Consider the following 57,421-nt stretch of genomic DNA (forward strand, 5'->3'; position numbering starts at 1 on the left):
CAGAACTTAATTTCTCTGCATTGCCCGCGTGCCTGTGTCGGCCTATGTAGTATAGGCATGAAGAATTTGGGTGGCGGAAACTTGAAGCCGCCCACACCAAGAGGAGAAACACCATGGCTTTTGAATTGCCTGCTCTGCCTTACGACTATGATGCGCTTACCCCGTATATGTCCCGTGAAACCCTTGAGTTCCACCACGACAAGCATCATCAGGCTTATGTAACCAACGGCAACAAGCTGCTTGAAGGTTCGGGTCTGGAAGGCAAGAGCCTTGAAGACGTCGTTAAAGAAAGCTACGGCAAAAATCAGGCGCTGTTTAACAATGCCGGTCAGCACTACAACCATATCCACTTCTGGAAATGGATGAAAAAAGACGGCGGCGGCAACAAACTGCCTGCTAAGCTTGAAGCTGCAATCAAATCCGATCTTGGCGGCTACGATAAGTTCCGTGAAGATTTCATCGCTGCCGGTGCCGGTCAGTTCGGTTCGGGCTGGGCATGGCTGTCGGTTAAAGATGGCAAGCTGGAAATTTCCAAAACACCAAACGGCGAAAACCCGCTGGTACATGGCGCGAGCCCAATTCTCGGCGTCGACGTATGGGAGCATTCCTACTACATCGACTACCGCAATGCGCGTCCTAAATATCTTGAAGCATTTGTCGATAGCATGATCAACTGGGATTATGTTCTCGAGCTTTACGAAAAGGCCTGATTATTCGGGTTCAGAAAAGCCTCCTTCGGGAGGCTTTTTTATTGTTACAAAAAATTAATCTGAATGACCTGACGTTTTTATAGATATTCTAAATACCCAGACTATAATAATTCTAAAATGGCGTCATGAGATGATTATGCATGGGCGCTGTAACGGAACAGGTATTTCAGATTAAAGGACGCAGTATATGAAAAAATCATTGGCGATATTTTCTGCTTTATTCATGCTGACAAGTGCAGCTTCAGCTTCGCCGGTCGCAGACCGTCAGGCGCTGATGAAAGATATTGGTCGTTCAATGGGCGTTCTTGGGCCTGTTATGAAGGGTGATAAGCCTTTTGAAGCAGAATCCGTGCAGGCTGCACTGGAACAGCTTAAAGCAGACGCCATTAAGATGAATGCTGAAACAATGTTCCCTAAAGGCTCGGAAAGCGGTGATACTGCTGCCTCCCCGAAAATCTGGGAAGATGCTGCTGGCTTTCAGGCTGATATCGACCATTTCCGAACCGCTACAGCCGCTGCTGCTGATGCAAAGCCACAGGACGTTGATGCCCTGCGCGTTGCGATGAAAGAAGTTGGCGCAAGTTGCGGCACTTGCCATCAGGCTTTTCGCGTAAAGAAATAAGTAATTTTGCCTGCACATGCTCTGTCATGTGCAGGCTTTCTGAATTTCAGTCGGAATGCTGTCCGGCACCCATAAATTTGGACAAGTTTTTGATATGAAACGTAAATTGATATCCGCTGCTCTGCTTTGTGCTGTTACCGGTGCCGGTGTGTTCTGGTTTCTGACACAGCCTGTGCATGTTGATCGCACGGCGCTGGATAAGCTGGCGGCAGGGGATGTCAAAAACGGCGAGCATGTTTTCTATGCCGGTGGCTGTGCGTCTTGTCATGCGGCACCTGGCGCAACGGGTGATGCGAAACTTGTGCTTGCGGGCGGGCATGAGCTGAAGACTGATTTCGGCACATTTATCGCACCGAATATTTCCCCGTCTGCAAACGGACTGAAAGACTGGACATTGGGCGAATTTGCCGATGCGATGCTGGAAGGTGTCGGGCGCAATGGCGAGCATCTCTACCCGTCTTTTCCATATACATCCTATACACGGATGAAGTTGCAGGATGTGGCGGATCTTTACGCCTTTATGAAAACTCTGCCAGCCTCGGATGAGGCGTCAAAGCCGCATGAACTGGGCTTTCCGTTCAATATCCGTCGCGGACTTGGTCTGTGGAAAATGCTCTATCTGAACGATGCACCTGCGGTTGCATTGAATAATCCGGATGAACAGCTCAAGCGCGGACAATATCTGGTTGAGGCCATGGGGCATTGCGGCGAATGTCATACACCGCGCAATGCTTTGGGCGGAACGGATACGGAGCAATGGCTTGCCGGTGCGCTTTCTGCGGAAACAGATGCACAGGGTAAACGCGGTATTGTGCCGAATATTACCAGTGGCGAAGGCGGTATTTCCGACTGGAGCGCGGGTGATATTGCTTATGGGCTGGAGAGCGGTTTTACACCCGATTTTGATTCCATGGGCGGATCAATGACCGATGTGATTGCCAATACATCTAAGTTGCAGGCTGCTGATCGTGAGGCGATTGCCGCCTATCTGAAAGCCATTCCTGAACACAAGAATGGTTATTCTTCTCAGTAACTTAACTGGGATTTATCCTCACAGTTTTGTCATCGCTTAAATCGGATGCCATCCTTTAGTATCATGGCGGGTGTGATAGTATACTTCTGCGGAAGCACAATACTGTTATGATCCGCAATGTTATAAGGTCTGTCAGTTCGGACTGTGTTCCGGCTGACGCAACCGACCGGAGGATGCAAAGATGCAAAACAATAAAACCCAGCAGAAAAGTGGTGCATGTCGCACGGTTTATGTCACCGAGCTGACAGACGGAATTCTCGATCCGGCGCGCCCGATGCTCGGACCTGTTGCCGATGGTGGTACAATTATTGCCAATACGGCGCCCGGCTGCTGGGGCCCGATGATTACACCTGCTATTCGCGGCGGCCACGAGGTTACTCGTCCGGTGGCTGTTGAAGGTGCGGAAATCGGTGATGCTATTGCTATTCGTATTCGTTCGATCGTTGTGACCTCAAATGCCACAGCATCCGGCTCGGATAGTGTTGTCGCCGGCCGCAACAATGGCGACCCGTTCTGCGCGGCTGTTTGTGCGGAATGCGGCACGGAATGGCCTGCAACCCATATTGAAGGCATTGGCCAGAGCGCAATCCGCTGCGATAAATGCGGCGCGGATGCCACGCCGTTTAAGATTGAAAATGGCTATACGATTGTTTTTGACGATGCGCGCAGCATTGGTGTGACAATCGGCAAAGCCCGTGCAGAAGAAATGGCCCCGGATGCCGCCAAGATCATGGCGCTGCCGGATACATCCGTGCAAAATCCGGTCATGACTTTTGCACCGGCTGATCTGGTTGGCGTTGCCACGCGTTTGCGTCCGTTCCTCGGGCAGCTTGGGACAACACCATCCAAAGCAATGCCGGATTCACATAATGCCGGTGATTTTGGTTCCTTCCTGCTCAATGCACCGCATAAATATGCGCTGACACCGGAAGAGCTGCTGCGCAATAAAACCGACGGTCATCTGGATGTAAATACTGTGCGTCAGGGTGCAGTGCTGATCTGTCCGGTTAAAGTGCCGGGCGGTGGTGTCTATCTCGGTGACATGCATGCGTTGCAAGGCGATGGTGAAATCGCCGGTCATACCTCTGACGTTGCCGGTGTGGTGACATTGGAAGTCAGCGTTATCAAAGGTCTGGCCATTGACGGGCCTCTGTTATTCCCTGTGGCGGATGATGTGCCTTATCTGGCGCGCCCACTGAATGCAGTTGAAAAACAGCGTGCTGAGGCGCTCGCAAAAGCCAACGGTCTGGCTGAAATCGAACAGGATGCACCGATCACCGTGATCGGCAGTGGTGCAACACTGAATGAGGCCACGGATAATGGTTTGAAACGGGCAGCCGATTTGTTCGGAGTGACCGTGCCGGAAATCATGAACCGTGCGACAATGGCCGGTGCGATCGAAATTGGCCGTCATCCGGGGATTGCCCGTGTGACCTTCCGCATGCCTCTGAAAAAGCTTGAGGAAAAAGGCTTGGCAGGTTTTGCCCGTTCGCAATATGACCTGAAATAAGCAAACACCTTATCAGGATAAAAGAAAAGCACCGGAATTTCCGGTGCTTTTTTATTTGGCGTCTTTTACAGTCAGATTATTCCCATTCCATCTCGCCTTTGATGACTTTTGCGCCAAGCTCAAGGCTCGAAACACCGCCAAGATCAGGGTAGCGTTTTTTCATGGCGGCAATCAGCTCTTCGCTGTTTTTGGCTTTTGCCTGTTCCTCTTCAAAAGCGACGAGATAATCCTTGGTGAATGTCACCGCAGAGATGTCGGTTTTGGAGCCGGCTGCCATATGAGCTGGTACGACAATTTCAGGATTACGGGCAGCAAGTGCATCAAGCGTTTTAATCCATGCCTGACGCTGCTCTGCCTTTGGCGTATCGGCAAGCCAGACATGCTCACCGGCAGTAATTAAGACGCCGCCGAAGACAGCTTTCAGGGAAGGTACCCAGAGATAGCGGCGGTTCGGCATATTTTCCGCATCAATGATTTCAATCTTTTTACCTTCAAGATCAAGCTCTGTGGCATCTGAGACTTCAGGGATGACCACATCGGCCAATGTTTGCGGGCCGTTCTCTTTCAGCTGAGGTCCCCAGACTTTTAGCTTGCCTTCCACATTACCTTTAATGGCTTCAACCGTAGCAGGTGCTGCAATCACCTTCGCATCGGGAAAGGCGGTTTTGATGGGGCCGAGGCTGAAATAATAATCGGGATCACTCTGGCTCACATAGATTGTGGTGAGGTTTTTTCCGGTCGCTTTGATTTTCTCTGCAAGGGCTTGGCCGTCTGAAAGTGTAAAGCCACCATCAAGGAGAATGGCTTCTTTCTCACCGGTCAGCAGAACAGGCGTGCGGAGAAAACCGTTTTCATCAGCCTGAAAGAACTGCCAGTTCAATGCTTTTTCATCTTGAGCATGGGCGGCAGATACAGAGAGGGCAGAGGTTACAAGTGTTGCGGCAAGAGCCGCCTTGGTCAGAAACTGCGTTGCGGTTTTGAGAAATGTCATGGTCGTTTCCTTCACCTGAGAATGAACAGTGGTGAAGCGAAAATTAAGGAGCAAAGCGCCTTTGACAAGAAGGCATGTAAAAACCCGCAAGTTACATCAAGGTAACCAGTCGTCGGTAAAACGCAGGATTTATCGGGTTTTTAGAAAACCCTGCTTTGTTTCTTTATTTTGAACACAGTGTATAATGCACTGTTTTTAGCGTTTCAGACATTTGGTAGCGCGGGGCAGACCGGCGCTATAGAGGCTTTGCATCGTGTAGAGCCAGCCTTTGCATTCTTCCATAGAGCTGAAACAGCGGTAGCGGTTGATGGATTCAGGATAGTCACTGCTGACAAAAGCGCTTTCGCCAAATCCCTGAAAAATCCCGACAATGGCACCACTGCCGCGTGGCGGCGGATTGCAACGCTGGCCTGCATATTCACTGACATTTTTACGCACGGTTGCTTCTGCTTGCGGTGCCGGTATTGCAAGCAATGCGGCAATACTCAAAGTGCTGAGAGCAGCCCGCAGAGGCATGGTGAAGCGCGGTTTCGCAGATATAAAGGACATGACTTAATCCTTCCCTGTTGCAAAAGATCAAAGCAGCATCGCTGTCTGCTTTGATCTTTATTCTTTATGCGCCTGTTACAGCTTTCCTGCAACTTTAAGCGCGAAGGCGTAAATATAGGCGACTTCTTCCAGCTGGGAGAAGCGGCCGGACGCACCGCCATGACCGGCATCCATATTGATTTTCAGCAATACAGGATTGTCGCTGGTGGTTTTTTCACGCAGTCTTGCAACCCATTTTGCTGCTTCCCAATAGGTCACGCGCGGGTCGGTCAGACCTGCGGTTGCCAGTACCGGCGGATAGTTTTTCGCATCCACATTATCGTAAGGCGAATAGGCGGCAATGGTACGGTAGTCTGTCTCCGATGCAATCGGATTGCCCCATTCCGGCCATTCCGGCGGGGTCAGCGGCAGGCTGTCATCAAGCATGGTGTTGAGCACATCGACAAATGGGACATCGGCGATAACGCCGCCAAAGGCTTCCGGTGCCATATTGGTGATGGCACCCATCAGCATGCCACCGGCAGAGCCGCCATGGGCGATAATGCGGTCATGGCTGGTGAAGCCTTCAGCGACCAGATATTTGGCTGCGGCAATGAAGTCAGTGAAAGTATTGACTTTGTGTTCACGCTTGCCGTTTTCGTACCAGGCGAAACCTTTGTCTTTGCCGCCGCGAATATGCGCAATGGCATAGATAAATCCGCGATCAACCAGTGACAGGCGAGACGTGGAGAAGCTGGCCGGAATTGTGCTGCCATAAGCACCATAGGCATAGAGCAAAGTCGGAGCCGTGCCGCCCAGCGGCGTATCTTTATGCGCTAGAATGGAGACCGGTACGAGTTCACCATCCGCAGCAGGCGCCAGAATGCGGCGGGTGACATAATCATCAATCACATGACCGCTTGGCACTTCCTGTGTTTTGAGCAGAATGCGCTCACGGCTGGCCATATTATAATCAAAGAGCTGGCTTGGCGTGGTCATCGATGAATAGGAGAAGCGGATGACGTCCGTATCATATTCAGCACTGCCCTGCAGGCCGAGAGAATAGGCTTCTTCATCAAAAGCAATTGCATGTTCCGCACCACTCACACGTTCACGGATGACGATGCGCGGCAGGCCATTATTGCGCTCCAGCCAGACCAGATGATTTTTATAGGCAGCAATATCCAGAATGATGGTGCCGGATTTCTCGCCGACAACTTCTGTCCAGTTTTGCTTTTGCGGTGCGCTGACCGGTGCAGACATGATTTTGAAATCTTTGGCACCGTCAATATTGGTCAGAATATAGAAGACATCGCCGCCTTCAGTCAGAGTATATTCAATGCCGGTCTCACGCGCAGCCACAAGCTGCGGCTTTGTCTGCGGATCATTGGCTGGTATCAGCCAGACTTCTGATGTTTCGTGATCCTGAATATTGATGAAGGCATAGTCGTTCAGCGAACTGCCGGAGACATTCATGAAGAAACCGGAGTCTTTTTCTTCATAGATCAATCTATCCTGTGCTTGTTCCGTGCCGACGCGGTGATAGAACAATTTAGCAGGTCGATGATTGTCGTCCATCTCGATATAGAAAATGCCTTTGCTCTGGGCATCCCAGACAGTGCCGCCAGCAGTCGCTGTCAGGATGTCACTGCGGTCTTCGAGTGAAGTCAGATCGCGGATTTTAATGTCGTAAAACTCTGAGCCTTTAGTATCTGCAGACCATGCTAGCAGGCTGTGATCCGGCGAATAGTCCAGACCACCAAGGCTGAAATAGGCGAGGGATGCCGCTTGTTTATCGCCGTCGATCAGAACGGTTTTATCACCGCCATCGCGCGGGGTTCTGAAATATTGCGGATGTTGGCCACCGGTCACATAGGAAACGCCATAGGCATAAGCACCGTCTTTAACCGGAACGCTGGAGTCGTCTTCCTTAATGCGGCCTTTCATCTCTGCGAACAGTTTCTGTTGCAGGTCTTTGGTATCGGCCATCAAGGTTGACTGATATGTATTTTCCGCTTTCAGATGATTGAGGATTTGCGCATCAAGCAGAGACGGATCACGCAGAACATCCTGCCAGTTTTCTGCGCGTAGCCAGTGATACTCATCATTGCGTGTAATACCATGGCGTGTGTCGCTGTAAGGCTTTTTCTCTGGAGCAGGAGCGGTCTGTTGGACGAAAGAATGCTGGTTCATACTATTTCCGGTATTGGTGGTTAACATGAAGATGGCTGAGAAAATGACGCGGATCATGCTTCAGTAAAATAAAGAGCGGTGCCGTTCATGCAATAACGCAGGCCTGTCGGCGCAGGGCCGTCGGGAAAGACATGGCCAAGATGCGCATCACAATCCGCACAACGGATTTCGGTGCGGCTCATGCCATATGAGGTATCCTCAAAAGCATTCACAGCTTCCGGTTCTGCCGGACGAATAAAGCTTGGCCAGCCGGTGCCTGAGTTGAATTTATCATCTGATTTATAAAGCAGCCGGTCACAGCAGATACAGTGGTAAGTCCCGTGAAGTTTGAGGTCAAAGTCCGGACTGGAAAATGCGCGTTCTGTGCCATGCTGACGCGTGATCTTATATTGCTCCGGCGTGAGTTGCTCGCGCCATTCTGCATCGGTCTTTTGTACTTTTAACGGGCGTTTATGAAGATCTTTGTCGGACAAGGTCATTCTCCTGTCATTCAGAATGCATCCCTCAGACAGCTTGGCTTTCGGGATAAGAATTAAAACATGTGCGTTGATCTGATCCAATCAGATATGAGCGCGCTGTGCAGTGCAATTTTTACAATATATGGGGATATTAACTGCTTTTTAAAAGGTGAATATGGCGTTGTGTATTTCAATAAAAGGTTGATTGTTTTTATTAGTTTTGTCTAATTTTCGTGTTCTGGTCGTTGTTATCGTTACAGATCGGCCGTTATGTTTGGTAATATAGTCTTGTGTGCATGAGGTTTTTCCGGGGAATTGTTGTATAAAATATGGTTTTTCATAATTTGCCAGAAAAATGACTTAATATAGAAATAATCATTTTTTTGATAAAGCATCTTATCCCGATGATAGTGTTTTATATCGTTATATTCGTTGAGTTCTATTGGTTGTTGTTTCAACAGGTGAAGTTCACAATTTTTTGTGAATTTGTTTTCAGGGATTTAAACTGGAACATCATTTACTTTGTATGTGCGAATGGTGATTTCAAAGTTCAAATCTTTGGAGAAAAATAGAAAAATTTTCTGTTTTAGGCAAATTCACGGATGTTCATTCCTCAAGGGTGTGAAGGTTGAAATTTTATCAATCAGTCAAAAAGCGTACAAAACTTAACATTATTGTAAAATAAATTGACATTTTGCAATTTTTATAGATATGAGAAGATCATTGGGATGGTATGCACATTTTAAACTGGTTGATTGTTGAGCGGGCTGAATTATTATATATATAAAGTGCTTTTCCAATCAGCAATATATAGATGAAGGAAGTATAATGGAACATCCAGAGACTGTAGTTTCTGCCGACGAACTACTGCTCAGTCTTACAGCTGATGTTGTCGCTGCTTATGTCAGCAATAACTCCATCCGTGCGGGCGAGTTGCCAGCGCTGATCGCTGATGTTCATGCCGCTTTTGCGCGTTCCGGTGTTCGTGAAGAAGTTGTCGCAGTTGTTGAGAAGCCAAAACCGGCTATCAACCCAAAGAAATCAGTACACGACGAGTATATTATTTGCCTTGAAGACGGCAAAAAATTCAAGTCGCTCAAGCGTCACCTGATGACCCATTATAACCTGACACCGGAACAGTATCGTGAAAAGTGGGATCTGGATCCTAACTATCCGATGGTTGCTCCAAGCTATGCTGAAGCCCGTTCTCAGCTTGCTAAGAAGATGGGTCTGGGTCGTAAGCGTAAAGCTGCCTGATCAGGACAGTTTCCAGAGACTATACAAAAGCAGCGGTGGAATAATACCGCTGCTTTTTTATGCTTAAGTGATGATTTTTCTGTTGTTAGAGTGCAATTAACTGAAGTCTCTCAAAGATATTTTATAAACTCTGGTTGTGAACATCATTATGCGCGTCAGTCTCTTTCGCAATCATGTTTAAGATGCGTATTTGTACTTGTTTTAGAGCGATATGACGGTTGATGTCATAGCTCCAGTGTTTGTTCAGCCCCTTTAATCTTTCTCTTTTAATCAACCGGTTCAGCTTGGCCACAACGCTGGCCTTTTTCTCCGTGGATGACGTTGTGATTTGGCGGAGATCAATGCCGCAGCTCATTTGTAAAGCAAATGATTGTGCGGCTTGCAGCGCATCCTCTTTACGATTTTCAATGAAAACCTGTCTGTCATGTTGCAAATTTTCTGACATGATCTGCCTCTTTTTGAATGAGGAAGATGATATGTTGAGAAATAAGAGCGGGGATAAGCAGCTTTTTGTAATGTTTACTTTAATTATTGTATTAAATAATTTTTTTATAAGTAGTAATATGAGTTATGAAATTTATTTATCGCAATTAATAAGTTAAATTTATTTTGAATATGATAATTTAAAATTGTTTTTTTGATGTATTGTTTATATTTAAAATAAGTGGTCAAAATTTATCCCCGTATAAGATTTTTACCTTATCCATATGTCATCTACGGAGGGCATATGTTGAACAATTTTCCTGATTTTTTGTCTGGCCACACCGATACGCTCATCGTTTTACGTAGCTTCCCGACTGCCGCACTAAAACCGTTTCGTCCAAAAGAGCAGGACGGCAGTCCAATAAACGAAGCAAGCCGAAAAATACGCATGACAGATGATGCGCTTTATCTCGCTGAACTTTTGCACAAAAATCACAAGTTTCAGCGAAAGCGTAGCAATGATGAGCGTCAGCAACATGCATGGAACCTATGCGGTGCATTGCTGTCTTTATTATCGGTTTTCTTTCAGGTGACATTAAAGGAATTGCGTAGTGCAGAGCGGGGCAATAACCATGTTGCCCGCATCCGGCAATTCGGCATGTATATCGCCCATACAATGTTCGGGCTTTCTATGTCTGAAGTGGCTTATGCTTTTTGCCGCGAGAGAACGACGGTCAAACACGCCTGTCATTTGATTGAAGATATGCGGGAAAATGAAAAATTCGACAGTAATGTCAGCGACTTTGAATATCTGGTTCGGTCTCTTTATCCGGGCATCGGGAGTGTAGCAGAATGATCAAGCGTAATTGCCTTCTGACTATGGCCGATAAACAACCCGCTTTGAGAGTATTGCGCTTTTTACACAAAGCCTCAGCTATGCTGGAAGAAAGTACGGATTGTGATCGCTGGTTACTCGTGAGTGGGGAGAGCGGCAGTGTCTCTTGTGACAGGCATTTACTTGATGCGCTGAACAATGCCGCCCTGATTAAGATACAAAATGGCAAGGCTAATTTATCAGTGGCGGGGCGTGAACTGCTGCAAGAGTTTAAACAACCCGCGAATTTAACTCATACCAATGTTAAAAATAGTAGCTTTGGCCTCATGGTTAATCATGCTGAGTCTCCGCTGGGATTGCTTTATCGGAAGAACAAGCAAACCGGACAGCGGTTTTTGAGTGATGAGGAATTTCAGGCAGGAGAGCGTTTGCGCGCTGATTTCACACGGGGCAACATGATGCCGCGCATTACGGCGAATTGGGAGGCGGTCGTTACGAAACGCGCACGTGGTGAGCGCGGAGCGCAGGCTGATCTGAGTGACCATGCGCTGGACTGTCGGGACAGAGTTGAGAAAGCTTTGAGAGATGTAGGGCCGGAATTATCCGGTGTGCTGCTGGATATATGCTGTTTTCTGAAAGGCTTGGAGCTGGTGGAGCGGGAGCGGTGCTGGCCGGTACGCTCAGCAAAAATGATGCTGAAAACGGGTTTAAGCATTTTGCATCGTCATTATACGGCTGACAGTGATTCCGGCAAAACAGAAGTGCCCGTGTATCATTGGGGAGCGCCGGATTTCCGGCCATCATTATAATTGATCCTGCGCCTTCTATTGAAGACGCAGGATGAAACATAGCTTAGAGCGTCGTGCGCCCTCTTGGGCGCACAAAGGTCGCTCTAACACTTTATATTTACAGCGTAATTTTACCTTTTAAAATTTCAAGTTTAAGGAATTATGCTGTTGTCAGCGCTTTGCAAGGCAGCCTGTGCATCGCGGCGCACGCGCTGCACCATTGAGCGCAGGCCGTTAGAGCGTTGCGGTGTCAGATGCTCATCAAGTCCGAGGCTTTTGAGAACATTTTCAGCGTCAATTTTCAAAATTGCAGATGCTGTTTCACCGGAATAGAGCGCCAGCAAAATGGCGACGAGGCCACGAACAATATGGGCATCGGAATCGCCGAGGAACTCCATCACCGGATCCGCGCCTTGTCCCTGAATGGTCTTCAACCAGACCTGACTGACACAGCCCGGAACTTTATGATCCGCATCGCGGGCTTCTTCCGGGTAGGGCTGTAAGTCGCGTGCGAGGTCAATCACATAACGATAGCGATCTTCCCAATCGTCCAGAAACTCAAAGTCCGACGCAATTGTGCTGATCTTTGAATTTGTCATAGGTCTCTCCGCATCATTATCTGTCATGGGCGGCTTATACCAAAACCCTATGAGTATGACTCATGGGGTTTTGGTTAAGCCCGAGTGGCGATTGAACTTTTTCAAGACGTGATGCGTCAGCATCTTAGCGTCTTGGTATTATAGACCATTTTAGTAGCAAATGGAAAGTTATCAGATGTCGTGCATCTATCGCGGACGGGGTGTCGGAACCGGAATTCTGGCAAGAACAGATTCTGCGGGGGCTGGCTGACTTGTTTGTTGCTGCGTAGCCTGCGTTGTCCCTGAAAAATTCACAATTGCATCTTTCGCGCGCAGGAGTGCCTGCTCACCGGCCTGTTGTGCCGTGGCTTTCCCTGCCATGCAGAGTGCAGGATTGCGATCGCAAAAGGTACTGATTTCTTGCAGGGTTTTTCCCGCTTGCAACCATTGTTCCACCAAATCCGCAGGCGCATTCTGATCGGGCTGTGATTGGGGATTAGTTTGTGCAGCACGGTTGGTTTGTGACTGCGATACAGGGTTATCTGTCGACTTTCCCATAATGCCGGGCATCAGCAGAAAGACACCGCCCAGCCAGAAAATACATTTAAGCAGAAATCTCATGATCTGTGTTCCTGCCCGTTTACATTCTCTCGTAGGTGGTTGATCTCAGCAAATATATGAAGCGCGTAATATTCATATCTTGATAAAGAATAATCCTGTTATGGCCGTGAAGATTGGCGGTTTTCCGGCACATCGCCCAGCATCGGACATATTTCTGAAGATTCTGATAAAATGTCTTTAACATTGTCTTGTCGTTCTCTGGGGCTGGAAATATTCCGTTTACCATAGACAAAGAAGCTACCCGTTTTTCGCCTAAAAAGGGCTTTGACGGTCATCTCACGGCCGCGTTTTATCTATTCCTTAAAGTCTCGGCGTTCATTCTGTCATAGTCCGGTGACTGTTCCTTCATGTGTAAGAAGTGCGGCAGTTGAAGTGAGATTGTGTAAGAGTGAGTATGCTGCGTGTACGGCATTTATGCGAAAACAATGAAAATGATTAAAGGCGGTATGAACAATGCCGTGACGGATCATAACCTGTTGGCGCAGGGCAGTGCGGACGCTCACACAAGCCGCAAGCCTGAACATTTCTCCGCTTCCGACCTGCGTCCGGCTCTGCTGTTGTTTCCGTTGTTTCTCACAATGGCTTTTTACAGCATTTTCCCGTCAATTTCTTTAAACGCATTGCTTGTGACTGCACTGTCTTTCACTGGCGTGTCGGTACTGATGCTGGCCGCACAGGCCTCCGGTATCCGCAACAGCCTGACCGGTATTGTTGCGCTTTCATTCTATAGCGCGGTTCTGGGTTTTACGGCCTTATTTGCCGGTGCCGATAATGCACTGATCTGGGCGATGGTGTTGGCATTACCGCTGGAACTTTGGCTGGTAACCCGTCACCGTGCCGCCGTAATGGCTGGCGGATTGATCGCAGTCGCATTGATTGCCGTTTCTCAAGTCAAAGGCATCAGCACACAAACTGCACTCCCGGCCGGTGTATCGACGAGCTTCCTGTTTATCTATGCTGGCTCACTGTTGTTGCGTGTACTTCGGATTTCTCTGCACGGTGTCGTTAAAACTCAGCATCATAATGCTGCGACTCATGCGGATAGCGATCTGGAAGCTGCATTGGATGCGCTGGTTATTCGTCTGGATCAGTACGGCCATATCAGTTCACTGTCAGATCGTTGTGTTGAACAATTTGGCGTGGATCGCGCTGTGCTCAATGGCACATTGCTGCTGGATCGCGTGCATGTGGCTGATCGCGTGCAATATCTCGCTTTTATCGATGGGTTGAAGCACGGTCACTCTCTGATGAAACTCAGCGGTAAGACGGAAATCCGTCTGCGCTGTGTTGATTCTTCCGCTGTCAGCAAGACTGAACAGCCGAAAATCTATTTCAATACATTTGAAATGGAAGGTCAGACCAAATCGGCAGCCGGACAAATGCCGGAGGGCTTCTTGATCGTTGCGCGCAATATTATGCAGGAACAGACTGTAACGCAGCAAATCCAGCAGCAGAGTGCAGTGATTGAAAATCTGGAAGTGTCGCGTGGCCGCTTGTTGGGAACAGTCAGCCATGAACTGCGGACACCGCTGAATTCGATTATTGGCTTTTCTGATCTGTTGTTGCATGATGTGGCGGGGCCGTTACAGAGCGAAAAACAGCGCGAATATATCGACTTGATCCGCAAATCCGGCAATCATTTGCTTGAAGTTGTAAACGGTATTCTGGAGGCCTCACGCGTAGAAGCCGGTCAGTATCCGGTGCAGCATGAGCGTTTCTCTGTGCGTGACAGCGTAACTATGTGCAGCTCCATGCTGATGCCGCTGGCAGAGAAAAAGGGCGTTATTCTCTGTGATCGTATTCATCCTGATGTATCTGACATGATCGCCGATCGCCGCGCAATCCGGCAAATTCTGATTAATCTGGTTTCCAATGCGATTAAATTTACGGATCGCGGTGGTTGTGTGACGATTGAAGTCATGCCGGATAGGGTGAAGCAGACTTATGCAGGTGCACAGCAAAACCTGATTATCTCGGTTTCTGATACCGGTATTGGCCTCGAGGCGCATGAGATTGAACGTCTTTGCCAGCCTTTCAGTCAGATCAACAATACGCAGACCCGTATGCAGGAAGGTTCCGGCCTTGGTCTCTATGTGGTGAAGGGGCTTGTCAGCCTTCATCAAGGCGAGATGGATATTCGCAGCCGCAAGGGGCAGGGCACGACTGTTTCTGTCACTTTGCCACACAACCTGCCGCAGCAGGCTGTGGATAAGGCCATACTGGTTGCCGGTCAGGCCGCAAATCAGGCGCCATTAGAGCCTATGATACAGGCGGGGCGTGTTTCAACAGATATTCGCAGCGCTCTTGAACAAGTGAAAACAGCAATTATTAATCTTCAGGCCGGTGAGACTGAAAGTCATCAGACCGCAGCAGCACAGGCAGAAAGTAGTTATGACGGAAAGACAGAGCCGCAGCGGTACGAAACGCAAGGGGACTTCCATGCGCAAAAACGCAAAACGGCGTAGTTTTGGCAGACGGTTTTTTGATGCTTGCCTGACCGGTGTGTCACGCATGGCGCTGGCTGCCGGTGATCTTGTCGCGCGTAATCCTGTGGTTGCCGGTGGCGCAACCGCATTTCTTGTGACGCTTGGTTTTGTGGCCAGCAATGCGATCTGGTATCAGCCGCAGGCACATGATGGTGTGTTTTTTAAAACGCGCCCTGATCAGGTTTTTCGCGCTGTTGCAAAAGATGAGAGTGAGGCTGCACGCAGGATCACAGGGAATGCTGACCAACAACAAACTGTACGTGAAATCACACTCAATGGTACTGCGCCTACACATGATAAGCCGCATATTGTGGCGGTTTTACCGGACACAACGGTTGATGGCGGTGATCTGCCGGCCTTGGCGCCGAATGGCGACAAGCAGGTTGCGATCCTGCAATATAATCTAAAGCAGCTTGGTTTCTATAGCGGCAATGTGGATGGTCTGACTGGCCCTCAAACCCGCGCTGCGTTTGAGCAATGGCAGAGTGTGCAGGCAAAGCTTTCACCAGAGCAAGCGCCAATTCAGACTGTTGCAGCGAAGCCGGTTGAAAACAAAATGACGATTGCTGAAGCAATCTCTGTGGCTGTGCCGGAAGCAAGACCGGAAAACAGTTCAGCCCGTTCTGTGCCGGTTGCAGAAAAAAGACCTGCGCCGATTATGGTCAGAACGGAAGAAAAAGCCGTTGTTCAACCGGTGCGTAATCAATCGCAACAGGAAAGAACTGCTTCCGTTGAACCGGTTGCTGTGAGAGCAGCAGGTGGACAGGCTGTGTCTGCTGAGGAACTTGTACGGATTCAGGCCGGTTTGAAAGCCTTCGGTAATGATATGGTTGTGGTGGACGGTGTTCCGGGTAAATCCACTGAAGATGCTATTCGTGAATTTCAGAAACTGTTCCGTCTCAATGTCAGCGGTAAGCCTGATTCTGAGCTGATCGGGAAAATGCGTGAAATCGGCCTTATAAGCTGATTTGACGGGGAACAGGTATTTGTACTGATGCGTCTGACAAGTGAGTTCTGGGTTTCTGCATTTATGCGTCGTGTCCGCCAAGCAGATGGTTTTACCTATCTGGTGCGGCGTGGCGCAACAGAAGCCGGTGCGATCTTTATCAAGATACGTGATCGCGACGGCAATTTTGATCTCTATATGCCTGCACCGCAGAGTGAATATGATCCGGAGCGTGCAGATGAACGCCGGTTTATTCTATACAAACAGAGTGATAACGAGCAATTGCTCAATGAGCAGCTTGAGAAAGAGCTGCGTTTTGACCCCGATCTCTGGCTGGTCGAGGTGGAAGACTGCACACAGGCTGCAGACTTGCTGAATAATGGATTATAAATAAAAAAAGCCCGGTTTTACTGGGCTTTTTTGTGCTGAATGCTGCTGTCATTATTGGCAGCGTTGGTGAAACTATCTGTGGTATTTTCCGCCAGATCACGCAATTGATTGCGCAGTTTTTCATTCATATCATCGGACTTCCAGCGCCGCACAGCTGCGGAAGCCTGTTCAGGACTGATCGAGCGATAAATATGCACAAACTCACGTAATTGCTCACGTTCACCGTGGATAGTGCCGAGAACTGCCGTGAGGATCAGATAAGTGTCCTGAGCGGTCAGGCCAATGGCTTTGAGCGCCAGCGGCAACTGCGAATTTGGCCATGTGCCGATGATTGTCTCAGCCCGCATATAGTTGACATCCAGCGCATCAGCGAGCGCCGTGCGGAACATGCTATTATCAATCAGCAATGCCATATCAATAAGATGTTCAGCGATTGCAGGCCGCAAATATGCGGTGAGCGACAAAGCGCCGAGATCATGTGCGGGTAATGGTTGCGGCGCTGATGGCTGGCTATTGGCGGAGCGAAAGGGCGGAGTCGGGACTGGCTTAGCGGCCACCGGTGCAGAGGCATAATGCATGCTCGCAGGTTCCGGCTCATTTGCCTCCTGCACTGCAGGAGCGGCTGGAAGTGGCTGTTCGGAATTGAGTGTCTGTTTGATGATCTCGTCATCATAATTTTCTAAGAGCGGCAGCAATAGCGGATCAACCGGCTGACGGCGTGCGATAATACGCGCATGAGACAGGCCGCTTTTGCCAATAATCTCCATGAAGTCAGTGGTTTTCAGAAGAGGGGAGCGCAACAATAACGGCGCTGCGACTTCAATATTATCATTGGCAAGTGCCAGCACCAGTTTGCGCGGCGCAGCATCATGTTGGGCAAGAATAGCGGATACCTGTCGTTTGGCACGCGGGGTCGCAGTTTCCAAAAGCGGCAGAGCCAGATCTTCAAATTGCTGGCTTTCGTGACGGGTCGGGCGTGTCAGGGAGTTGAAACCTGCGACAGCTGCGGCCAGCAGATCATCGGTCTTGTGGTGTGCGGAATGACCACTTCCGGATAATGTCTCCAAAGCGCGGAATTGATCAGCGGTCACGCGTATTTACCCCTTTTACGCTTACACAACACAAATAAAACAGTGGTCCCCGTATACAATACGGCCAGATAATCTGCACTCTACGGGACAACACTTAGCAATCAATTAACCATCGGAGATTTTACGGTAATTTCCTTTTTAATTAATCAAATATTGAGAGGCTTGTCGGAGCCTGTTGTGGCAGTTCAGTTTTCCAGTGAAACGCTCATACATTCTGCCGACTTCAGAAATTCGCTGACCTCATCGCGCCATGTGACATCTGGTTGAAAGACACGCAAAACCACAATACCCTCGCTGACAGATTGATTAACCAGTACCGCTTGCTCAAGCTGCTGAGGCATACTCTGTTCGAGCAGAATTTTTTGCAAAGGCGAGACAAGCAGCAGATCCGTGGCGGGAGAGACCTGATCGTTGAGGCTAAAGGTAATATCGCCCTGATGATTATAAAGTGCCAGCGACCAGAACGGGACTTTGCCAATAGCGCTGATGTGAACCGGTCCGTTCGACAGATCAAAACGACAGACTGCGCTACGCATCAGCGGATCACTGCGCATAGCCCAGTTTTTACCTTCTAGCCGGTGAAAAGTCTCGGGTGGCCCCAATTCCTCGACGCGGTTCCACAAAGTCTCAGATGCGTAGGACGGAACAAGCAGGATAATCGCAATATGCACAATAGCGGCACCGATCAGGCCGAGCAGCAATGCATAAAGAAGCTGCAACAGGGAATGTCTCATCGGACAGCTCCTTTGCACTCAATCCGTTTCAGTTCCGGCATTCGCGGATTTTCAAAGCCGAGTGATGATCCTGTTGCGGTATCATAAAGTGTCATAACCAGCTGATAGGGACGGCTTGAGTTAATCGCCAGCCAGTTACCGGATTGCGCGGATGAGGAGACAGAAATCAGAAAGCTGGAATCATTGCGATACCAGACTAGCTGGCTATGGAGTTCCTGCGGCAGCCCTTGTTGGTTTGAAAGCGGATATTCGTTTAAATCACTGGCATGAAGTGTCCAAAAGCGCGAGGCAGGTACCTGGCCTTGGAGACTGTAGTCGCAGCGTGGATCAAGCTTCGTGCCGTCTATATCATATCGCAGTACAAAGCGTTGCCCCTCTGCAGCGCCAAGCGGCAATAAGGCAGCACGACTGCGTTGCGCACGCGCATAAGGATCGGCATCTGCACTGCCATAAAGCGGTGAGGCGTGCCATTGGCCGATTGTCAGCTGGTTGAAGCCTTCAAAATTGTTGAGAGCATAAAGCGCACTGGCTGTGCCGCCAGCAAGGGCGATGGCGCAGATGACGATTGTCAGAAATATGGTTCTGATATTGCTCATACCGACTCTATAAAACACGTTCGGTTAAAATTGCCTGTCATTCTGGCATAACAGGCTTATTAAAGATGGAGGTCAGAGAGAGGAGATGGTTGTACGCAACGGTTGCGGCGTTTCGTAAGTGCGGAACTTCTCATTCAGCCCACGTATGAAGCGGGTCGTTTCAGAGGATAAAACACGCGGATAGTCAGGTGTTGCGTTTTGCGGCTTGTCGCCGTTGCCTGCGTTACTCTGTGCCACCAGCTTCGGATCAGTTGCCGGAGCTTGTTTCGGAAACGGATTGCTGATGCCCGGAATTGGTTTCAGATCAATATTTTGATGCGCCTGCATCATCATCATCTGCCATGTCATGGCCGGAATAATACCACCGGTCAGATTATTCATCGGGGCATAGCTGTCATTTCCAAACCAGACTGCTGCCGTATAATTTCCGGTATAGCCGACAAACCAAGCGTCGCGATAATTCTGTGTTGTGCCGGTTTTGCCGGCAACGCGGGTCATTGGCAGTGCCGCACGCCGCGCAGTGCCGCGCTCCGGTACCTGAACCAGCATGGAGTTCATTTCAGAGGTGGCTTTTTCAGACAATACACGCTTTGGCTCCGGAGTGTCGCGCTTAAAGTCCCAGAGAATTTTGCCTGACGGATCAGAGATTTGTACCAGTCCGTGGCGCAGACCTGCAAAACCACCATTGGCAAAAACACTAAAACCGGTTGCCTGATCCATCACGGTCATGCCGGATGTGCCAAGCACCATCGTTTTGTGATCGGAAATTTCCGATTCAATGCCCATGGCTTTGGTCAGTGCCACAATCGGCTTGGTTGTCAGATAATCTTTGGCAAGGCGTACCGGCACCGTATTATAGGATTTGACCAATGCAGTCGTGAGGTCAACACGACCGGCAAAGGAGCGTCCGTAATTGCGCGGCATCCAGTTGCCCCATGCAATCGGCGCATCGGAAATTATGGTGCTTGGCGTTAGCCCTTTTTCCATCGCAGCCGCATAAACATAGGGTTTGAACGAAGAGCCGGATTGCCTCAAAGCTTTGGTCGCGCGGTTGAACTGGCTCATCCCATAGTCGCGACCGCCGACAATTGCTCGCACAGAGCCGTCATCCGCAATCACCACGGTAGCGGCTTCAGTCACTTTATACTCAGTCCCATATTGGCGCAGATGAAACTCAATCGCGTCTTCTGCGGCTTTTTGAATATTACGATCCAGTGTGGTGCGCACGATCAGATTATGTTGCGGAATTGTGCGGGTGATCTTCTTCACCTCGTCAAAAGCCCAATCCAGAAAATAATCGGGATTATCACCTTTAGCACGGTCAACCACACTGGCAGGATTGCGACGGGCAAAGGCTAATTGGCCTTCACTCATGAAGCCCGCATCGGCGAGATTGGATAAGACAACATTGGCACGCGCACGCGCCGCAGGCAGATTGACATGCGGTGCATATTTGGCCGGCGCCTTGAAAAGACCCGCCAGCATGGCGGCTTCGGCAAGGTTAACATCTTTGACGCTCTTGCCGAAGTAAAACTCGGAGGCTGCTGCAATGCCGAATGTACCGCCGCCCATATAGGCGCGGTCGAGATAAAGCTGCAAGATCTCTGTTTTGCTTAAATTGGCTTCAAGCCAGAGTGAGAGAAAGGCTTCATTGATCTTACGCTTCAATGTTCTTTCATTCGAAAGAAACAGGTTTTTTGCCAGTTGCTGAGAGAGCGTGGAGCCGCCCTGAACTACACCATTGGCACGCATATTCTGGGTCAGCGCACGGCTCAAGCCCCAAAAGTCGATGCCGATATGTTCAAAGAACCGACGGTCTTCTGTCGCAAGAACCGCTTTAATCACATGATCCGGTAATTCTGCAATTGGCACCGCATCGCGATGTAAGATACCGCGCTGGCCGATTTCATTGCCGTAGCGGTCAAGAAACGTGACAGCATAATCATCCTGTGCACGCCAGTCTTTCTTGGTTTCCTCAAAAGCAGGCATGGCCAGTGCGAGCATCACGACACTGCCCAACACGCCGAGCGTAAAACCTTCATCGGCGACTTCAATGAACAGACGCTTCCAGCCGCGCACGCGAAATTTTCGGGAAAAGAGAGTGGCGCTTTCCCAGAAGGCAGCAAAACCAGAGCGCAACCTATACAGGCTGCTATCCAGCCAGGCGTCAATCGCCATCAAAAACGGGCTGCGGGTCAGGCGGCGCGCTTTCTTTTTTGGCAAATTATTGTCAGCCTGTTTGTTCATAACCGGAAAAGCTCGTTTTTACTTAAATCGGAGTTTACAGCATAAAGTGCTAGAGCGACCCATTCTACCACATTCTTATGGATGACCAATAAAACAGAAGTGCCAAGGAAGGGTTTAGAAATATGCTTAATCAGGGGAAGCGTGGTATTTCAAAATCTTAAATATCTTACTGATTGAGGAGGTAAGAATGTGCATGGTCAGACGCGAAAATAGGAATTTTATCCTTGACGGCGTAACGGTGTTGCAGTATCTTTTAGATACAGTCAGAGAAGTGTGGCTGAGAGAGTTCAAGAGTTTTTGATGAGGCGTGGCATTCAGTGCTGCGCTTTTTTTGTTTGTGCCATTTGTAACCGGTTATGCGTTTGGAAAAGAACGGAGCCGGTGAACCTATGCCGGAAAACAAAGAGACAATAGAGCCACAGAAAAGTGTGATGCTTGAGCGTTTGCAGGCAGCGTATCGCTTGCAGCGCCGCTATCAAGTTGCGCCGCAGGACATAGCTTTTCTGCTCGGTTTAAAGCCGGACATTTATCGAAACCGTTTGAAAAAGGCAGGGCTGGATATCACTGCGACTGGTTTGCCGGTGCTGGATATCGAAGACCTGCTGATTAAAATCAATACGGAATTGCAGAGTTTTTCAAAAGCCGATGGCCTGCCGGAAAAGAGTGCGGTTGAAGCTTTGGCTGCGCTGGCAAAAGCTGTGAAGAGTATTAGCGAATTGTCCAAGGAAACGCGGTTAGCGCAGGTGGGCGATCAACCGGAGCCAGCAAGTGAAGCAGGCGGTGTGAAGCCGGAGGATGTGCGTGAAGCCCTCAGCATCATTAGCGCCAGAATTACTGAACTCAGAACTGTTTGAATTTCTTTCCGATGCGGGAGTTGAGGGGCAGACAATTGTTGCAGCAAGTAAAGAATGGCTGTTTCAAGGGCGGTTGGCGCAATTGCCAATTTTTCCGCGCAATGACTGGCGTAGCTGGGTGATTATGGGCGGGCCTGGTTCCGGCAAAACCCGTGCCGGAGCTGAGTGGATCAGCGGCATGGCGCAGGGACTTGCGCCATTCAGCGATAAAGCTTGCGGTAATATTGCGCTGGTGGGGGAAACGCTTGCCGATGTGCGTGAGGTAATGGTGGAGGGGCCTTCTGGTATTCTTTCTGTCTCACGTTTGCAAAGGCCGCGATTGGAAAGCACACGGCGTCGACTGGTTTGGGAAAGCGGGGCTGTGGCTTCCTTTTATTCATCAGAAGATCCGGACAGTTTGCGCGGGCCGCAGTTTTCCGCAGCATGGTGTGATGAGCTGGCGAAATGGAAAAACCCGCAACAGACATGGGATATGCTGCAATTCGGACTGCGTCTCGGAGATTTCCCGCGACAGGTGGTGACGACGACGCCGAAAATGCAGGCTCTGTTGCGCGATTTGTTGAGTGATCCGGCGACAATCATGACCCATATGCGTACCGATGAAAATTCCGCTCATCTGGCTCCTGCCTTTCTGCTGGCCATGCAGCAGCGCTATGCAGGCACAGCCTTGGGGCGGCAGGAACTGGACGGTGTGCTGATCGCAGACCGTGAAGATGCACTGTGGTCGCGGGAGCAATTGGAAGCACTCTATGATCCGCAAGTGCCGGAGTTGCAGCGCATAATTATTGCGGTTGATCCGCCTGCTAGTTCAACCAAGAACTCTGATGCCTGCGGGATTGTTGTGGCAGGGTTGGATGCGCATGAGCAAGCTTGGGTGCTGGAAGATGCCACCGTGCAAGGTGTGAAGCCCCATCAATGGGCGGCGCAGATTGTACAATTCTACCATCGCTATCAGGCTGATATGGTGGTGGCAGAGGTCAATCAGGGTGGTGATATGGTGATGGCGGTGATCCATGCACAGGATGCTTCTGTTGCGGTGAAGCCCGTGCGGGCGCAGCGGGGGAAATATTTGCGCGCCGAGCCGGTTGCGGCACTCTATGAGCAGGGGCGTATCCGCCATGCACGCCGTTTTCCGCAACTGGAAGATGAGATGTGTGATTTTGCCGTCAACGGGCTGTCATCAGGGCGCTCTCCGGACAGGATGGATGCGCTGGTCTGGGCCTTGCACACGCTGTTGCTGCAGGACACGCATAAACCACGTATCCGACATTTAAGATAAAACCAGATTGAACTGAGTGAGGTTAACATGGCTTGGAACTGGCCGTGGCGGCATCATGCTGCCCAAACGCAGGCGCATAAAGCAACCGCGCCGTTGGAGGCGCAAAAAGCAACCGCGCCGCTGGAGGCGCAAAAAGCAACTGTACCCCCTTCCGCAAAAACGCAGCAGGGCTTTGTCGCGCTCCATATGGATGCGCAGGCTCGCTGGACAACCCGTAATTATATGGCGCTGTCGCAGCAGGGGTTCATGCGCAATCCGATTGTGCATCGTTGCGTAAAAATGATCAGTGATGCCGCTGCTAATGTGCCGCTGCTGCTCTATCAGGGTGAGACGGAACTTGAAGATCATCCATTGTTGAAGCTGCTGCGTGCGCCTCATGAAGGCGCTTGCGGCTCCGGTTTTTTCGAGCAGCTTTACGGGCATTTATTGCTATCCGGCAATGCCTATGTAGAGCGGTTGGATTATGACGGTCAGGCGAAAGAGCTGCATTTGCTGCGCCCTGAGCGGGTGACGATTGAGAGCGACAACAATGGCTGGCCGCAAGCTCTGCTCTATCGCAACAATACAGCCAGCCGTCGTATTAGTCTCAATGCCGGTTTTGAAGCCTGTCTGTCAGCGCGGGGCTTGCATCTGCGCCTGTTTCATCCGCTCGACGATCATTATGGTTTTCCGCCCTTGGAAGCCGCATTGATGGCGCTGGATATTCATAACGCCATCGCTGCATGGAACAAGGCACTGCTTGATAACTCCGCCCGGCCATCCGGTGCGCTGGTCTATGCGCCGAAAGACGGCGGCAATTTGAGCGAAGAGCAATTTGACCGGTTAAAGACGGAACTGGAAGAAGGCTATACCGGCGCCGGAGGTGCGGGCAGGCCACTGCTGTTGGAGGGCGGGCTGGACTGGAAAGCAATGGGACTATCGCCCAAAGACATGGATTTCATTGAGGCCAAGCATGTGGCAAGCCGCGAGATTGCGCTGGCTTTTGGTGTGCCGTCGATGTTGCTCGGCATCCCCGGTGACAACACCTATGCCAATTATGCCGAGGCCAACCGTGCTTTCTATCGCCTGACTATTTTGCCTCTGCTGAACCGCACTGCACAGGCGTTAAGCAATTGGCTTTGCCCGTTTTATGGCTCCGATCTGCGGCTGGAGCATGATTATGACCGTATTGACGGACTGGCCGAGGAGCGCGAGGCGCTGTGGCGGCGCATCGGTGCAGCAGATTTTCTGAGTGATGCGGAGAAACGGCAGGCGGGTGGTTATTCTCTTGAACCGGAAGGGCGTGAACCATGAACCTGTTCAACCAGACGGGAGAATTAACGCAGGAGCAGTGGATCTGGCTTGCTAAAATCACCGGTGCAGTCAGCGGTTCTGCCGTCTCACTGGCCTATATGCTGCCTAAGGGCAAGCGCGAGGCAGCCATTCGCTTTGCTGTCGGCTTAATCTGCGGAATGATTTTTGGCGGGGCGGCTGGTGTTAAAATTGCAGAACAACTGAAGTTGGCTAGTAGTCTCGGGCAAGCCGAACTGATGCTGATGGGATCGAGTGCTGCAAGTTTTGCCGCATGGACGGCGCTCGGGTTTTTCAAGCGCTTTACCGACAGGTTGAAAAATCAGGATGGCATTGTCTCACGCAAAAGGAGTGCGGCTGATGACAATTAAAACCGGCCAGCCTTTGCGTTTCAGCGGTTATGCCAGCCTGTTTTCACTGACAGATTTGAGCGGCGATATTATTGAGCGCGGCGCTTTCGCAGCTTCTTTAAAACGGGGCGGGACAGTGCGGATGCTCTGGCAGCATCAGGCTGACAACCCCATCGGTATCTGGACGAAAATAGCGGAGGATCAGCGCGGTCTTTATGTGGAAGGGCAACTGGCTGAAGGCGTGGCGCGTGCTGATGAAGCATGGCACCTGCTCTCCGAAGGTGCGCTTGATGGGTTGTCGATTGGCTTTCGCGCTGTGCGCAGCAAGAAAGTCACAACTACCGGCCGGCGGCATATTCTGGAAGCTGAGCTTTGGGAAATTTCACTGGTGACTTTTTCGATGTTACCGCAGGCACGTGTTATCGCGGTTCAGCAGAAACAGCATGATGAGAGCAGTACAGCCTCGATTATAAGGCAGGCTGCCTTCCGGTTTCATAAAAACACATAATCTCTTTCGGTCGGTTTGCATCGGTTCATTACACTTAAACCTTAAAAGGACAGGCAATGACGATAAAGCAAATTCAAAAAGCGGATAAGGCACCGGCTCTTGAAATCAAAGCACTCAACAGCCAGCAGGAGGTCGGTCAGGCTTTTGGCGAGTTTATGCAGGCTTTTGAAGGTTTTAAACAAGCCAATGATGAGCGCCTGACCCAGATTGAAAAACATGTTGGTGCGGATGTTGTTACCGTCGAAAAGATGGAGCGTCTTAACCGTGCAATGGATGAGCAAAAAGCGGCGCTGGATCAATATGTACTGAAACAGGCACGTCCTGCGCTGGGTGGCGAAACGCGATCACCTTTTAATGGCGCTACGCAGGAGCATAAACAGGCTTTTGATAATTATGCCCGCCGTGGTGATGAGCAGGCTTTACGCGGGCTTGAGCAGAAAGCGCATTCCTATGGTTCAGGGCCTGATGGCGGTTATCTTGTGCCGTCTGAGTTGGAAACTGCAATCGGCACGCGTTTGGCTGCACTTTCGCCGGTGCGCGGACTTGCAACTGTGCGTCAGGTTTCCGGTGCCGTTTTGAAAAAACCGTTTTCCATTAGCGGGCCAGGCACCGGTTGGGTGGGAGAAGAGGGGGCACGCCCGCAGACTGCCAATGCTAAACTGGCTGAACTGCAATTCCCGACAATGGAAATTTACGCCATGCCTGCGGCCACGAGCAGTCTGCTGGATGATGCGGCGGTGGATGTAGAGCAGTGGATTGCCGCCGAGGTTGAAACTGCTTTTGCAGAACAGGAAAGCGCTGCCTTTATCAATGGCGATGGTGTGAACAAGCCGCATGGATTTTTGGCTTATGACACAGTTGCTGAAAGCGCATGGGCATGGGGTAAACTTGGTTGCCTGAAAACCGGCGTTGCCGGTGCAATGCCTGCTTCCAGCCCGTCCGATCTGCTGATTGATCTGGTCTATGCGCTCAAATCCGGCTACCGCCAGAATGCACATTGGATGATGAACCGTAAAACACAGTCAGCACTGCGTAAGCTCAAAGACAGCAACGGTAATTATCTCTGGCAGCCACCGGCATCGCTTGGACAAAAAGCGTCCTTCATGGGCTTTGGTCTGGTGGAAGCGGAGGACATGCCGGATATTACAACGGACAGCACGCCGATTGCATTTGGTGATTTTGCCCGTGGTTATCTGATTGTGGATCGTATCGGTATCCGCATTCTGCGCGATCCGTATTCTGCCAAGCCTTACGTGCTGTTTTACACCACCAAGCGTGTTGGTGGTGGTGTGCAGGATTTTGATGCGATCAAACTGCTCAAATTCGCAGTGTAACTTTGATGAAAACTGGCGGTTTTGCCAGCCTTTGCAAAGTGACATGAATCATTCTGGCAGAGAATAATTTTATCATATTGTTTTTATTGTAAAATACGGGAGATAGCATGGTTCTCCAACTTATAACGCCGCCGGTAGAAGAGCCGGTGACGACAGCATTTTTGCGCGAATTTTTACGTTTGCCACCGGATCAGGAAGAAAACTTGCTGACACGCCTGATCCGTACCGCACGTGAGGTGATTGAAGATCATTGCAATCTGGTGATGCTATCGCAGCGCTGGTATTTGCAACTCACCAACTGGCCGCAATCGGGCAGAATTGCACTCTACAAAGCTCCGGTGATTTCGATTGATAAAGTGCGGGGTTTTAGTGCTGACGGCAGCGCTGTGCAATTTAGTTCGGATGACTGGCGGCTGGATACGGAGAGCCGCCCGCAGCGGCTTTATCTCCGTCGTCCGCAATATATCACCATTGCCCGAGGGCTGGAAATTGAGCTGACCGCCGGTCTGGCGAATGAGCCGGAGGCGCTTCCTGAAACATTGCGCCATGCCTGTGTGATGCTGGCGGCGCATCTCTACGACAACCGTAATTCTGCACAGGCCGGAACACTGATGACCAGTCTGCCGGATATGGTTGCGCAACTCGTATCACCGTGGTTGCGGCGGGGGCGGTTATGAACCTGCAATTCATTGATGCTGGACAGTTTAAAACATCTCTGAGCCTGCAAGAAAACCGCCCTTTGTTTGATGAGAGCGGCAGCTATCAGGAGCAATGGACAGAAATTGCCACGCTCTGGGGCAGGATTGAACCGCAGAAAACCGGCAGTCAGTCCTTTGCTTTGCAGGCCATTCCTCATGTCACGCATCGCATCACGACCCGTTATCGCAGTGACATTCTTGTCTCCGCGCGGCTGACATATGGAACAAGGCATTTCACAGTGCTGGGGCTTCACGATCCCGATGAAAGCCAACGCTATCTTATCTGCTTAGTTAGAGAGGAAATCCGATGAATTTTTCTATGCGCTTTATATTTGAGGCCTTGTTGCGCACCTTGCGCCTTGTTGGTTTGCAGGCTTGCGAGCAGGCATTATCCAATAAACGCGACGGGCTGTTTTTGAAAAGTCCTGACACTAAAACACCGCCCGTAAGCCCTGAACAGGACAATAAGGGATGACGGGTGCGGCGCTCATTTTGCAAAAGGCAATATTGGCGTGGCTGCAAGCTGCGCCTTTGCTGATGGAAAAGCTGCACGGGCAGGGCATCTATGACCATGTGCCGCCCGATGCGCGTTTTCCATATATCAGCTTTGGCCAAAGTCAGGTCTATGCATGGGATACCGATAGCGGCTCCGGCGAAGAACATAGTCTGGTGCTGCATATTTGGGCGCGTTCCAATGGCCGCAGGCAGGTGCTGGAACTGATGATGCTGGTTGAGGCGTTGCTTGAGGCCTTGGATAGCAGCACTTTGAGGCCGGATATCGGCGGTTTTTATCTCGTCAACCTGACTTTGCAATCTTCACAGACCCGTAATGACGAATTGCGCGATGGTTATAGCGGGCAATTGCGCTACCGCGCGGTAACCGAGAAAATTGAAGGAGCGTAATCAATGGCAGCCCAGAGAGGGAAAGACCTGTTGCTGAAAATCGCAACGGGCAATGACACATTTCAGACCTGTGCCGGTTTGCGCAGCAAGCGCATTGCATTCAATGCGGAGACCGTTGATGTGACGGATGCCGATGCGACAGGGCGCTGGCGGCAATTGCTGGCCGGTAGTGGTGTGCAGCGCGCATCTGTCAGTGGTGCCGGTATTTTCAAAGATGCGGCTTCCGATGCGCTGATCCGCGCGACGTTCTTCAACGGCGATATTTTGGACTGGCAGATTGTGGTGCCGGATTTTGGCACTGTCAGCGGGCTGTTTCAGATTACGGCGCTGGAATATGGCGGCGTGCATGATGGCGAAGTGACTTTTGAAATTGCATTGGAATCTGCAGGTCTGGTCAGTTTTGGAGTGCAGCCATGAAGGTCAATGCCAGACGGGGTGAAGTGGCTGCCGTGCTGAATGATACGGATTGGATTCTGTGTCTGACGCTTGGTGCTTTGGCGGGGCTTGAGGCTTCTTATGAGGCCGAAGATTTATCCGCTTTGATAGCCCGTTTTTCAACGGGTAGTTTAAAGGCGGAAGATATGATCCGCATTGTCACCGCAGGTTTGCGCGGTGGCGGCCATGATGTGGCCGAGGATGATGTGGCGGATATGCGGATCGATGGTGCTGCTGTCGGCTTTGCCCGCCTTGTAGCACAATTGCTGGAGGTAACTTTTGGTGTGAGTACCGAAAAGCTGGAAAACACAGCACAATCAAAAAATCAGAAGCCGCAGTTGAATCAATGTCTTTCCCCTGGGATGCGCTGATGCATTTCGGGTTGGGACAATTGCGGCTGTCGTCACGCGATTTTTGGCGGCTGAGTCTGCCCGAAATCAGGGCACTTAGCGGAACTATGCGTGGTAGCAGGCAAGCGCCGTCACGCGACATTTTCAACAGCCTGATGCAGGCTTTTCCTGATGGTGACACATGAATGATACAGGCACGCAGCAGCAGTCAGTCACGGTTTCGGTTGAGGCCGATACCAGCGGCTTTGACCGCGCATTGGATAATTTGCAAAAACGCTCCGGTTCCTTCGGGCAGAGCCTGACCTCGGCTTTCAAGAGCGCGGTTACATCCGGCAAAGGGCTGGATGATGTGCTGCGCGGGCTGGCCTCCAATATGGCCTCGATGGCACTGGATGCGGGGATGAAGCCCTTGCAGGGACTTTTCTCTTCAATGTTTTCCGGTCTGATGAGCGGGCTTGGCAGTGGTTTTGGCGTGGCTGGAGAGGCAGGTGCCGAGGCGATCTTGCCATTGGCGCGAGGGAGTGACGGTAGTCTGGGCGTGGTGATGGGCAGTGGTGGTGGCGGTCGCGGGATGCAGATCAATTTTAATATGTCTTCACCGGATGCTGCTTCCTTCAGCCGCTCTGAAGCGCAGGTCAGTGCCATGCTGGCACGCGCGGTGCGCCACGGCACCAGACGAATGTAGAGGAGGGATACATGCAGGATTTATCTTCATTCCATGATGTATCTTTTCCGCTCGGTGTTTCATTTGGCGCAACGGGCGGGCCGGAATGGCGCAATGAGATTGTTGGGCTGACCTCCGGCCATGAAAAGCGTAATGCGCGCTGGTCGATGTCGCGCCGCTTTTATGATGCCGGAACGGGTTTACGTTCGCTCAACGATCTGCGGGATGTGCTGCGCTTTTTCGAGGCACGGCGTGGCTCGCTTTATGCTTTCCGGTTTCGTGATCCGTTCGATCATCTCTCATCGGAACAGGATGCGCCGCCACAGGCTACAGATCAGCTTTTGGGGTTTGGTGATGGCGTTAGACGGCAGTTTCAACTGGCGAAACATTACGGCGATTATCAGCGCATTATTACCAAACCGGTGCCGGAGTCCGTGCAGCTTGCTGTGGATGGTGCGGCACTTGCGGATGAAACATTCAGCATGAACTGGCTGACTGGGATGGTTGAATTTCACGAAGGGCATGTGCCGCCGTTACAAGCGAAAATCACAGCTGGTTTCTTGTTTGATGTGCCGGTGCGTTTTGACACGGATCGCCTGAGTGCCAGTATTGCCAGTTTCAAAGCGGGTGAAATTCCGTCCATTCCGATTGTTGAGGTGAAGTCATGCTGACACTGGATCCGCAATTTGAATCACATTTGCAAGGTGATGTGACAACACATTGTTTTGCATGGATTTTACGGCGCAAAGACGAAGAGGTTTTCGGCTTTTGCGATCACGATAAATCATTGCCTGTTCATGGGATAAATTGCTTTCCGCAAAGCGGGATGAATGGCTCTGAAGCCGGAAGCCCGCTTGGCCTTTCTGTTGACAGTTCCGAGATTGAAGGGGCGCTGACGAGTGATGCACTCAATGATGAAGATATTGAGCGCGGTCTATATGACGGCGCAACCGTTGAAACCTATCTGGTAAACTGGATGCAGCCGCAGCAGGCGGTGCTTTTGCGCAGCAGTGTGATTGGCAAAATTACCCGTAGCGGGATGAAATTTATTGCCGAATTGAAAAGCAGCACCGCATTACTGGATCGCGTTTTTGGGCGGCGTGCCAAGCGGGGCTGTGATGCAGAATTTGCAGACAGGCGCTGCGGTATCAATCCGGCTGACCCGCGCTATGCAGGAGAGGGCGTTGTGGTGCGTGTGAACGGGCCGGATATGATCGTTTCGGGTTTAAGTGTTTTCGCTCCCCATTGGTTTGAGCGGGGTGAAGTGCTGTGGTTGGGCGGCAAAAATCAAGGGAGCAGAAACAGTGTTGTCTCGCATCTCAAACAGGGGGAAGCGGCTAGTCTGATCTTGCAGGACTTGCCGGTCTATGACGTTCAGGCCGGAGATCATTTTCGTGTGCTGGCGGGCTGTGACAAGAGCTTTCAGCAATGCCGTGACCGTTTTGCCAATCAGGAGAATTTTCGCGGCTTTCCGCATATTCCGGGTAATGATGCCGCCTATTCCTTTGCCGGTGGCGAGGGGAATTTTGATGGCGGAGTACTTGTGCCATGACGACAGTATCGGTCAATGACAGAGTGCTGGCCGTCGCGCAGAAATGGCTCGGTACGCCCTATCGGCACGGTGCCAGCCGCTTACAAGTGGGATGTGATTGTCTGGGGCTGATACGCGGCATCTGGCGTGAGCTTTATGATGAAGAGCCAGAGGATGCAGGGACTTATTCCCGCGACTGGGCGGAGCTTACCCAAGACGAGCCGCTGATCAATGCTGCACGGCGGCATATGTATTTAAAACCGCTTTCCAATATGCAGGCAGGTGATCTGTTGATTTTCCGCTGGCGGGACGGCGTGGCCGCCAAGCATTTAGGTATCATGGCGCAGAATAACCGTTTCATCCATGCCTATGAGGGGCATAGCGTGACGCTCTCGGCGCTGGTTCCGCAATGGCGGCAACGGATAGCAGCGGTGTTTTCTTTTCCTGACAGTTTTTAGAAACCTTCGGTTTGAAGACAGGTTATCTTTTTCATGAGTACACTGGTTCTTCAGGCAGCAGGCGGTATGATCGGCGGGTTGTTTGGCCCCGTTGGCGCAGCCATTGGCAGTGCTATCGGCGCGATGGGCGGTTATATGATCGATACCGCTCTGATTAACTCAACGCGGCGTATTGAAGGCCCGCGTCTTGTCAGTACACGTCCGATGCAGGCGGAGGAAGGCGCTGCCTTGCCTGCCATTTATGGCACGATGCGTGTTGGCAGTACCTTGATCTGGGCAACCCGTTTTGAAGAGCAGAAAACCACCACCCGACAGGGTGGCAAGGGCGGCCCTAAGACGACGACCTATAGCTATTATGCCAATGCTGCTTTTGCCGTGGCGCAGGGTGAAATTTCCGGTATTCGCCGCATTTGGGCAGATGGAAACGAACTTGACCAGACGCAGGTTACAATCCGCGTTTATAAAGGTAGCGAAACACAGTTACCCGATCCGTTGATTGAAGCGCGGCAGGGTTCTGGCAAGGCACCAGCTTATCGCGGCACGGCCTATGTGGTGTTTGAACGCTTGCCGATTGATACCTATGGAAACCGTCTGCCTTTGCTGCAATTTGAAGTGATGCGCAGTGTCGGCAAGTTGTCGCAGGATATTCAGGCTGTAGCACTGATCCCCGGAGCAACGGAATTTGGTCTGGCACCGCAGACGGTGCGCGATGAACCACGCCCCGGTGAAACACGGGCGCTTAACCGCAATAATCTGCGTGCGCAAAGCGACTGGACGGCATCGCTGAATGAGTTGCAGGCACTGTGCCCTAATCTGAAAACAGTTGCTTTAATTGTGCCTTGGTTCGGCACGGATTTACGCGCCGGAGAATGCAGGATTTTGCCCGGCGTGACAGCACGTGGCGCAAGAAAACCGAGTCATAACTGGCGGGTGAATAATACTGACCGCTCAGGTGCGCATCTGATTTCTGATAATGGCACCGAGAAAGCCTATGGCGGTACGCCTGCTGATTTTTCTGTGATTGCTGCGATTAAAGATGCGCGACAACGCGGACTTAAAGTTACTTTATACCCCTTTATCATGATGGATATACCTGCAGATAATCAATTGCCTGCCCTTGATGGACAGGGCTTTCAGCCTGTTTATCCGTGGCGGGGCAGAATAGGGTTAGCTGCGGGGGCAGATAAAACGCCGGAAGCCGGAACTCAGCTTGGGCGTTTTACCAATGGTGTCTGGGGCTATAAGCGTTTTATCCGCCATTATATTGATCTTGCCCGAAGTGCCGGTGGTGTGGATGCATTTTTGATCGGCTCTGAACTGCGTGGCCTTACGCAAATCCGCAATGAGCGCAATGAGTTTCCTTTTGTCGATCATTTATCTGAATTGGCTGCAACTGCACGCACAATTCTGGGTGGGGACTGCAAGATCACCTATGGTGCCGATTGGTCAGAATATTTTGGGTATCACCCGCAAGATGGCAGCGGCGATGTCTATTTCCATCTTGATCCGCTTTGGGCAAATCCAGCGATCAATGCCATCGGGATTGATAATTATATGCCTCTGAGCGATTGGCGCGATGGTGATGAGCGCAGTATTGATCCTGCTTTTCCACCCTCTGCTTACGATGAGGCGGCTTTGCAAAGCGCCATTGCAGGAGGTGAGGGGTATGACTGGTATTATGCCTCAGATGAGGATAGGCGTGAGCGCAAACGCACGGAAATTACGGATGGTCTGGCAGGCAAACCGTGGGTGTTTCGCTATAAGGATTTGTACGCGTGGTGGCAAAATCGGCATTTCAACCGCATGAACGGGGCTGAGCAGGCGCAACCGACAGCATGGCAGCCGATGTCCAAGCCATTCTGGTTTACCGAGCTTGGCTGTGCAGCGGTTGATAAAGGGCCGAACCAGCCAAATGTGTTTCCTGATCCGAAATCATCGGAAAATGCCTCGCCTTATTTTTCTGACGGATCGTTTCTTACGGGCGCATTTCTCTCACTGGCAAAAGACCGGTGAGCATAATCCGGTTTCACCTGTCTATGGCGGGACAATGCTCGATCCCGAGCAGATATATGTCTGGGCATGGGATACACGGCCTTTTCCGGAATATCCGCTCAAAGCGGATGTCTGGGGGGACGCAGCCAATTGGGCAACAGGGCATTGGCTCAACGGACGTCTCAGCGGCGTTGCGCTGGATGATTTGTTTCTCGCCTTGCTAAAAGATTTTGGCTTGGAAGGGCTGGCCGATTGTCGGGGTGCTGAGGGCTATTTATCCGGTTATATTGCCGATAATCCGGCGAGTGGACGGGCATTGCTGGAGCCGCTGATGGATATATTCGGCGTGGTGGCTTTTGAGCAGGCCGATGAGCGGAAAAAGCTGGTTTTCCGTAGCTTGTCACAACGTCAGCAACCGCTTGTGCTGGAAGATTATGCACTGGAACGTGATGACCAGTGGCCGGTTCGCATATTGGAGGATGTGGAGGAACTGCCTGCCAGTGCCGAGATTTATTTCAGTGATCCGCTGCGGGATTATCAATCCGCCAGCGCATTGGCACAAAAATCCGGCTGGCAGCGGGCAGGGCATGAAAGCCTGTCCTTATCTGCCGCAATGGAAAGCGGACAGGCACAAAGTTTGGCTGAAAGCTGGCTGGAAAGAAAACGTGCAGAACGCCGCACAGTCAGTTTTTCTTTGCCGTGGACGCAAGCAGGTTTAACCATTGGTGACAGGGTTCGGGTGCCGGAACTGGCAGGCAATCGCGATTATGTTGTCGTGAGTCTTGAAGATGGTGCGGCGCGGCGTGCTAAAGCTGTGGCATTGGCGTCGGTATTGCGCCGGCCTGATCGTACGCGAATGCCGTCAATTCCTCAGTCTGAGGGAGGTGGTGCAGCGGGGCCGCCGCTCTTTCACATGCTTGATCTGCCAATGTGGCCCGGTATCGAAAATGAGCAAAATCAGTTCCGCATTGCCTGTTACGCAAAACCTTGGCGTGAGGTCTCGCTTTATGTTTCACCGGAGATCAGCGGTTATCAGTTGCGAACAGTGATTCCCTTCGCAGCCGTTATGGGAGAGTTGATCTCTGAACTTCAAGGATCAGACAGTGGTCGCTTTATGCATGAACAGAGTTTTGAGGTGCGGCTCTACCATGGTGAGTTGCATAGCGGATCACAGCTGCAAATCCTCAATGCGGCCAATACTGCTTTGGTGCAAACGGTAACCGGCAGTTGGGAAATGCTGCAATTCATGCATGCAGAAGAAATTGCAACAGGCCACTGGCGGTTAAAAACCTTGTTGCGGGGACAGGTAGGCACTGAAACGGAAGCGCAGATTATAAAGCAGGCTGGTGCTCCATTTATTTTACTGGATGATCGTGTTGTGCCTGCCGGTCTGCAACAGTCGGAAAACGGGTTGCTGCTGAACTGGCGTGCCGGTCTTGCTGGCCGTGATTTTACGGATGAATATTATGCCACCCAATCGCTGGCAGGCGCTATGCGCGCCTTGAGGCCGCTCAGTCCGGTGCATTTGCGCTGTAAACGTCAGACAAATGGTGATCTGGCTTTTCAATGGATTCGTCGCGGGCGTCTTGATGCGGATAGCTGGATGGGCGAAGATATTCCGCTGGGTGAGATTGCTGAAAAATATCAGGTGCAGCTGTGGAACGGTGAGACAGTTCTGCATTCAACAGTGGTAACGGAACCATGCTTTTTATATTCTGGATCCGTGCCTGATGGTGCATATCTGCGGTTCGAAGTGGCGCAGATCAGTCAGGCGTGTGGCGCAGGCGATGTTAGCTCACTCAGATTGCTTGGCTGAAAAGGGTATGATTGCTAAAGTTGTATGGATTCGGCAGCTTTGCCGCAGTCTGAGAGACTTTCGTTTTATAAAAACTAATGTTAACGAAAGAAAAATAGTTAAATATTGTTGGACTGATACACAAAATTGTTCATTCAACATTCAGATTAAAAGCGTTAAAGTGAGCGTTATGATGACACAGAAACCAGTTCGCACATTTTTCGCTGCTTCTGCACTGCTTGCCGGTATGACCGCAGCAGTTTTGACAAGCATTGTTCCATCTGCGGGCGCCGCAGGTCTGCAACGGCATAGTTCTGCCGTTTCGCAACAGGCGCAACCCGCTCAGTCTCAGCCGCGCGTGCTGCGCGTAGCCGGTGATTGTGCTGCTATCGGGCAGCAGGTTGCGGCACAGCAGGGCGGTACATTAACGAAAGCAACTGCCGCTGTTCAGAACGGCGCTCCGGTTTGTATCGTGGTTGTGCTGGTTCCTGGTCGTGATGGTGAACGTCCTCGCCGTGTGGAAGTTGCCGTACCGGCAAAATAAAACCGGTTTTCCTTTACAGCATAATTCTTTAAATTTGAATCAGTTTAAGTTAAAATTATGCTGTAAATATAAAGTGTTAGAGCGGCCTTTGTGCGCCAAAGTGGGCGCACGGCGCTCTAATTTGGAATAATCCGCGCGTTTGCTCCTTTTGGCGATGTGTTATAAAAATAAGTGTTGCCTCTCAGTCTGGCAACACTTTGTGCTGTCATCCCGAAATACTGAAAAGGTTTGCTGATGAGAATTCTGATCGTTGAAGATGATAAGGATCTTAACCGTCAGCTTGCTGAAGCTCTCCGTGATGCCGATTATGTTGTTGATTGCGCCTTTGATGGTGAAGAAGGTCATTTTCTCGGTGATACCGAACCTTATGATGCGGTCATTCTGGATATTGGTCTGCCACAGATGGATGGTATCAGTGTTGTAGAGCGCTGGCGCCGTGAAGGCCGGATCATGCCGGTCCTTATGCTGACAGCGCGCGATCGCTGGAGCGACAAGGTTGCCGGTATTGATGCCGGAGCCGATGATTATGTGGCCAAGCCGTTTCATATTGAAGAAGTGCTGGCACGTTTGCGCGCTCTAATCCGCCGTGCTGCGGGACATGCCTCTTCTGAGATTAGCAGCGGAAAGCTGGTTCTGGATACCAAAGCTTCCAAAGCGACCATTGACGGTACGGCGCTAAAGCTGACCTCCCATGAGTTCCGGCTTTTATCTTATCTCATGCATCATATGGATGAGGTTATTTCCCGCACAGAGCTGGTTGAGCATTTATACGATCAGGATTTTGATCGTGATTCCAATACGATTGAAGTTTTTGTTGGTCGTCTGCGCAAAAAAATGGGCGTTGATATAATCGAGACCGTACGTGGTATGGGCTATCGCATCCGCTCCGATAATAATGATGGTAGCAAAGATTAAGATGCAGTTGTTTTCCGGGAAAGTCTTTGCTCTCGGTATGCGCTCACTGGCATTGCGTGTGGTCACGCTGTCGACATTCTGGGTGATTATCGCCCTTGTTGTTGTTGCCACGCTGATTCAGTCTCTTTATCGGGATGCCGCAGAGCGTAGTTTTCAGCGTCTCTTATCCGCCCATCTTTATAGTCTTGTCGGTGCTGTTGGATTGACACCAGAGGGCGCGTTACACGGACGGCCTGAGCTCGGTGAAATACGGTATGCGAGCGCAGGGTCAGGCTGGTATTGGTCGGTTGATCCGGTATCATCCAATGTGCAGGGGCACTTAGGCTCGGTCTCACTTGGCGCAAAACAAATCCCTGTAAAATCCGTTGCTGAAGAACCCTTCGATCAGTCGTTTATGCGTAGTTATGCCGTGGAAACCAATGATGGTGAAGAACTGTCAGTGGTTGAAACGGAAGTTGTGCTTGATAGCTCCGATAAAATTGCGCGCTTTCGGGTGATGGGAAACCTCAATGAGGTGAACGAGGAAATCAGTGAATTTCGTAACACCCTTTATATTTATCTGGGATTGTTTGGCCTCGGTAGTATTCTGATTAATGCGGCGATTATTTTGTTTGGTTTGCGGCCACTGGATCATGTGCGGCGCACCTTAGCAGACATTCGCGAGGGACGAAGCAATCGCGTGGATACAGATCTGCCTCTTGAAATTGCCCCTCTGGCTCAGGAGATGAATGCGCTGATTGAAAATAATCATCGTATTATAGAGCGCTCGCGGACGCAGGTCGGTAATCTTGCCCATTCGTTGAAAACGCCGCTTTCCGTTTTAATGAACGAGGGGCGGAACATTGGTGGACGGCAAGGGCAATTGGTCAGCGAGCAGAGTGATGCAATGCAGGTGCAAATCCAGCATTATTTGCAACGTGCACGCGTAGCTGCGCAACGGGATAGCGTTGTGTTCCGCGCGCCGGTAACACCGATACTGGAGCGGATGATTCGGGTTACTGCCAAGCTTAATCCGCATCTGAAGTTTACATTCTCTAACCATTTGCCCGATGTGATCTTTGCCGGAGAGAAAGAAGATCTCGAAGAGGTTATCGGCAATATTATGGAAAATGCCGCTAAATGGGGGCGATCGAAAATTCATCTGACATTACGTGCAGTACAAAAACCGGATGTTACAGAAAGCAATAATAGTGCTTTTGAAATTCTGATCGAGGATGATGGAGCAGGTTTACCTTTTGAAAAAATGGCGGAAGCATTGAAGCGCGGAAAACGTATTGATGAAAGCAAGCCCGGTACGGGGCTGGGGCTGGCAATCGTGCAGGATACAGTTCGGGAATATGGCGGGCATCTTGGACTGGCACAGGCTTCTCTCGGTGGGTTGGCAGTACAGATTACTTTACCTGCAGTTATGAGCTGACCTTTGCTTTTAACCGATTTCAGGTGTAAATACGTGGTTTGAGAAACGTGTGTTTCTGATTTTGTTTTGTTTTGAGATGTCAATCGAATGATTGCAGGGCAGATGGCGGTGGTCATATTGCTGTGTAAAGTGTTGCTGACAGGATGTTGAGTTGCTCATGAAGTCGTCTTCCGGAAGTGCATTGCGTAAAATCATTTTCATTTTGCCGCTGTTGTCTCTTACAGCCTGTTCTTCTTTGAACGCGACTAAAACAACCGCCGCAACAACCGGAAATGTTTTTGCGCGTGGTTTTGTCAGCAATGCCGTGCTCGCCCCGATGGGTAATGGTATTCTGGGGGCAGCGGCTACGCAGCTTGCCGCTACTGACCGCAGATCTGCCATTGAGGCGGAATATAAAGCACTGGAATATGCGCCGAAAGGTGAGGCCGTGGCATGGAAAGGCCGCTCCGGCCGGACTTCCGGTGAAGTGACTGCGGCCCAGCCATATCAGGTTGGTTCGCAGAATTGCAGGCAATATAATCATAGTTTTACTGTGGATGGTGCGCCGCAAATGGTGCGCGGTACAGCCTGCCGGAATGATGATGGTAGCTGGACACCACTAACCTGATTTGCGCCATTGAACTCAACGGTTCACGCATTTTCTGTTTTTGCTCTGAAGAGTCGGAAGGCTTTGCGGCCAAATGACCTACACACCAATAATTTAGCTGCAAACAGTTGGTTTTGTTGTGCAGGTAGATTAAGTCTCCGTCATGGATTTCTGGCTTGTTTCTGCACTTTTAACTTTCGTTGCAATTCTTATCGTCATGCTGCCTCTGACGCGAAAAGAAGTCGTGTCAGCTGCTCAGGGCGAGGAGGATCGCTCGGTCTATATTCAGCAATTAAAAGAGATTGATTCCGATCTGGCACGGGGACTGCTGGATGAGCAGTCGGCTGCGCAGGCGAGGCTTGAGATCTCTCGGCGTATTCTGAAAAATGATCGCCGGATGACAGATGCAGCCAGCAATGACAATGCAAATTCCAATGATGCAGAAAAGAAGTATCTGTTCAGCGCAGGTGCGCGTTGGGTGACAATTCTTGTGTTGTTGTTTATTCCGATTGTTAGCTGGGGCGTATATGCGACGATCGGTACGCCGGATCTGCCTTCTCAGCCACTGGTTGATCGTAAAGGCAACACGATTCAGGACAAGAGCGCAGTTGAGCTGATCGCACAGGCTGAGGCGCATCTGGCGAATGCACCGGATGACGGTCGTGGCTGGGCTATTCTTGCACCGATTTATATGCGTTTGGGTCGTGTAGATGATGCTATTAATGCATATCGTAAAGCGCTCGAACTGCTCGGCAAGGATGTTGATCGTCTGATCGGTCTTGGTGAGGCTCTGACAATCAAAGCTAATGGTCAAATCACGCCGGAAGCGCTTGCTCTCTTTGAAGAAGCCGGCACAGTTGCACCAGCCGATGTACGTCCGCCTTTGATGAAAGCGCGGGCTCTGTTGCAGGCAGGCAAACGTGATGATGCGATTGACGTCTTGCAGATCATTCTGAATACCTCGCCGGAAGATGCGCTGTGGCGTGCAGATATTGAGCAGACAATCGCTAATCTGAAGGCTGGTAAAGGGCCGACTGCACCACCGGCTCAGAGCAGTCGTCCGGCAGAGCAGCCACGCGGACCAACAGCGGAAGATGTTGAAGCCGCGGCTTCACTGGACGAGCAGGGTCGTAAAGATATGATCCGTTCTATGGTTGATGGGCTTGCTGAAAGATTACGGGAAAATCCGACAGATGTAGAAGGTTGGGAGCGTCTGCTACGTGCTTATGTCGTTCTGGGGGAGCAGGACAAAGTGAACGAGGCATTGCGTAATGCAGCCAATGCCTTGCCGGAAAATGATATGCGCCGCCTCACTGATACTGCAACTCAGCTGGGCATTGATGCGACAGGAGTTCTGAAATGAGCCATAGTCAGCTATCTGCTTCAACCGCTGCGGAAAGCCGCACACCCCGCGTTTCGCAGGTGATGCGTAATCGTAAACGCAAGCGATTGATTTTAATTTCCGGTGCTATGGCGGTGCTGGCATTGGCGATTGGTCTGGTACTGATGGCCTTCAGTCAGGATATTCGTTATTTTCGTACGCCTGATGATGTGACCGCAGAAGATATTGCCTCCGGTGCGCGTTTCCGTCTTGGTGGTCTGGTTGAGGCCGGCTCGGTGGTTCGTGGTGCTGATAAGCATGTGAGCTTTGGCGTAACGGATACGCTGAAACAGGTCACAGTGACTTATGAAGGTATTTTGCCTGATCTGTTCCGTGAAGGACAGGGTGTAGTAGCCGAGGGGCGCTTTACACCGGATGGCAAGTTTATTGCGGATAATGTTTTGGCGAAGCATGATGAAAATTACATGCCGAAAGATGTTGCGGATAGTCTGAAAGAAAAAGGTGTCTGGGAAGGCAACTAAGCAGGTTGTGTTTGAAACTCCCATACCAAAAAGCTGAATGTTGCGGCCATCAAGTGATGCGTAGCCTTCACCGGACAGGATAATAATAATGAGCGTTGAAATCGGACATTTCGCACTTGTGCTGGCTTTGGCTTTGGCTTTAGTGCAGTCCTTGTTGCCGGTGATCGGAGCAAAGCGGAATGATTTCCGGTTGATGAGCGTTGCCGAGCCTTGCGCCGCGGCTGTATTCGCGCTGATTTTACTCTCTTCTGCTATGCTGGTCCGCGCTTATGTTACGTCTGATTTCTCTGTCCTCAATGTGGTGGAGAACTCGCATTCTCTGAAGCCATTACTGTTCAAAATCACCGGTGTATGGGGCAATCATGAAGGCTCCATGATGCTCTGGGTGCTGATCCTCTCCTTGTTCAGCGCTTTGGTCGCCGTTTTTGGCGGCAATCTTCCGAATACATTGCGAGCCAATGTACTGGCGGTTCAGGGCTGGATTGCGACTGCCTTCCTAAGTTTTATCCTGTTTACCTCAAATCCGTTTGTACGCATTATTCCTGCGCCGATTGAAGGTCAGGATCTCAATCCGATCCTGCAGGATATTGGTCTCGCCATTCATCCCCCATTACTTTATCTTGGTTATGTTGGCTTTTCAGTCTGCTTTTCTTTTGCTGTTGCCGCGCTGATCGACGGACGTGTGGATGCCGCATGGGCGCGATGGGTGCGGCCATGGACTTTGACCGCATGGATTTTCCTCACCGGTGGTATCTCAATGGGCTCTTACTGGGCTTATTATGAGTTGGGTTGGGGCGGCTGGTGGTTCTGGGATCCGGTTGAAAACGCATCGTTTATGCCATGGTTGATCGGTACCGCATTGCTGCATTCCGCGATTGTGATGGAAAAACGCGGTGCGCTGAAAATCTGGACAATTTTGCTGGCATTGCTGACCTTCTCCTTGTCGCTGCTCGGTGCATTTCTTGTGCGCTCAGGTGTGCTGACTTCAGTACATAGCTTTGCGACTGATCCGGGGCGTGGCCTGTTCATTCTGGCTATTCTGGTGTTCTTTATCGGCGGTTCGCTGACTTTGTTTGCGTTGCGCGCACAAACATTGACCACCGGTACAATGTTCCAGCCGGTGTCGCGCGAAGGCGCGCTTGTGCTGAATAATCTGTTTCTGAGTACTGCAACGGCAACCGTTCTGATTGGTACGCTTTATCCACTGTTGCTGGAAGCTATGACCGGAACCAAAATTTCTGTTGGCGCACCGTTCTTCAATATGACTTTTGGCCCGCTGATGATCCCGCTTTTGGCAGCCGTTCCTTTTGGCCCTTTAATGGCATGGAAGCGCGGTGATCTTTACGCAGTTGCACAGCGCCTGATGTGGGTTTTCGGTCTCTCTCTGGCTTGCGTCGGTTTGGTTCTGATCCTGATTGACCCGCGTGGTGTTTGGGCGGCATTTGGTATCGGCTTAGCTGTATGGGTAATACTCGGCAGCCTGATGGACATCGTAACGAAAGCCGGTTTTGGTAAAGTTGAGCTTTCACGGGCGTTTCCACGCTTATTTGGCCTGCCGCGCTCCGTTTTTGGTACAGCGCTTGCCCATATGGGGCTGGGCATTACTTTGCTGGGTATTGTGGTCGTCACCAGCTTTGGTACAGAGCAGGTCGTGATTATGAAGCAGGGAGAAGCTGTCGCTTTCTCAGGGTATCAGTTGCGTTATGATGGCCAGCAGCCATTTGCCGGTTCCAATTATACGGAGGATCAGGGACTGTTCACTTTGCTGCATCAGGATGGTCGTGTAGCTAATAGTGTTATAGCTGCTAAGCGTTTCTATCCTGCGCGGAATATGCCGACAACAGAGGCCGGTATTATCACCCGTGGTGTCAACCAGTATTATATCGCGCTGGGTGATCCGATTGATGGCGGTGGTATGGTCGTGCGTCTTTGGTGGAAGCCATTTGTAACACTGATCTGGCTTGGCACTGTTGCAATGATCCTTGGTGGCTTCTTGTCTTTAATGGACAGACGTCTGCGGGTTGGCGCGCCAGCTAAAGCAAGTGCAAAAAAGCAGGTTAAAGCAGTCAGCGGGGCAGTGTGATGGCCACTTTGAAATATTTTTCAGGGCGGTCATTGGCGACGCTTTTGCTTGCAGCTTTCATCGCTGCCGCTGGCCTGACATCCGTCAATATTCGTTCCGCTTGGGCAGTTAATCCGGATGAGGTTTTGTCTGATCCGGTATTGGAGAAACGTGCCCGCAATCTGTCGACAGGGTTGCGTTGCATGGTGTGTCAGAACCAGTCGATTGATGATTCTGACGCTGATCTGGCGCGCGATCTCCGCCTGCTTGTGCGTGAAAGACTGGTACAAGGCGATACAGACGAACAGGTTATTGATTTTCTGGTTGATCGTTATGGTGAGTTTGTTCTTCTGAAACCCCGTCTCGATCAGCGCACGGTGATTTTGTGGAGCTTTCCGGCACTCATTTTGATCGTCGGTATCGGGGTTATTTGGTATTCACGCCGCAAGGCAGGTGGTGCGCCGGCACCGATTGCACCGCTGAGCGAAGAAGAGACCAAACGGCTGGAGAAATTGCTGGACGGGCAGTAACCGGTTTTCGTAACCTTACGAAAAATTCATCTTTCAGAAATTATCCGGTAATGTTCAGTAAGCTATCTCTTGTGAGGAATAGTTGATAACCTGTTGCAGGTTATCTGCCCTCTCAGGAGATATTGTATGTCTGATATTAAGTCATCTTCCCGTCGCTCTCTTAGCCGCATCTTCTTGTCCGCCGCTTTGGCCGGTACAATGTTGGCTACCGGACCTCTGGCTTCCATCACCTCAGCGCAGGCCGCTCCTGTCAGTGTGACCGCACAGGCGCAGCCGGGCTTCTCCGAACTGGTTGAAAAAGTTCGCCCTGCTGTTGTGAGTGTGCGCGTTAAAAGCGATGTGCAGGCCGCACGTAATGAGCGCACCCAGTTCTTTGGCGGCAACGGCAATGGTTTTGATCAGCTGCCGGACGGCCATCCTCTCAAGCGTTTCTTTAAAGAGTTCGGCAATCCATATGGCCCAGACGGCGATCAGGCACGCCCGAACAAGCGCCAGAAGCGCGGTGATCGTGGCCATGCCCGTCCGCTTGCACAGGGTTCCGGTTTCTTCATTTCTGAAGACGGCTATGTCGTCACCAACAACCATGTTGTAACGGATGGTGATTCATTCTCTGTGGTAATGGATGACGGTACAGAGCTTGACGCTAAACTGATCGGCACTGATGCCCGTACAGATTTGGCTGTGCTGAAAGTCGATGACAAGCGCAAGTTTACCTATGTTGCTTTTGATGATGAAGGCACAGTGAAGGTTGGCGACTGGGTTGTTGCAGTCGGTAATCCGTTTGGTCTTGGCGGCACAGTAACTGCCGGTATTGTCTCAGCGCGTGGCCGTGATATTGGTGCTGGTCCTTATGACGATTTTATCCAGATCGACGCTGCGGTAAACAAGGGCAACTCTGGTGGCCCTGCTTTTGATCTGAGCGGTAAAGTTGTTGGGATTAACACCGCGATCTTCTCACCATCGGGCGGTAGCGTTGGTATTGCTTTTGCTATCCCTGCTTCGACAGCCAGCAAGGTTGTCGATCAGCTGATTAAGAAAGGCTCGGTTGAGCGCGGTTGGATCGGCGTGCAAATTCAGCCGGTAACCAAGGAAATTGCAGACTCACTCGGTTTGGCTGAAGATAAAGGCGCAATCGTTGCTGAACCTCAGGCTGATGGCCCTGCTGCAAAAGCCGGTATTGTTGCCGGTGACGTGATTACGGCTGTGAATGACGAGACAGTTAAAGATCCGCGTGATCTTGCAAAGAAGGTTGCAGCGATCAATCCGGGTGAAAAAGCAAGCCTGACGATCTGGCGTAAGGGTAAAGCTGAGACTGTCAGCATCGACATTAAAGCCTATCCTGACGATCAGAAATCGGCCGATAAGGGCACTGACAGCTCATCCGGCAACAGCGAGACATTGGATGATTATGGTCTGACTGTCACGCCTGATGAAAATGGCAAGGGTGTTGTCGTGACCGATGTTGATCCGGACAGCGATGCTGCGGATAAAGGTCTGCGTGCTGGTGATACGATTGTGACTGTTAATAATAAGGATGTAAAATCCGCATCTGAAATTAACACCGCGATCAAGGATGCAGTAAAGAACGGCCGTAAAGCAGTTCTGCTGCAGGTACAGCGTAACGGACAGAACAGCTTTGTTGCCTTGACGGTTGATCTGGGCTGATCTTTTATTCTTGTGGTAATAAACAAAGAGGCGGTGTTTTTGTAACGCCGCCTCTCTATGCATTTCGCATCTTGTTGTGCATTGTGCTTGTCGGAATTGAGGGTCGGTGATGCGTATTTTGATTATTGAAGATGACCGCGAAGCGGCACGTTACCTTGAAAAAGCTTTTGCTGAGGCGGGACATGTTGCTGATATCGCTGGTGACGGCGAAACCGGCTATACACTGGCCGAAAATAATCATTATGATGTATTAATCATCGACCGCATGCTGCCAAAGCGCGACGGATTGTCGGTTATTGCCGGTCTGCGTGCGCAGGGGCAGATGACACCTGCGCTCATTCTTTCCGCACTCGGTCAGGTGGATGATCGCGTAACCGGTTTGAGAGCCGGTGGCGATGACTATCTTACCAAACCCTATGCGTTTTCGGAACTGCTCGCCCGTGTTGAGGTCTTGCAGCGCCGTGTCAGTCCGAAAGAGGCTGATACAGTCTATCGTGTCGGTGATCTGGAGCTTGATCGGTTATCGCATACAGCGCGCCGTGCCGGAACTGATATTAATTTGCAGCCGCGTGAGTTCCGTTTGCTGGAATATTTAATGCGTCATGCAGGGCAGGTGGTGACCCGCACCATGCTGCTCGAGAATGTTTGGGATTATCATTTCGACCCGCAGACCAATGTGATTGACGTTCATATTTCGCGCTTGCGCTCTAAAATTGAAAAAGATTTTGACGAGCCTTTGCTGCACACTGTGCGCGGAGCGGGCTATATGCTGAAAGCCGGTTCGCCATTAGCAAAATCTAAATCGGCAGACAGTCAATGATGAGTCGTCTGAGCGCATTGCTGCGCACGACAGCTGTGCGGTTGTCGGCACTTTATTTGCTGCTGTTTGTGCTCAGCGCGATGGCGTTGTTTTTCTATATGACCAATTTGTCGGTCAATTTCCTCACAGCACAGACACAGAAATCGCTGTTGGATGAAGTGACCAATGTCACTGCATCTTATGAGCGCGGTGGTATTCCGTTGCTGGTTCGCACGATCGACCGGCGATCGCGTCAGCCGGGTGCTTTTCTCTATCTGATTGCTGATCCGGCGGGACGTATTCTTTCCGGTAATGTTGAAAGCCTTGAACCGGGTGTGCTTGATATCAGCGGTATGTCGGACAGGCCGTTTACCTATATGCGCTATGGCGAGCAGGGCACGGCAGAGAAACACAAGGCCATCGCTATTATCTTTGCAATTCCTAATGGTATGCGCGTTCTGATTGGCCGCGATCTGAGCGAGCCGGAATTATTCCGCGATATCATGCGCCGCGCCTTAGTGCTGGCTCTTGGCATTATGGCTGTTGGGGCATTTCTGATCTGGTATTTTGTCGGACGCAGGGCATTGTTGCGGCTCAAGCAGGTATCAAGTTCATCCCAGCGGATCATGGCTGGTGATTTGGGTGAGCGCTTGCCTGTCAGTGGTTCCGGCGATGAGTTCGACCGGTTGTCGATCAATCTGAATGCGATGCTCGGACGGATTGAAGAACTGAATGACGGATTGAAACACGTCTCGGATAATATCGCCCATGATTTAAAAACACCACTGACGCGCTTGCGAAATAAGGCTGAAGCGACGCTCTCTGGCGAAAAGGATAAAGCTGAATATCGTGCCGCGCTTGAGGATATTATTGGTGAGTCCGATCAGCTGATCCGTACCTTCAATGCGATCCTGATGATCTCACGTCTTGAGGCGGGCTATTCATCTGAGAATATGGAAGTGCTGCCGGTCAACCCGATCTTGCATGATGTGGCCGAGCTGTACGAGCCGGTGGCAGAAGATGCCGGACTTGAGCTGATGGTTGAAGCAGACGATGATATCAACCTGCGGATTAATCGCGAGCTGGTTGGTCAGACAATATCCAACCTTATTGATAATGCGATTAAATATTCCCCAGTTGCTGAAGAAAACGGTGAGAGCCGGACGAAAATTACTGTTGCGATGAAACAAGCGGGCGATCAGGTACTAATCAGTGTTGCCGATCAGGGGACGGGTATTCCAGAGGCTTTGCGAGAACAGGCGACAGAACGCTTTGTACGTCTGGAGGAAAGTCGCACACAACCTGGCTCCGGTCTCGGTCTTAGTTTGGCTAAAGCAGTTATGAAACTACATGGCGGGAGTTTGACGCTGGAAGATAATTCACCGGGCTTGCGAGTTGTTCTTGCTTTTCCTGCCCTCCCTGAGACAAAACAGTAATCAGGTAGGAATCTAAAGCGCATCCCGAAAAGTGGGGGCCGGTTTTCGGATAAGATGCGCGATGAAACAAAGAGCGCATCCCGAAAAGTGTGCAGCTGTTTTTCGGCCGATACTTGGAATGTGATGCGCGATGAAACAAAGAGAAAGAGCATTTCTTTTGTTTCTGTTTGACGGGAAATGCTCTGGGGTGGAATTGCAGTATGACCGGTGTTTTGTTTTTTGATCACTCTTTGAAGTCACTGACAGTTCCCGAACCACAACAAGCAAAAATCTATCTGCAAAATTTGAGAGAAGCAGCGGAAGAGCATGAATGTAGTGCTCTGAGTGCCTATCTGAAAAACGCAGATGAAACCGGATTTTTGGCTGCTGTATTGGATTGTTCACCGTTCTTGCGAGAGGTGACAGAGGCCAATCCTGAAATTCTGGAAAGCCTTTTTACTGCACCAATCAGTATCTTACTTGAACAATTGACCGTGCAAGTTCGGGTCGTAGGCGTCGATCCGGAGATGACAGAGAGCCGCCTGATGACGGAGCTACGCCGCATCAAGAAAGCTGCCCATGTGCTAATCGCGCTGGATGATCTGGCAGGGCTGGTTAACGTCATGCAGACCACCAATCGGCTGACTGATTTGGCAGAGGGCTGCCTACGTGCCGCAGTACGCTTTTTGCTGCTTGAAAGTGATGCCAAGGGCAAGCTGGCTTTACCGGATCGCTCAGATCCTGAAAAAGACAGCGGGATTATTGTACTGGGTATGGGCAAGTTCGGTGCCGGAGAGCTGAATTATTCCTCAGATATTGATTTGATTGTTTTTATCGACAGTGCGCGTCCGGCGATTACTGATCCTTATGAATGTGTCGATCTGTTTTCCCGTATGGCACGGCGGCTGGTGAAAATCCTGCAAGACAGAACTGCTGACGGTTATGTCTTTCGGGTTGATTTGCGTCTGCGTCCTGATCCGGGGGCAACACCGCTGGCTATTCCGGTGAGTGCGGCGCTGCATTATTATGAAGGGCGCGGCCAGAATTGGGAACGCGCGGCAATGATTAAAGCACGCCCTGTGGCCGGTGATTTCATCTCGGGCGAGCAGTTTATCAAAGAACTGGCACCCTATGTCTGGCGCAAATATCTTGATTATGCAGCCATTGCAGATATTCATTCTATCAAGCGACAAATCCATGCTCACCGCGGCCATGGCGATATTGCTGTGCGTGGCCATAATGTGAAATTAGGGCGCGGTGGTATTCGCGAGATCGAGTTTTTCGTTCAGACCCAGCAACTGATCGCGGGTGGGCGCTTTCCGGAATTGCGTGGGTCACAAACATTGGCCATGCTGAGCAAGCTCTATGAACGCGGCTGGGTAGGTGAGAATACCCGCGACCAACTGAGCCGGAATTATCAGTTTCTACGCAATGTTGAACATCGCATTCAAATGGTTGCTGATGAGCAGACGCATATTCTGCCTGAGGATGATGAAGGCTTCAGCCGCATTGCTGCGATGATGGGCTATCCGGATAATGACAGTTTCACGGCTGAATTTCTCGCCGTTCTGCGCACCGTTGAAAAACATTATGCGGCTTTGTTTGAGCAGGCGCCGGAACTTGGCAGCAGTGGCGGTAATCTGGTGTTTACCGGCGAGACGGATGATCCAGATACATTGCAAACACTGTCGCAGCTTGGTTTTGAGCGTCCGAGCGATATTTGCAGGATTATCCGTACATGGCATTTTGGCCGCTATCGTGCAACACAGACCGCAGAAGCGCGGGAGCGCCTGACAGAGCTGACACCGGCCTTGCTAAATGCTTTCGCCGCTACCGAGCGTGCTGATGATGCATTGCTGCGCTTTGATGATTTCCTCCAAGGCTTGCCGTCAGGCATCCAGCTTTTCAGTCTGCTGCAATCCAATCCGGCATTGCTCAATCTGCTGGTGTTAGTGATGAGTGCTGCACCACGTCTGGCGGAAATCATTACCCGTAAGCCTCATGTTTTTGACGGTATGCTCGATCCGCGTATTTTTTCGGAACTGCCAACGCGCTCTTATCTCGAAGAGCGGTTGGATACATTTCTGAATTCGGACGAGGCCTATGAACAAACGCTCGACCGTCTGCGTATTTTTGCTGCCGAGCAGCGTTTTCTGATTGGTATCCGCCTGCTGACCGGCGCAATCGATGGTGTTCGTGCGGGCAGGGCTTTTTCTGACCTTGCAGAGCTGATGATTGACCGCGCAGTGAACGCGGTGACCAAAGAATTTGCCGTGCGTCATGGCCATATTGCCGGTGGTCGTATTGCAGTGCTGGCTATGGGAAAACTCGGCAGTCGTGAACTGACCGCCGGTTCGGATATTGATATTATCTTGCTCTACGACCACGAGGCAGATGCTGACTATTCCAATGGTGAGAAGCAGCTTGCAGCATCGCAATATTATATCCGTCTGACACAGCGTCTGATTGCAGCTCTGTCGGCGCCCATGGCTGAAGGCGTACTGTATGAAGTGGATATGCGTCTGCGGCCAAGCGGCAATAAAGGGCCAGTGGCAACGCATATTGAGGCTTTCAGCAAATATCAGCGCAATGAAGCATGGATATGGGAGCATATGGCGCTGACCCGCGCCCGCACGATTGCCGGTGATCGCTCATTCCGAGATGAGATTGATGCTGAGGTCGATGCTATTCTCGCCATTCCTTCCGAGGTCAAAAAGACCGCGAAAGAAATGGTTGAGATGCGTGCATTGATTGCCAATGAAAAACCGCCGCGTGATAATTGGGATTTGAAGCTACGGTCCGGCGGCTTGATTGATTTGGAATTTATTGCGCAATTCGCAGTGCTGACTGGGCAGGTGGCGACAGAGACGCGACATACATCCACAGAGCTTAATCTGCGCCATCTGAAGCCGGAATTTGCCAGCCCTGCACAGGCAGAGGAACTGGCGGGCGCGCATCATTTTTATAGCAATGTAACGCAGATTATCCGTCTCTGTGTTGACGATAATACGGGGCGGGAAGACTATCTGCCGGGCTTGTTGGAATTGTTGTGCCGTGCCGCAGAATTGCCGGATATTGGCCATGTCGAGCATCAACTGGATCAGACAACTGAACTGGTGGCCAAAGCGTTTAAACAACTGCTGAAAGGCTAAAGTTAAGCCGCAACATCATCGCTGATTGAGGCTGTCAGCGAAGGTGCTTTGCGATCCGGAATTCGGACAGAGACGATTGTACCAACGCCTTCTGTGGAGCAAATCCGCAGCGCGCCATTATGCAGTTCTGCCAGCGAGCGGGAAATCGCAAGACCAAGACCGGAACCTGTATGGGTTTTGGTGAACTGGTTTTCGACCTGCTCAAACGGGTGACCGAGTTTCTTCAGTGCGTCACGCGGAATACCACAGCCGGTATCTTTAATGGTGAGGATCAGCGCACCATTGGTCTTGCGCGCACGCACCAGAATATGACCGCCGTCACCGGTAAACTTCACTGCATTGGACAGCAGGTTAATCAGCACCTGCTTGATCGCACGACGGTCAGCGCTGGCGGTAATCGTGTCGGCAATGCTGGTTTCAACCGAAATATGTTTCTGTTCCGCCTGCAGTGAGATCACACGCACGGTTTCTTCAATTAGCGGGTAAAGATCAATATCTTCGCGATCCAGAGAGAAATGACCGGCTTCAATCTTCGACATATCAAGAATGTCATTGATAACATTGAGCAGATAATTGCCGCTGGTATGAATGTCGTGAATATATTCCGCATAACGCTCTGAGCCGAGCGGACCGAATGTGCCTGCCGAGATCATCTCGGAGAAACCAATGATCGCATTGAGTGGTGTACGCAGCTCATGGGACATATTGGCAAGGAATTCAGATTTTGAACGGTTGGCGCTTTCCGCACGTTCCTTCTCCGTCGCATATTTGGATGCCAGCTCAGACAGTTCACGTACGCGGTCTTTTTCCGCTTTACGCGCAAGGCTCAAGTCCTGAATGGTCGCCATCAGACGGCGCTCACTATCCACCAGACGTTCCTGATGCAGTTTCAGCTGGGTAATGTCGGTTCCGACCGATACCAGACCGCCGTCCTGCGTGCGGCGTTCGTTGACCTGTAGCCAGCGGCCGTCACCAAGCTGGCGCTCGAATGTCTGCGCACCGCTGCGGTCGTTCTCATTTGCCATACGGCGCTCAAAAGCAGCAGGGCGCAGCAGCGGCTGAATATCTTCGCGCGTTACACCGGCTTTCAAAGCCGTGGCAGGCAGGCCTGCATATTCATTATACTTGCCGTTGGACATCACCAGGCGGCTCTCGGCATCCCAGAGAACGAATGCTTCGGAAATGCTTTCAATCGCTTCACGGATACGCAGATCAGCTTCGGCAGTCGCCTGTGCAAAGCGGTGCTGTTCGCTGACGTCAAAAGCGATGCCAACCAGATGGACATCACCTTCATTGGCGATTTCTGCACGAACGCGCATCCATACCCAATAGCCTTCGGCGTGGCGCATACGCAGAACTTTGTCGACCTGACGCAATTCACCGGACATTACCTGTGTGGCGATTTCATAGAGATCGCCGTCAACCGGATTAACGATGGCTGCAACATCACCAAATGACAGAACGCTGTCGACAGCTTCATAGCCGAGCATCTCATACATCGAGCGCGACCAGAACATACGGCCACGCGCCATGTCCCAGTCCCAGAGACCGCAACGGCCGCGGGCGAGCGCCAGATCAATCCGCTTCTGGATTTGATGGGAGAAATCATCAGCGTCGCGGGCGCGCGCTGCCTGTGAGAAATATGCATAAAGAATAGCCAGCAAGACACCGGCTGTCGCGGCGAATAAGGTGATGTTCAGTGAAAGAACCTGTCGCCAGTCTTTGAATATCTCTTTTTCAGTATTGAACGCAACGACAGACAAGATGCCTGCGGTTGCAGCCTGTATATTTTGCGGTTCAACTTTTTCTGCAGCAGCAAAAGCTGCTTCATTACGGTATTTTACAGGCAGAACACCGGCGCGACCGCCAAACATCAGTAGCGGATGCGCTTCGGAGAAAAGTGTTTCAGCCTGAATGCCGAGCAACTGGCGGCTGCTCAGAGCGGCAATAATTTTTGAATTCTCATCCAGAATGGCAAGCTCAAGACGGGAACCGATTAGCCCTTGCGAACGAAGCTCAACCAATAAATCCTGTACGGCACTATAATCGCCGGTATTATCTGTGGGAGGTGTCGTCTCCATCTGCTTTTGCAGCTGTGAAGCCACATGGGCAGCAGTCAGCGCCATTTCGTGACGGGCATCACTTTCAATTTCTTCACGTTGACTGAGCAGCGACAACATACGCGCTCCAGCCAGAATAATCAGAAATGCAATGATCAGTATTGGCACGATGCGGCGCAGCACCGGCTCGAGAGAGAGCAGCTTACGATAGGCAGGGCCCGACAACAGATAGACATAGCCGGAAAGCCTGAAGCGCTTCTGACGTCTTTCTGAAGTGTAACAGACACCATTCGGCGCGCGATGCGCGTCGGTATTTGCCATCCCGTGGCCCTCATCTGAATTTTGGTTATTGAAGTGATTCGGGGTGAGAAATCCGAATAACCCTAATGAATCAAATGTGATTCGCTGTGTCCAGTGCTTTTAATTAATAATTAATAAAAAACCCCTGCCGATTCGAAGGTGATTCGATCAGTTTTCAGAAAGAGACACTTTAATTGGGTGCGCATGATTCTGATTTGATTCAGCAATATGCGGTGCAGTACTTATTTGTTGTAAAACATTATGTTCTTTTTAAAGCAGGGGACGAAAAAGCAAGATGTGCTTTCCCGTCCCCGCATTTGGTCAGGCAAGCATGCGCTCCGTGATATCGCGTACGTCGGGGGAGAGTTTTTCAGCTTGCGCAATCACTTCCAAAGCTGATTTCAAATGCTCACGGCGCACCGGCTCCAGCGTTTTCCATGAGCGCAGAGTGGTAAGAAGGCGCGAAGCCAGTTGCGGATTTTCGCGGTCGATTGTCAGAATGAGCTGCGTGAAGAAGGTATATGCCTGACCATCCTGCCGGTTGAAGCCGGTCGGATTGCTGGCAGCAAAGGCTCCTAGTACGGAACGGGCGCGGTTCGGATTATCGAGAGAGAACAGCGGATGCTTCATCAGACTCTGGACGACTTCCAGAGCATCAGAGGCAGGGCGGCGTGCCTGTACACTGAACCATTTATCCATCGCCAATGGTACCGCGCTATAATCCTGCTCAAATTGCGCCAAAGCACGTGTTGCAAAATCATGTTCATAAAAACGATGCGCCAGCAGCGCCAGCGCTGCCAGTTTGTCGGTCATATTATCGGCGGAGATGAATTGATCATAAACCCGCTGCGGATCATTGTCCGAAACCGCCAGATATTGCAGAAGCACAGCTTTGAGTGCTCTCTTGCCTGCGCTGTCAGCATCCGGTGTGAATGGTGCAGCATCCTGCAAGCCGTCATAGGTCTTGGCAAAAATTTCAGCCCCATGTGTGGCGATTGCCGACAGCAAGGCTTCACGGCTGTTGCGGATCAGGTCGGGATCAATATTGCTTCCAATGTCACGGGCAATGTCTGCTTCTTCCGGTAAGGTCAGGCAGAGCGCACGGAAGGCATGGTCCAGCGTTTCATCCTGCGCAAGTTCTGCCAATAATTCGGGCAATACCGGATCAAACCCTGTAGCTTGTTGCAGGCGGAGTTTTTCGACATTGGCTATAATCGCATTGCTCATCAGCGAATGAATAACCTGCCAGCGGCCAAAGGCATCGCTGTCATGGCGCGCAAGAAACAATTGCTCATCGCGGCTTAATGATTGTGCGACATGCACCGGCGCGGAGAAATCACGCAGCACTGACAAGACGGGCTTCTCTGTAATGTTGCGGAATGTCCAGCTTTGTGAGGCCTCACGCAGATGCAGGACATCACCCTGCAAGCCACTGCCTTCAGAAGATGAAATCTCAATATCTTTGCCATCGGTACCGATCAGCCCGAATTTGACCGGAATATGCATTGGCTGTTTTTCGCACTGCCCTGGGGTCGGCTCAGTTTTTTGCTCGAGCGTCAGGCGCAGGCTCTGGCTTGCTGCATCATAATCACTGGTGACTGTGACGAGAGGCGTGCCTGCCTGATCGTACCAGAGGGCAAAATGCGTGAGAGACTGGCCGCTGACGTCTTCAAAACATTTGATGAAGTCTTCAATGGTCGCAGCGTCACCGTCATGGCGGATGAAATAGAGATCAAGTCCTTTGTAGAAATTCTCATCACCGATAATGGTGCGCAGCATACGGATCAGCTCGCTACCTTTTTCATAAACGGTTGCGGTGTAGAAATTATTGATCTCGCGATATTCTTTCGGGCGTACCGGATGCGCCAATGGTCCGCCATCTTCCGGAAATTGCTGTGCCTTGAGAACTTTCACCTCATCAATACGATGCACAGCGCGGGAACGCATATCGCTGGAAAATTCATGGTCGCGATAAACGGTCAGGCCCTCTTTCAGACAAAGCTGGAACCAGTCGCGACAGGTAATGCGGTTGCCCGCCCAGTTGTGGAAATATTCATGGGCAATCACCGCTTCGATACCGGCATAATCCGTGTCGGTCGCGGTCTGCGGATCGGCGAGAACATATTTGTCGTTGAAGATATTCAGGCCTTTATTCTCCATCGCACCCATATTGAAATCGGATACGGCAACAATATTGAAAATATCGAGGTCATATTCGCGACCATAAACCTCTTCATCCCAGCGCATGGAACGCTTCAAAGCATCCATTGCATAGGTCGCACGGGCTTCATTGCCATGCTCGACATAGATGTTCAGCGCGACTTGCTTGCCGGACATGGTGGGGAATTGATCGCTGATGGAGCCGAGGTCTCCGGCAACCAAAGCAAACAGATAGGACGGCTTGGGATGCGGATCATACCACCGCGCATAATGTCGGCCATCCACCAGCTCGCCAGCCTCTTGCAGATTACCGTTGGAAAGCAGAATTGGTGCGGCCTGTTTGTCGGCTTCAAGACGTACGGTATAAACCGAGAGAACATCCGGCCGGTCAAGGAAATAGGTGATGCGGCGAAAGCCTTCCGCCTCACATTGCGTTGTATAGATATTGCTGGAGCGATAAAGCCCCATCAGTTGCCGGTTGGTTGTCGGATTAATTCTTGTGACAATTTCCAGCGTGAACGGGCTTTGTTGTGGCAGGGAGTTTATCGTGAGCAGTTCGGGATCAGCCACATAATCCGTGGCAGGCAGACCGTTGATCTGAAGGCTCACTAGTTCCAGTTCATCACCATCCAGTATCAGTGGTGCTGTGAGGGAGACACCGTCACGACGTTCGATCGTCAGGCGTGCAGTGACAATTGTCTTTTCCGGATCAAGCTGAAAATCCAGCTCGGTTTTGCGTATCAGATAATCTGACGGGCGGTAATCTTCGAGGCGAAAGACATGACCTGTATCGGTACGCATAACTGCTCCTGAATTGACTTTGACTAATGTGCGGGGAGGTTAAGCCATTTTTTTCACAGGCGAAACCGCTATCCTTGTGAAAAATTGAGTTTAACTCAACGAAACTGTTTGAAATTTTGGGCTTGGGCTTCTGAACAGGAGATCAGTTTTACTCTTCGTTCATTGCAAAAATTGCTAACAATTTTTGCAAATAATACTGGCAAACCACCCTTTGTCAGCTATGCTAGGAGCATTAAAAGAGGGAGTCTGCCGCGTAAAATTCAGCGGCAGTTAAGGAATTTTCACTGTGAATGCCCCAGAGCGCCATCTGCCGCTGGCAGATACACCCGCCGCTGCCGGAGAGAACGGGTCTGAAACACGACCATTGCTTGGTATTGCCTGCAAAGTTACCTCCGTTTTTGTCTTTGTATTGATGTCAACATTGCTGAAGTCAGCAGAGGGCATACCTGCGGGAGAGCTGGTGTTCTTCCGTTCATTCTTTGCGATTTTTCCGGTTGTCATCTATTTAGCCTATACACACCAGTTGCAGGGCGTGATGGTGACCTCGGATATCTTTGGCCATGTGTGGCGCGGCCTTGTCGGCGTGATGTCTATGCTGAGCGGGTTTTACGCTCTGACATTGCTGCCATTGCCGGAAAGCATTGCCATCAATTATGCATCGCCTCTGATGATTGTTGTGCTGAGTGCAATTTTCCTGAAAGAACAGGTGCGAATTTATCGCTGGTCTGCGGTGCTGGTCGGCTTTGCCGGTGTGCTGATTATTGTCTGGCCGCGTCTCAGCATGTTTTCGAGCGGAAATATGAGTCAGGCAGAGGGGATCGGTGCTATCTTTGCTTTGATCGGGGCTTTATCTTCAGCTGTCGCCATGATGCTGGTGCGCAAGCTGGTGAAGCATGAACGCACAGCGACGATTGTGATCTATTTTTCGCTGACTTCAACGGTGATTGCGCTGTTCACATGGCCGTTTGGTTGGGTTGTGCCGCAATGGTGGCAGTTGGCATTGCTCGTGGGGGCTGGTTTTGCCGGGGGTATCGCACAGATCTTTTTGACCGAATGTTATCGCCACGCAGAAATGTCGACGATTGCGCCGTTTGAATATACCTCAATGCTGCTGGGCTTAGGTATCGGCTATGTGGTTTTTGGCGATGTCCCGACTGTTCAGATGCTGATCGGCAGTTCTATTGTTATCGGCGCCGGTATTTTTATCATTTTCCGTGAGCATAAATTGTCAGGCAGAAAGTTTAGGAGGAGCTGAGAAAAATCCTCAGCTCTTCTCATTCTCGTCTTCTTCCGGCACATCGCTGCGCGGATCCATCTGATAGCTTTCCGGCGTATTGATGTTTTTCGTGGCCTGATATTTGAACTCTGTTTTCTGGTCACTGATCGCCGGACGCTCCCTTAAGGTTATGCGCCAGAGTGCGTGCAGGCCATAGGCGGCAAAGCAGATGCTCAGGGTTACCGGCATACCGGTTTTGCCTAAACTCTCCATCATACGGGCTGCGATCTGCGGCCCGATCATATTGCCGACCCCATAGACAATCAGCAAGCCGCCAGAGATTTTCACAAACTCATTGGCTTCCGCATAGTCATTGGCATGCGCGACATTGAGGCTGTAAATCGGAAACAGAACGCCTCCCATCAGGAAGATAACCGCATAACCGCTGATCCCGTCTG

General features: G+C 50.9%; 55 protein-coding genes and 1 pseudogene (1 of these 56 only partly in view). 42 read left to right on the forward strand and 14 right to left on the reverse strand.

The features are described from left to right. The first annotated feature begins 113 nt into the window (after window positions 1–113). The 4 genes from QUF18_RS05315 to QUF18_RS05330 all read left to right on the forward strand — a co-directional run bounded on the left by QUF18_RS05315 (window position 114) and on the right by QUF18_RS05330 (window position 3,875). Entirely contained in the window at window positions 114–710 is a 597-nt protein-coding gene (locus tag QUF18_RS05315) for a superoxide dismutase (protein ID WP_289385911.1), read from the forward strand. A gap of 187 nt (window positions 711–897) precedes the next feature. Further along, on the forward strand, window positions 898–1,332 hold the full coding sequence (locus QUF18_RS05320) for a c-type cytochrome (protein ID WP_289385912.1): 435 nt from the start codon (window positions 898–900) through the stop codon (window positions 1,330–1,332). 94 nt (window positions 1,333–1,426) lie between these two features. Continuing rightward, on the forward strand, window positions 1,427–2,365 hold the full coding sequence (locus QUF18_RS05325; protein ID WP_289385913.1) for a cytochrome c: 939 nt from the start codon (window positions 1,427–1,429) through the stop codon (window positions 2,363–2,365). Window positions 2,366–2,546: 181 nt separating this feature from the next. After that, complete coding sequence (locus QUF18_RS05330) at window positions 2,547–3,875, forward strand: acetamidase/formamidase family protein (protein WP_289385914.1); 1,329 nt, start codon at window positions 2,547–2,549, stop codon at window positions 3,873–3,875. Between the two features lie 76 nt (window positions 3,876–3,951). Here the strand turns inward: QUF18_RS05330 and QUF18_RS05335 are convergent, their stop codons facing one another. The 4 genes from QUF18_RS05335 to msrB all read right to left on the reverse strand — a co-directional run bounded on the left by QUF18_RS05335 (window position 3,952) and on the right by msrB (window position 8,060). Further along, the gene (locus tag QUF18_RS05335) at window positions 3,952–4,866 is read right to left on the reverse strand and encodes an MBL fold metallo-hydrolase (RefSeq protein ID WP_289385915.1); all 915 of its coding nucleotides are present in this window, start codon (window positions 4,864–4,866) and stop codon (window positions 3,952–3,954) included. 195 nt (window positions 4,867–5,061) lie between these two features. Further along, a complete protein-coding gene (locus tag QUF18_RS05340; RefSeq protein WP_289385916.1) occupies window positions 5,062–5,415 on the reverse strand; it encodes a metallophosphoesterase in 354 nt (117 codons plus the stop codon). 75 nt (window positions 5,416–5,490) lie between these two features. Further along, window positions 5,491–7,587 carry a S9 family peptidase gene (locus tag QUF18_RS05345; protein WP_289385917.1) on the reverse strand — a complete coding sequence of 699 codons (2,097 nt, stop codon included), beginning with the start codon at window positions 7,585–7,587 and terminating at the stop codon, window positions 5,491–5,493. Between the two features lie 53 nt (window positions 7,588–7,640). Then, window positions 7,641–8,060, reverse strand: a complete 420-nt coding sequence (msrB, locus tag QUF18_RS05350; protein ID WP_289385918.1) for a peptide-methionine (R)-S-oxide reductase MsrB — start codon at window positions 8,058–8,060, stop codon at window positions 7,641–7,643. Between the two features lie 813 nt (window positions 8,061–8,873). On the opposite strand from msrB, the gene QUF18_RS05355 reads away from it, so the two are divergent. Further along, on the forward strand, window positions 8,874–9,302 hold the full coding sequence (locus tag QUF18_RS05355; RefSeq protein ID WP_113942637.1) for a Ros/MucR family transcriptional regulator: 429 nt from the start codon (window positions 8,874–8,876) through the stop codon (window positions 9,300–9,302). A 121-nt stretch (window positions 9,303–9,423) separates the two neighbouring features. On the opposite strand, the gene QUF18_RS05360 is transcribed toward QUF18_RS05355, so the two are convergent. Beyond that, window positions 9,424–9,750 (reverse strand): cytoplasmic protein, encoded by a 327-nt coding sequence (locus QUF18_RS05360; protein ID WP_353074489.1) that lies wholly within the window; start codon window positions 9,748–9,750, stop codon window positions 9,424–9,426. A 279-nt stretch (window positions 9,751–10,029) separates the two neighbouring features. Here QUF18_RS05360 and QUF18_RS05365 point away from each other — a divergent pair, with 279 nt between their 5' ends. Together QUF18_RS05365 and QUF18_RS05370 are read left to right on the forward strand one after the other, a co-directional pair. Then, window positions 10,030–10,581 carry a helix-turn-helix domain-containing protein gene (locus QUF18_RS05365; protein ID WP_289385920.1) on the forward strand — a complete coding sequence of 184 codons (552 nt, stop codon included), beginning with the start codon at window positions 10,030–10,032 and terminating at the stop codon, window positions 10,579–10,581. Beyond that, window positions 10,578–11,369, forward strand: coding sequence for a DUF6456 domain-containing protein (locus QUF18_RS05370; protein ID WP_289385921.1), 792 nt, complete (start codon window positions 10,578–10,580; stop codon window positions 11,367–11,369). The genes QUF18_RS05365 and QUF18_RS05370 overlap by 4 nt, the downstream gene beginning before the upstream one ends. 131 nt (window positions 11,370–11,500) lie before the next feature. On the opposite strand, the gene QUF18_RS05375 is transcribed toward QUF18_RS05370, so the two are convergent. Both QUF18_RS05375 and QUF18_RS05380 read right to left on the reverse strand, forming a co-directional pair. Further along, complete coding sequence (locus QUF18_RS05375) at window positions 11,501–11,947, reverse strand: SufE family protein (RefSeq protein WP_289385922.1); 447 nt, start codon at window positions 11,945–11,947, stop codon at window positions 11,501–11,503. A gap of 186 nt (window positions 11,948–12,133) precedes the next feature. Beyond that, window positions 12,134–12,547 carry a DUF5330 domain-containing protein gene (locus QUF18_RS05380; RefSeq protein WP_289385923.1) on the reverse strand — a complete coding sequence of 138 codons (414 nt, stop codon included), beginning with the start codon at window positions 12,545–12,547 and terminating at the stop codon, window positions 12,134–12,136. 425 nt (window positions 12,548–12,972) lie between these two features. On the opposite strand from QUF18_RS05380, the gene QUF18_RS05385 reads away from it, so the two are divergent. Genes QUF18_RS05385 through QUF18_RS05395 form a run of 3 tightly spaced genes read left to right on the forward strand, consistent with a single transcriptional unit; the run spans window position 12,973 to window position 16,369 of the window. Next, window positions 12,973–15,012: a sensor histidine kinase gene (locus QUF18_RS05385; RefSeq protein WP_289385924.1), complete on the forward strand. Its 2,040-nt coding sequence runs from the start codon at window positions 12,973–12,975 to the stop codon at window positions 15,010–15,012. Beyond that, window positions 14,987–16,000 carry a peptidoglycan-binding domain-containing protein gene (locus tag QUF18_RS05390; protein ID WP_289385925.1) on the forward strand — a complete coding sequence of 338 codons (1,014 nt, stop codon included), beginning with the start codon at window positions 14,987–14,989 and terminating at the stop codon, window positions 15,998–16,000. Before QUF18_RS05385 ends, QUF18_RS05390 begins: the two co-directional genes overlap by 26 nt. A gap of 27 nt (window positions 16,001–16,027) precedes the next feature. Further along, entirely contained in the window at window positions 16,028–16,369 is a 342-nt protein-coding gene (locus QUF18_RS05395; protein WP_289385926.1) for a DUF1491 family protein, read from the forward strand. Between the two features lie 17 nt (window positions 16,370–16,386). Here QUF18_RS05395 and QUF18_RS05400 read toward each other — a convergent pair whose 3' ends face one another. The 4 genes from QUF18_RS05400 to QUF18_RS05415 form a co-directional block, all read right to left on the reverse strand. Further along, window positions 16,387–17,460, reverse strand: a complete 1,074-nt coding sequence (locus QUF18_RS05400; protein WP_289385927.1) for a DUF2336 domain-containing protein — start codon at window positions 17,458–17,460, stop codon at window positions 16,387–16,389. 185 nt (window positions 17,461–17,645) lie between these two features. After that, the gene (locus tag QUF18_RS05405) at window positions 17,646–18,194 is read right to left on the reverse strand and encodes a DUF1254 domain-containing protein (RefSeq protein WP_289385928.1); all 549 of its coding nucleotides are present in this window, start codon (window positions 18,192–18,194) and stop codon (window positions 17,646–17,648) included. Continuing rightward, entirely contained in the window at window positions 18,191–18,790 is a 600-nt protein-coding gene (locus QUF18_RS05410) for a DUF1214 domain-containing protein (protein WP_289385929.1), read from the reverse strand. The genes QUF18_RS05405 and QUF18_RS05410 overlap by 4 nt, the downstream gene beginning before the upstream one ends. 72 nt (window positions 18,791–18,862) lie before the next feature. Then, the gene (locus tag QUF18_RS05415; protein ID WP_289386157.1) at window positions 18,863–20,968 is read right to left on the reverse strand and encodes a transglycosylase domain-containing protein; all 2,106 of its coding nucleotides are present in this window, start codon (window positions 20,966–20,968) and stop codon (window positions 18,863–18,865) included. Between the two features lie 431 nt (window positions 20,969–21,399). Between QUF18_RS05415 and QUF18_RS05420 the strand changes: the two genes are divergently transcribed. The 31 genes and pseudogenes from QUF18_RS05420 to QUF18_RS05570 all read left to right on the forward strand — a co-directional run bounded on the left by QUF18_RS05420 (window position 21,400) and on the right by QUF18_RS05570 (window position 50,426). Next, window positions 21,400–21,891 carry a hypothetical protein gene (locus QUF18_RS05420; protein WP_289385930.1) on the forward strand — a complete coding sequence of 164 codons (492 nt, stop codon included), beginning with the start codon at window positions 21,400–21,402 and terminating at the stop codon, window positions 21,889–21,891. Further along, window positions 21,884–23,170 (forward strand): DNA-packaging protein, encoded by a 1,287-nt coding sequence (locus QUF18_RS05425; RefSeq protein ID WP_289386158.1) that lies wholly within the window; start codon window positions 21,884–21,886, stop codon window positions 23,168–23,170. Before QUF18_RS05420 ends, QUF18_RS05425 begins: the two co-directional genes overlap by 8 nt. Window positions 23,171–23,197: 27 nt before the next feature. Next, the gene (locus QUF18_RS05430) at window positions 23,198–24,463 is read left to right on the forward strand and encodes a phage portal protein (protein WP_289385931.1); all 1,266 of its coding nucleotides are present in this window, start codon (window positions 23,198–23,200) and stop codon (window positions 24,461–24,463) included. Further along, entirely contained in the window at window positions 24,460–24,831 is a 372-nt protein-coding gene (locus QUF18_RS05435; RefSeq protein WP_289385932.1) for a DUF6107 family protein, read from the forward strand. Before QUF18_RS05430 ends, QUF18_RS05435 begins: the two co-directional genes overlap by 4 nt. After that, a complete protein-coding gene (locus QUF18_RS05440) occupies window positions 24,821–25,318 on the forward strand; it encodes an HK97 family phage prohead protease (RefSeq protein WP_289385933.1) in 498 nt (165 codons plus the stop codon). Before QUF18_RS05435 ends, QUF18_RS05440 begins: the two co-directional genes overlap by 11 nt. A 56-nt stretch (window positions 25,319–25,374) precedes the next feature. After that, the gene (locus QUF18_RS05445; protein WP_289385935.1) at window positions 25,375–26,652 is read left to right on the forward strand and encodes a phage major capsid protein; all 1,278 of its coding nucleotides are present in this window, start codon (window positions 25,375–25,377) and stop codon (window positions 26,650–26,652) included. 107 nt (window positions 26,653–26,759) lie between these two features. Further along, a complete protein-coding gene (locus QUF18_RS05450; RefSeq protein ID WP_289385936.1) occupies window positions 26,760–27,329 on the forward strand; it encodes a head-tail connector protein in 570 nt (189 codons plus the stop codon). Next, a complete protein-coding gene (locus QUF18_RS05455) occupies window positions 27,326–27,661 on the forward strand; it encodes a phage head closure protein (RefSeq protein WP_289385937.1) in 336 nt (111 codons plus the stop codon). Before QUF18_RS05450 ends, QUF18_RS05455 begins: the two co-directional genes overlap by 4 nt. Then, on the forward strand, window positions 27,658–27,825 hold the full coding sequence (locus QUF18_RS05460) for a hypothetical protein (protein ID WP_289385938.1): 168 nt from the start codon (window positions 27,658–27,660) through the stop codon (window positions 27,823–27,825). Before QUF18_RS05455 ends, QUF18_RS05460 begins: the two co-directional genes overlap by 4 nt. Continuing rightward, window positions 27,822–28,253, forward strand: coding sequence for a DUF3168 domain-containing protein (locus tag QUF18_RS05465; RefSeq protein WP_289385939.1), 432 nt, complete (start codon window positions 27,822–27,824; stop codon window positions 28,251–28,253). The genes QUF18_RS05460 and QUF18_RS05465 overlap by 4 nt, the downstream gene beginning before the upstream one ends. Window positions 28,254–28,256: 3 nt before the next feature. Then, entirely contained in the window at window positions 28,257–28,670 is a 414-nt protein-coding gene (locus tag QUF18_RS05470) for a phage major tail protein, TP901-1 family (RefSeq protein ID WP_289385941.1), read from the forward strand. Next, a complete protein-coding gene (locus QUF18_RS05475) occupies window positions 28,667–29,059 on the forward strand; it encodes a gene transfer agent family protein (protein ID WP_289385942.1) in 393 nt (130 codons plus the stop codon). Before QUF18_RS05470 ends, QUF18_RS05475 begins: the two co-directional genes overlap by 4 nt. Continuing rightward, on the forward strand, window positions 29,035–29,223 hold the full coding sequence (locus QUF18_RS05480) for a rcc01693 family protein (protein ID WP_289385943.1): 189 nt from the start codon (window positions 29,035–29,037) through the stop codon (window positions 29,221–29,223). Before QUF18_RS05475 ends, QUF18_RS05480 begins: the two co-directional genes overlap by 25 nt. Then, on the forward strand, window positions 29,220–29,723 hold the full coding sequence (locus tag QUF18_RS05485) for a phage tail tape measure family protein (protein ID WP_289385944.1): 504 nt from the start codon (window positions 29,220–29,222) through the stop codon (window positions 29,721–29,723). Before QUF18_RS05480 ends, QUF18_RS05485 begins: the two co-directional genes overlap by 4 nt. A gap of 11 nt (window positions 29,724–29,734) precedes the next feature. Further along, entirely contained in the window at window positions 29,735–30,373 is a 639-nt protein-coding gene (locus QUF18_RS05490; protein ID WP_289385945.1) for a DUF2460 domain-containing protein, read from the forward strand. Next, window positions 30,367–31,254, forward strand: coding sequence for a phage/gene transfer agent baseplate hub protein (locus QUF18_RS05495; protein WP_289385946.1), 888 nt, complete (start codon window positions 30,367–30,369; stop codon window positions 31,252–31,254). Before QUF18_RS05490 ends, QUF18_RS05495 begins: the two co-directional genes overlap by 7 nt. Beyond that, window positions 31,251–31,691 (forward strand): NlpC/P60 family protein, encoded by a 441-nt coding sequence (locus QUF18_RS05500; protein WP_289385947.1) that lies wholly within the window; start codon window positions 31,251–31,253, stop codon window positions 31,689–31,691. Before QUF18_RS05495 ends, QUF18_RS05500 begins: the two co-directional genes overlap by 4 nt. Before the next feature lie 66 nt (window positions 31,692–31,757). Then, window positions 31,758–34,374: pseudogene (locus tag QUF18_RS20485) on the forward strand (baseplate multidomain protein megatron); the annotation flags it as partial. A 423-nt stretch (window positions 34,375–34,797) separates the two neighbouring features. Further along, window positions 34,798–35,499: a GTA baseplate fiber-binding domain-containing protein gene (locus tag QUF18_RS20490; RefSeq protein WP_434547415.1), complete on the forward strand. Its 702-nt coding sequence runs from the start codon at window positions 34,798–34,800 to the stop codon at window positions 35,497–35,499. Window positions 35,500–35,725: 226 nt separating this feature from the next. Beyond that, window positions 35,726–36,022, forward strand: a complete 297-nt coding sequence (locus tag QUF18_RS20365; RefSeq protein WP_374806456.1) for a hypothetical protein — start codon at window positions 35,726–35,728, stop codon at window positions 36,020–36,022. Between the two features lie 234 nt (window positions 36,023–36,256). After that, complete coding sequence (locus QUF18_RS05520) at window positions 36,257–36,937, forward strand: response regulator transcription factor (protein ID WP_289385948.1); 681 nt, start codon at window positions 36,257–36,259, stop codon at window positions 36,935–36,937. Window positions 36,938–37,025: 88 nt separating this feature from the next. Then, window positions 37,026–38,354: an ATP-binding protein gene (locus QUF18_RS05525; protein ID WP_289386160.1), complete on the forward strand. Its 1,329-nt coding sequence runs from the start codon at window positions 37,026–37,028 to the stop codon at window positions 38,352–38,354. A 157-nt stretch (window positions 38,355–38,511) separates the two neighbouring features. Then, complete coding sequence (locus tag QUF18_RS05530; protein ID WP_353074484.1) at window positions 38,512–38,961, forward strand: RT0821/Lpp0805 family surface protein; 450 nt, start codon at window positions 38,512–38,514, stop codon at window positions 38,959–38,961. 142 nt (window positions 38,962–39,103) lie between these two features. Beyond that, on the forward strand, window positions 39,104–40,303 hold the full coding sequence (gene ccmI / locus QUF18_RS05535) for a c-type cytochrome biogenesis protein CcmI (RefSeq protein WP_289385949.1): 1,200 nt from the start codon (window positions 39,104–39,106) through the stop codon (window positions 40,301–40,303). Between the two features lie 62 nt (window positions 40,304–40,365). After that, the gene (gene ccmE / locus QUF18_RS05540; protein ID WP_289386161.1) at window positions 40,366–40,803 is read left to right on the forward strand and encodes a cytochrome c maturation protein CcmE; all 438 of its coding nucleotides are present in this window, start codon (window positions 40,366–40,368) and stop codon (window positions 40,801–40,803) included. A gap of 88 nt (window positions 40,804–40,891) precedes the next feature. After that, window positions 40,892–42,886 carry a heme lyase CcmF/NrfE family subunit gene (locus QUF18_RS05545; protein WP_289385950.1) on the forward strand — a complete coding sequence of 665 codons (1,995 nt, stop codon included), beginning with the start codon at window positions 40,892–40,894 and terminating at the stop codon, window positions 42,884–42,886. Further along, window positions 42,886–43,395 (forward strand): cytochrome c-type biogenesis protein, encoded by a 510-nt coding sequence (locus QUF18_RS05550; RefSeq protein ID WP_289385951.1) that lies wholly within the window; start codon window positions 42,886–42,888, stop codon window positions 43,393–43,395. Before QUF18_RS05545 ends, QUF18_RS05550 begins: the two co-directional genes overlap by 1 nt. Window positions 43,396–43,521: 126 nt before the next feature. Continuing rightward, complete coding sequence (locus QUF18_RS05555) at window positions 43,522–45,060, forward strand: Do family serine endopeptidase (protein WP_289385952.1); 1,539 nt, start codon at window positions 43,522–43,524, stop codon at window positions 45,058–45,060. Between the two features lie 109 nt (window positions 45,061–45,169). Then, window positions 45,170–45,880: a response regulator transcription factor gene (locus QUF18_RS05560; protein WP_289385953.1), complete on the forward strand. Its 711-nt coding sequence runs from the start codon at window positions 45,170–45,172 to the stop codon at window positions 45,878–45,880. Next, the gene (locus QUF18_RS05565; protein WP_289385954.1) at window positions 45,877–47,295 is read left to right on the forward strand and encodes a sensor histidine kinase; all 1,419 of its coding nucleotides are present in this window, start codon (window positions 45,877–45,879) and stop codon (window positions 47,293–47,295) included. Before QUF18_RS05560 ends, QUF18_RS05565 begins: the two co-directional genes overlap by 4 nt. 200 nt (window positions 47,296–47,495) lie before the next feature. Continuing rightward, window positions 47,496–50,426, forward strand: a complete 2,931-nt coding sequence (locus tag QUF18_RS05570; protein WP_289385955.1) for a bifunctional [glutamine synthetase] adenylyltransferase/[glutamine synthetase]-adenylyl-L-tyrosine phosphorylase — start codon at window positions 47,496–47,498, stop codon at window positions 50,424–50,426. 2 nt (window positions 50,427–50,428) lie between these two features. On the opposite strand, the gene QUF18_RS05575 is transcribed toward QUF18_RS05570, so the two are convergent. Together QUF18_RS05575 and pepN are read right to left on the reverse strand one after the other, a co-directional pair. Beyond that, on the reverse strand, window positions 50,429–52,807 hold the full coding sequence (locus QUF18_RS05575) for a PAS domain-containing sensor histidine kinase (RefSeq protein WP_289385956.1): 2,379 nt from the start codon (window positions 52,805–52,807) through the stop codon (window positions 50,429–50,431). Between the two features lie 300 nt (window positions 52,808–53,107). Continuing rightward, complete coding sequence (gene pepN, locus QUF18_RS05580; protein ID WP_289385957.1) at window positions 53,108–55,747, reverse strand: aminopeptidase N; 2,640 nt, start codon at window positions 55,745–55,747, stop codon at window positions 53,108–53,110. A gap of 313 nt (window positions 55,748–56,060) precedes the next feature. Between pepN and QUF18_RS05585 the strand changes: the two genes are divergently transcribed. After that, window positions 56,061–57,002 (forward strand): DMT family transporter, encoded by a 942-nt coding sequence (locus tag QUF18_RS05585; protein WP_289386162.1) that lies wholly within the window; start codon window positions 56,061–56,063, stop codon window positions 57,000–57,002. Window positions 57,003–57,011: 9 nt separating this feature from the next. Here the strand turns inward: QUF18_RS05585 and QUF18_RS05590 are convergent, their stop codons facing one another. After that, on the reverse strand, window positions 57,012–57,421 hold the final stretch of the coding sequence (locus tag QUF18_RS05590) for an MFS transporter (RefSeq protein WP_289385959.1). It continues 856 nt past the right edge of the window; 410 of the gene's 1,266 nt are visible here — the last part of the coding sequence; the start codon falls outside the window, past its right edge — the gene reads right to left on this strand; its stop codon occupies window positions 57,012–57,014.

This window comes from Pseudochrobactrum kiredjianiae, assembly GCF_030362795.1.
Lineage (GTDB): Bacteria > Pseudomonadota > Alphaproteobacteria > Rhizobiales > Rhizobiaceae > Pseudochrobactrum > Pseudochrobactrum kiredjianiae.

Excerpts from the sequence above, each read along its gene's own strand:
- QUF18_RS05415 (WP_289386157.1), bottom strand. The coding sequence starts at position 20,968 with ATGGCGATTGACGCCTGGCTGGATAGCAGCCTGTATAGGTTGCGCTCT.
- QUF18_RS05545 (WP_289385950.1), top strand. The coding sequence starts at position 40,892 with ATGAGCGTTGAAATCGGACATTTCGCACTTGTGCTGGCTTTGGCTTTG.
- QUF18_RS05335 (WP_289385915.1), bottom strand. The coding sequence starts at position 4,866 with ATGACATTTCTCAAAACCGCAACGCAGTTTCTGACCAAGGCGGCTCTT.
- pepN (WP_289385957.1), bottom strand. The coding sequence starts at position 55,747 with ATGCGTACCGATACAGGTCATGTCTTTCGCCTCGAAGATTACCGCCCG.
- QUF18_RS05435 (WP_289385932.1), top strand. The coding sequence starts at position 24,460 with ATGAACCTGTTCAACCAGACGGGAGAATTAACGCAGGAGCAGTGGATC.
- QUF18_RS05550 (WP_289385951.1), top strand. The coding sequence starts at position 42,886 with ATGGCCACTTTGAAATATTTTTCAGGGCGGTCATTGGCGACGCTTTTG.
- QUF18_RS05470 (WP_289385941.1), top strand. The coding sequence starts at position 28,257 with ATGGCAGCCCAGAGAGGGAAAGACCTGTTGCTGAAAATCGCAACGGGC.
- QUF18_RS05430 (WP_289385931.1), top strand. The coding sequence starts at position 23,198 with ATGGCTTGGAACTGGCCGTGGCGGCATCATGCTGCCCAAACGCAGGCG.
- QUF18_RS05450 (WP_289385936.1), top strand. The coding sequence starts at position 26,760 with ATGGTTCTCCAACTTATAACGCCGCCGGTAGAAGAGCCGGTGACGACA.
- QUF18_RS05560 (WP_289385953.1), top strand. The coding sequence starts at position 45,170 with ATGCGTATTTTGATTATTGAAGATGACCGCGAAGCGGCACGTTACCTT.
- QUF18_RS05570 (WP_289385955.1), top strand. The coding sequence starts at position 47,496 with ATGACCGGTGTTTTGTTTTTTGATCACTCTTTGAAGTCACTGACAGTT.
- QUF18_RS05410 (WP_289385929.1), bottom strand. The coding sequence starts at position 18,790 with ATGAGCAATATCAGAACCATATTTCTGACAATCGTCATCTGCGCCATC.
- QUF18_RS05555 (WP_289385952.1), top strand. The coding sequence starts at position 43,522 with ATGTCTGATATTAAGTCATCTTCCCGTCGCTCTCTTAGCCGCATCTTC.
- QUF18_RS05475 (WP_289385942.1), top strand. The coding sequence starts at position 28,667 with ATGAAGGTCAATGCCAGACGGGGTGAAGTGGCTGCCGTGCTGAATGAT.
- QUF18_RS05565 (WP_289385954.1), top strand. The coding sequence starts at position 45,877 with ATGATGAGTCGTCTGAGCGCATTGCTGCGCACGACAGCTGTGCGGTTG.
- QUF18_RS05495 (WP_289385946.1), top strand. The coding sequence starts at position 30,367 with ATGCTGACACTGGATCCGCAATTTGAATCACATTTGCAAGGTGATGTG.
- QUF18_RS05405 (WP_289385928.1), bottom strand. The coding sequence starts at position 18,194 with ATGAGACATTCCCTGTTGCAGCTTCTTTATGCATTGCTGCTCGGCCTG.
- QUF18_RS05315 (WP_289385911.1), top strand. The coding sequence starts at position 114 with ATGGCTTTTGAATTGCCTGCTCTGCCTTACGACTATGATGCGCTTACC.
- ccmI (WP_289385949.1), top strand. The coding sequence starts at position 39,104 with ATGGATTTCTGGCTTGTTTCTGCACTTTTAACTTTCGTTGCAATTCTT.
- QUF18_RS05530 (WP_353074484.1), top strand. The coding sequence starts at position 38,512 with ATGAAGTCGTCTTCCGGAAGTGCATTGCGTAAAATCATTTTCATTTTG.
- QUF18_RS05340 (WP_289385916.1), bottom strand. The coding sequence starts at position 5,415 with ATGTCCTTTATATCTGCGAAACCGCGCTTCACCATGCCTCTGCGGGCT.
- QUF18_RS05330 (WP_289385914.1), top strand. The coding sequence starts at position 2,547 with ATGCAAAACAATAAAACCCAGCAGAAAAGTGGTGCATGTCGCACGGTT.
- QUF18_RS05390 (WP_289385925.1), top strand. The coding sequence starts at position 14,987 with ATGCGCAAAAACGCAAAACGGCGTAGTTTTGGCAGACGGTTTTTTGAT.
- QUF18_RS05395 (WP_289385926.1), top strand. The coding sequence starts at position 16,028 with ATGCGTCTGACAAGTGAGTTCTGGGTTTCTGCATTTATGCGTCGTGTC.
- QUF18_RS05375 (WP_289385922.1), bottom strand. The coding sequence starts at position 11,947 with ATGACAAATTCAAAGATCAGCACAATTGCGTCGGACTTTGAGTTTCTG.
- QUF18_RS05460 (WP_289385938.1), top strand. The coding sequence starts at position 27,658 with ATGAATTTTTCTATGCGCTTTATATTTGAGGCCTTGTTGCGCACCTTG.
- QUF18_RS05490 (WP_289385945.1), top strand. The coding sequence starts at position 29,735 with ATGCAGGATTTATCTTCATTCCATGATGTATCTTTTCCGCTCGGTGTT.
- QUF18_RS05485 (WP_289385944.1), top strand. The coding sequence starts at position 29,220 with ATGAATGATACAGGCACGCAGCAGCAGTCAGTCACGGTTTCGGTTGAG.
- QUF18_RS05370 (WP_289385921.1), top strand. The coding sequence starts at position 10,578 with ATGATCAAGCGTAATTGCCTTCTGACTATGGCCGATAAACAACCCGCT.
- QUF18_RS05355 (WP_113942637.1), top strand. The coding sequence starts at position 8,874 with ATGGAACATCCAGAGACTGTAGTTTCTGCCGACGAACTACTGCTCAGT.
- QUF18_RS05440 (WP_289385933.1), top strand. The coding sequence starts at position 24,821 with ATGACAATTAAAACCGGCCAGCCTTTGCGTTTCAGCGGTTATGCCAGC.
- QUF18_RS05320 (WP_289385912.1), top strand. The coding sequence starts at position 898 with ATGAAAAAATCATTGGCGATATTTTCTGCTTTATTCATGCTGACAAGT.
- QUF18_RS05445 (WP_289385935.1), top strand. The coding sequence starts at position 25,375 with ATGACGATAAAGCAAATTCAAAAAGCGGATAAGGCACCGGCTCTTGAA.
- QUF18_RS05385 (WP_289385924.1), top strand. The coding sequence starts at position 12,973 with ATGAAAATGATTAAAGGCGGTATGAACAATGCCGTGACGGATCATAAC.
- QUF18_RS05325 (WP_289385913.1), top strand. The coding sequence starts at position 1,427 with ATGAAACGTAAATTGATATCCGCTGCTCTGCTTTGTGCTGTTACCGGT.
- QUF18_RS05455 (WP_289385937.1), top strand. The coding sequence starts at position 27,326 with ATGAACCTGCAATTCATTGATGCTGGACAGTTTAAAACATCTCTGAGC.
- QUF18_RS05520 (WP_289385948.1), top strand. The coding sequence starts at position 36,257 with ATGAGAATTCTGATCGTTGAAGATGATAAGGATCTTAACCGTCAGCTT.
- QUF18_RS05365 (WP_289385920.1), top strand. The coding sequence starts at position 10,030 with ATGTTGAACAATTTTCCTGATTTTTTGTCTGGCCACACCGATACGCTC.
- QUF18_RS05465 (WP_289385939.1), top strand. The coding sequence starts at position 27,822 with ATGACGGGTGCGGCGCTCATTTTGCAAAAGGCAATATTGGCGTGGCTG.
- QUF18_RS05500 (WP_289385947.1), top strand. The coding sequence starts at position 31,251 with ATGACGACAGTATCGGTCAATGACAGAGTGCTGGCCGTCGCGCAGAAA.
- QUF18_RS20490 (WP_434547415.1), top strand. The coding sequence starts at position 34,798 with ATGCATGAACAGAGTTTTGAGGTGCGGCTCTACCATGGTGAGTTGCAT.
- QUF18_RS05480 (WP_289385943.1), top strand. The coding sequence starts at position 29,035 with ATGTCTTTCCCCTGGGATGCGCTGATGCATTTCGGGTTGGGACAATTG.
- QUF18_RS05380 (WP_289385923.1), bottom strand. The coding sequence starts at position 12,547 with ATGAGATTTCTGCTTAAATGTATTTTCTGGCTGGGCGGTGTCTTTCTG.
- QUF18_RS05575 (WP_289385956.1), bottom strand. The coding sequence starts at position 52,807 with ATGGCAAATACCGACGCGCATCGCGCGCCGAATGGTGTCTGTTACACT.
- QUF18_RS05345 (WP_289385917.1), bottom strand. The coding sequence starts at position 7,587 with ATGAACCAGCATTCTTTCGTCCAACAGACCGCTCCTGCTCCAGAGAAA.
- QUF18_RS20365 (WP_374806456.1), top strand. The coding sequence starts at position 35,726 with ATGACCGCAGCAGTTTTGACAAGCATTGTTCCATCTGCGGGCGCCGCA.
- ccmE (WP_289386161.1), top strand. The coding sequence starts at position 40,366 with ATGCGTAATCGTAAACGCAAGCGATTGATTTTAATTTCCGGTGCTATG.